The following is a 57,671-nucleotide window of genomic DNA, read 5'->3' on the forward strand; positions in this document are numbered from 1 at the left end:
TATGGTGACCAGTAAAGACTCTTTGTAGCCGCCAATTAATGCCGCGAAGACAGGGTACAGCGGTAGGATGCAAGCCACTTGACTGTTGACCCCGCCGGATAAAGCAAGCATGGGCATGATCAGTATAATCGCGATCACTAAAGATAAGATGCATTCCCATTTTGGGAAAAGATCCAAACGCACAAGGGTATAAAACACCAAAGCGAGCACCAAATTGGCCAAGTTTAATACTGTAAACAGGGTTGGCAAGGTCACAAATAATGGCCGAAGTACCAGTGTGATGGCCATTGTAATAATAGCCAGCTCAATCACTCTGAGAGTAAGGTTATGATTGAATTTTGCTTGGGTGTTGTTTGGCATACCGCTGCGCAGCGATCCTGTTTAAAAATGAGAAAACGGCCTATTTAACACGATATAAACAAGCTTGAATTTACCCTATTCGTGCAACGTATCTAGGAAAAAGGATGTCATTGATACTTTACCGGTGCGAAATTGACGATTTTATCGCCTTTTTGGCAAAAAAGATAAAATCAAGTAAGTGTCTTTAAAGTACATCATATCGATCAAATAAAACAGAATGATATGTTAGATTCGTTTGAACTATTCTTATGTAAATGGGTATTAATAATGACGTTTCCAAATCGTATGGTAGCCTATGGTCTACTGTTTTGTGGTTTTACTGCGTTGCCTGCTGTTGCCGCCACTTTCGAAGTCCCTCGCTCTTTTGAAATTATGTATGTTGACCTCGAAAGTGCTCATCAATTTGGTAATGATTTTAGGGTGGACGTTGACGAAGGCCCACATCAAATTGTTGTGCGTTTTAATAAAATGCTGCGCAGCGGTGGAGACACACAAACTTTTCAATCGGAACCCATTGTTCTGGATTTGCAGTTTGAAAAGAGCACCTATCTAACATTAAAAGCCCCTTACGTTTCTACGCTCAAACAAGCAGAAGCCAATGCGAAAGATCCACAATTTAGCATTTATGACGTTGTCAGTGGCCATACTGTGGATTATAAACAGCAAATTTTGGCAACGAAATCGGGATTGCAAAATTCGCGAGATTTTATTGATGAAATCGAGCGATTAACCGCGCCGGACTCACCCACGTATCGTTCTGATTCCGGCCCTGTCGCCGCCCCAATTCTGATGGAAGAGGATGTGGCGTTGCGAATGATGGAGTTTTGGTATAATCAATCCGATGATGCAACAAGAAAAGAAATACGAATTTGGTTGGCGGACGCGTTATACAAGCCTACGGTGTCGAATATCCAATTGGAAATGTCTCAATTTTGGTTCAATAAAGCAGATAAAGACTCACAGAAGGCGTTTCAAACATGGTTGATCGATGAATAAACGCACTATGTAAAAAAACACCCTGTAACATCATGCCGCTATTCATCGTGTGATGTTATAGGGCGCGATGTTACAAGGGCAGAGTATTGTCTAGTGCGCAGCGTGTGTTTTACTGATTTTTTGGTTGAATTTATCGTTTACCCAAAGTGCCAGTAAGATAATGGCGCCGCCAATACTCAAACGTAAAATGTCAGCGTCACGGTTCCAGAAAATAACGTTTACTAAGATGCCTGCCGGAATCAATAAGTTATTTGCTACAGCCAGTGTTCCAATATTCACCATGGTGGCGCCTTTGTTCCAAGCAAAGTAACCAAGGCCAGAAGCAACAATCCCCAAGTAGACAAGAATAGACCACTGTAGCGTCGTTGTTGGTAACTTGTCTAAGTTGCCAAGGGCTAAGTAACAAGGGACAACAACCGCAAGTGCCCCGAGGAAGAACCAGCCAAATACGGTACGTTGTGGTAAATCTGGACGCTCTTTGGCAATCACGCGTTTGTAACCAACTTGTCCGGCCGCAAAGCAGATATTTGCGCCCTGGACGATAAGCAAACCTTTGATGAAACCTTCATCGACGCCCTGATAGCGGATTGCCACCGCGCCCAGAATGGCAAGTAAAGCACTGATTGCGAAGCCGATGTTAATTCGACGATCAAGCATGTCGTTTATCAGTGTGACATAAAGCGGTGTCATCACCGTAAAGAGCAAGACCTCAGGTACGGATAAATACAAGAAAGATTGATAGTAAAACCCGTACATGATGCCAAGTTGCAGAGCGCCACATACCATCAGTTTAAAGGCAATGCTGGCTTCGATTTGACGCAGCTTTAAGAACGGCAGGAAGACGGCGGTTGCTAGCGCAACGCGCATTAACACAGAGAACCAAGCGTCAACTTGGCCTGCTAAATAAACCCCAATCAAACTAAAGGAAAACGCCCAAAGTAGGGTGACGGCAATGAGTATTGGCATAGTGATCTAATTCCAGAAAAAATTTTGCAAAGTGTACCGATTTATTGAGGAATGGTAAAACAGTTTACCTGTTGGATTTTTTTGGTTTACTAGTGAGTGAATAATTGACTTTTTTACCATAAAGACAGCGTGGAAAAAGCGCTTTGAAGAGGTGGCGTCAGGCAGGCTTTTTAGGTCTATTTTTCACACACTAATGATTGTAATCTTAATTTCTATGATTCAATTGTGATCATCCAGTTCGAATGATTTAGCCAACATAATGGGAGCTTTCTTGTTAAATTTCTGTCCTAATTTTGAGCGTGATTGCCGTGAGTTTTTGCTTACTCAGGGGCAATCAGACGCTGCTCACGACATTAGTCATCTTACTCGCGTGGTCAAAACGGCTAAGCAATTAGCATTGGAGGAAGGGGCTGATCTCGCCGTTGTGGTACCCGCCGCCTGGCTTCATGATTGTGTTTCATTACCGAAAAATCACCCAGATCGATCCTCAGCTTCTACATTGGCAGCAGATAAAGCCGTTACATTCCTAACGTCGATCGGCTACCCCACTCAGTACATGAATGCGATCCATCATGCGATTTGCGCACACAGTTTTAGTGCCAATATTGAGCCAACTGCATTGGAGGCCAAAATAGTTCAAGACGCGGATCGGTTAGATGCGTTGGGCGCGGTGGGAATTGCGCGCTGCATGCAGGTAAGTGGGTCATTAAATAGAGCGTTATACAGTCTTGAAGACCCTTTCTGTTTAGAGCGGGAGCCCAATGATTCTTTGTACTCCATTGACCACTTTTACCGCAAGTTGTTTCGCATTTCTTCGCATTTACATACGCTTTCAGCTCAAAGGGAAGGCAAACGACGAGAAGACGTAATGCGTTCATTCTTGGCGCAATTGGCGTTAGAGGTGTGAAGGTTTTCTTCTTAGGGTTTGCCATTAATCTTATGTAGATTCTGTAGCATCTTGTTCCCTATTTCTAAGAATGTTGTTAACTCATCATCGCTTACGTTGGCTCGCATTTCTTTTAATACCGCTTGATCTGCAATGGCTAATTGTTCGAAGCAGTCCAGCCCAGATTCAGTTAGTTGTAAAAACTGACTGCGTTTATCGTGGGGGTTTGGCTGCTTTTGCACGAGTCCTTGCTGCATCATTTCTTTTACCAAACGGGTGATTTGCCCTTTGTCTCTTTCTGTTGCATCAGCAAGGTAATTTGCGGTGCAATTTTCCGTATCGTGGATGGTTTTTAGCAGCATAAAGTACAAAGGCGATAAGCTCAGTGCTTTGTCTTTCATGATGTTTTTCATCGATATTTTTAAGCCAGTGATGGTATGCATAAAAAGGGCTTGAAGTTCTGATTCGGGAATAGCCATTACAATTCACTCATATAGTTGACTTAATCAATTAAATTAAATATAGTTGACTAAGTCAATATTATTTTTGGTTTTAACCTTATCATTCATAGAGAGAAGACGTATGTCAAAAAAAGTTCAGAAAATCGGCATTATTGCTAGTATCGTTATCGTTTTTGGCGGTTTTTTAACCTTTTTAATGACCTGGAGGAACATCGGCTTTTCCGATGGTTTTATGGGGGCTTGGTTATCCTCTTTTGCGTTGTGTATTTTGTGTATTGCACCGATTGGTGGGGTTATTGCATTTTTGGTGCATCGTGTAGTAAAAAGTGTGCTTCCTAATGTCTCAGCCCTGCAACAGAATTTGGTTTTTGGTTTGATTATGGCGGTGATCATGGAATCCATTATGGCGTTGGTGACGACCATTAATTTACATGGATTAGTGGTGTTAAAAGCGTTTTTTGAGCTTTGGCTGGCGACGTTTGTTTCGGCATTGCCGGCAGGTTTGGTGATTTCCATCTTGATGTCGTTGGTGATCAAACCGAAATTAGCGGCTTTTTGGGCGAAGCCTGCTTAACACTAGTAGGGAGGGACGCTTGATTAGGCTAACACTGCTGTCGATTTGATTTGAGCGATGACGGTTAGGCCTTTTTTCAAGGCCAGCCGATGAGCTGATAATGCGGTCACTTTCGCTAGAATCGGTGTGTTTCCTGCTAACAGTCGAACCCGAATTGTGCTTGGGTCTTGTGGGTCACTTTCTGTTTCATCCACAATGGCATCAATGTGATTTAAAATACTAGAATGATTGTCTTTGCTGAGCGTTATGCTGACATCTTTCGATTGGATTCGCAGTCTGATCGTGTCATTTATGCTTTCGTTGCCTTGTTTGAAAGCGATGGTTTGGTTATCAAATTCAAGCCATGACAACCCCCATTGTTTTTCTTGTTTGGTCACCACACCGGATATGACCACACTGGCGTCCTGATATCGTGAAAACGAAGTGCCCAACTTTCCTAGAAGTGAATGGACTGCTCCTTGTTCAGTGACTTTGCCTTTCTCCAGAACCACCATGTGGTCTGCGAGTCTAATGACTTCATCCAATGAATGACTGACATACAAAATGGGGATATTCGCACGATGACAGAGGGCTTCTAAATACGGAAGAATATCTTGCTTCAAGGTTTCATCCAGTGCCGCTAGCGGTTCGTCCATAAGTAGCAGCTGAGGTTGTATTAACAGTGCTCTGGCGATGGCAACACGCTGACGCTCACCGCCAGACAGGTGGGCAGGAAATTGCGTCAGGATACCCCTAATATTCATCAGCTCAATCACTTCATCGAATGCAATGATTGATGACCCTGTATTCGCTCGCTTCATCGCGAAGCGTAAGTTTCCTTCTGCGGTGAGGTGCTCAAAAAGGTTGCCTTCTTGAAACACAAAGCCAATGGGGCGTTTATGAGGTGGTACTGAACCCTCAGCGCTTTGCCAAATATTGTTGTTTAAACTGACATGGCTGTGTTGGCTAATGTTTAATCCGGCTATATGGCGTAATATCGTGGTTTTACCTGAGCCTGATGCCCCAAATAGGGCGGTTACTCCAGTATTTGGTAACAATAGGTCAACATCAAGCGAGAAACTCGACTGTGATGTGGCCGGTTGTTTTATCTGCACACATAACATGTTGTCCGTTGGTAAATTCATAGTACGCTACCAGCAACGACATGGTGTTTCTGACGTTTTTGGTTGCCATATAAAAAGGCAAGCACGATAAAGGCAAAGGCCATCATTAATAAAGAAAGTGTGTGAGCTTGGCCGTATTCTAACGCTTCGACATGATCGTATATTTGTATGGAAATAACTCGGGTTTCATTGGGAATATTTCCGCCAATCATCAGCACAACGCCAAATTCTCCAACTGTATGTGCAAACCCCAAAATAGCCGCGCTTATGTAGCCAGGCTTTGCTAAGGGAAGAGCAACATATAAAAAACGATCCCACGGTGAGGAACGAAGGGTTGCAGCGGCTTCGAGGGGCTTAGTGCCAATTGCTATAAAGGCATTTTGAATGGGTTGTACCACGAAAGGAAGAGAATACAACATGGACGCGACAACCAAACCTGCAAAGCTAAAGGGCAAAGCAGAAAAACCAATCTGACCTAAGAATGCTCCGACGCTACCTTGAGGGCCCAAAAGCAGCAATAAATAAAATCCCAGTACCGTTGGTGGTAGCACCAAAGGCATCGCTACAATGGCATTGATTGGGCCTTTTAGCCAAGATTGAGTTCTGGCTAGCCACCATGCAAGAGGGGTACATAAAACAATCAGTAAGAGTGTGACTAGGCTAGCGAGCTTTAATGTTAACCAAATGGCGCCAAGGTCTTCGGGGCTTAGAAGCATGATTCGATAACCTAGTCTGTTGTGGTGGAATAGCCAAATTGTGCGATTTTAGTCTGTATGTCTGGTCGCATTAAAAAAGCCATGAATTGCTTTGCTAGTTCTTTTTTCTTTGATTGGGATACCACAACGGCCGCTTGATTTATTTTGCTATGACGTTGATTGGGTATCGCAATGATATTGCCCTTGATGTCGCCAGCTAAGACTTGTGAGTAGGCAACAAAACCAATGTCTGCATTTTGGGAATAAACAAATTGGTATGTTTGACCTATGTTTTCGCCTTGAACGATTTTAGTTTTGGCTGTATCCCACAGGGATAAAGACATGAGACTTTCTTTTGCGGCTTTTCCGTATGGTGCTAATTTAGGGTTAGCGATGGCAATGTGATGAGCGCGTTGCAGTACATCTTCTAGGCTGCCTGTCATCGGATGTACTGACCACAATGCTAATTTGCCCTTGGCGTAAATAACCAGACTGTTAGGTTCTGCAAGACGGTTTTTTATCAAGGCTTCAGGTTTCGCCACATCGGCAGAGAGGAAAATATCAAACGGGGCGCCATGCTGGATTTGTGCAAAGAGTTTGCCGGAAGACCCAAATGATAAGGTGATGTCGTTTCCAGTTTCTTGTTGAAATTCCATTGCCAATTGCTTAATGGGGGCTATGAAATTAGAGGCGACAGCCAAATGAAGCGCTCTGGCTTGAGAAGTCACCGACAGACTTAAACAAGTCAAAGTCATGAATAACAAGACGACGGGGCGACGATAGAAAATACAATGCAATTTAGTGAGCGTCGTCTTGTTGATCATGGTTATCCAAACAGATAAAAATTTACAGCCTTAGGCAAACAGCAAGTAGCAATTACCCTGCTCAATACCAACGGTTGCTTTTTTTAGGTGGCTTCCCTGACAAGGCCCTGTGATACAAGATCCATCGGCTGGAGAGAAAAGCGCGCCGTGATGGTGGCATTTTAAATAGTCCCCGTCGTCATCCAGTGCAGGATTCGAAGACCACGTTAACGGCTTTTTCTGGTGAGGACACAGGTTTTCATAGGCAATAATTTGGCCTTTTTGTTTGGTCACCAAAAAGCTGCATTTTTCAATGTTGATGTTAAGAGCTTGCCCTTCAGGAAGGTTTTGCGCATTAGGTATAAGATGCTTATTAAACACGTGATTACCGCACTTTTTTATAATGAATATTGCTTATTTTAAGAGAATCAATGCTTCTTCAATGAAGCTCGCCTAACTGTCAATTAGGGAATCCTAGTGACGTTTTATTTCAATTCTACGGTCGACTAAGTGAATAAAGTTCAGAAAAATGTCAGTTAATTCAATTTTTCGTGAGCAAAGACTCTAAAACTCTATGGCATACGAGTCAATATGTAAGAATTGAGTTAGTTGGTTTTGGGTCGTTGATTGCGTTCAGTAAGCTCCTTATACTTGCGCGCTATGGCCAAAAAAACTCCCGTAAAATCTAGGCGCAAATCGCCGACATCATCTAAAAAAGCCCCTAAATCTTCATTCTTGAAGAGGTCCTTTCGTTTCTGTTTCAAATGGGGGTTGATCCTTTCCTTGTTGGGCAGCATTCCGTTTTCTATTTGGGTTTGGTGGTTGAATGGACAAGTTGTGTCTCGTTTTGAGGGACAAAAATGGCAAGTACCTTCTGAAGTCTACAGTGCGCCGATTGTTTTAGTGAATGGCGCCCCTTGGAAAAAGCAAGATCTTGAGAACTTATTGGAAGAAACCGGTTATCGATTTGGCCGCAACAGTCAAAAAGTTGGGTGGGCGGCACGAAGCCAGACCAAGGTGAGTGCGCATTTGCGTTCCTATGTCGATCATTTAGGGTTTCATGAAAGCGAAAGGCGTATTTTTTCCTTTGAACAAGGACGTTTGGTGATTCAGGCACTAAACGGGGATGAGGTCAGCGAGGCCAGAATCGAACCGCAGCGTATCGGTTACTTATACGGCGGTAACACTGAAAGTCGTGAAATCCTAAGCTATAACGAGATACCCAAGCCGCTGCTTGATATTTTGGTGGCGGTGGAAGATCAGGATTTTTACCAGCATTGGGGGATCTCTCTTACTGGAATCGCGCGAGCGATTGTGGTGAATTTGACTCAAGGGGCGAGGCGCCAAGGTGGTTCTACCTTGACTCAACAGTTGGTGAAAAACATGTATTTGAGTTCGGAGCGAACCTATACACGTAAACTGACGGAAGTCGTGATGAGTGTCTTGCTTGAATACCATTATTCAAAACAAGCCATTATCACAGCGTACATGAACGAGGTGTACCTTGCTCAGTTAGGCAGCAGTGCATTGCATGGTTTTGCTGCCGCGAGCCAGCACTTTTTTGGCCGGCCTTTAAATGAATTAAACATCGATGAGTTCGCCTTGTTGGTGGGAATGGTCAAAGGGCCTTCTTTGTACAATCCAGAGCGCTCTCCAAACCGAGCAAAAGCACGTCGCAATACGGTATTGGCGGTATTAAAAGAGCAGGGCCGATTATCCGATAAAGATTACAACTATTTGATAAAACAACCTATTCGCTTGGCCAGTAAACAAAAAGAGCGCTCAGTGTATGGCGATTATCTGGACTTGGTGGCCATGCAACTGTCCCGAGATTTCGATGAGACGACATTAGCGACAAAAAATTTACGCATTTATACGGGTGTTGATATACGAGCACAACGAGCGGCGAGTGTGGCCATGCAGCGTCAGGTGGCGAGTCTAGAAAAACGAGATGCTCGACTGAAGGGCCTACAGGGTGCGATGGTTGTGACTGATCGCGTTACTGGCCAAGTGCGTGCGATTGTTGGTTCCAGTGGCGCGTATTACACTGGTTTTAACCGAGCGTTAGGTGCTGTTAGACCGATAGGTTCATTAGTAAAACCGCCATTGTATTTATCTGCATTGGCAACGGGGCGTTATACTTGGTGGTCCAACATTGAAGACAAACGCATGCGTTTTAATGTTGGCGGGCAAATTTGGGAGCCTGAAAATTACGACCGAGAAACACATGGTGTTGTTCATCTTTTTGAAGCCATGGCGAAATCCTACAACTTGGCGACTGTGTCATTAGCGCAACAAATTGGTTTTGATCGCGTTGGCGATACATTAAGACAGTTGGGCGTAAAGCGGCCATTTACTATGCATCCTGCGATGGCATTGGGGGCGTTAGAATTGTCGCCGTTTGAAGTCTCTCGCCTGTATCAGCCTATTGCTTCTCAAGGGAAAAGCAGTGAGTTGGGGGTGGTGCTTGCTGTGATGGATCAAGAAGATCGTTTAATGAAGCGGTTTGATCAGCAAAATGATGTTCCTTTCACAGACGCGTTGCTTGCGGTCACGTTGGACGGCATGACAAAGACACCACAAATAGGCACCGCTCGTGCGGCTCAAGCTGCGTTTCCAAACCTGCGTTTTGCCGCCAAGACGGGCACAACCAATCAACAAAAAGACAGCTGGTTTGTTGGGATAACGGGCGATTATTCTTCAACGGTGTGGTTGGGTGACGACGACAATGTGCCTTTAAGCATCACGGGGAGCAGTGGTGCTCAAAAAGTTTGGATTGATTTTACACAAAATGTGAACCCTACTTCGCTACCAGAAAGCTTGCCCAAGGGGGCGGCTAGGTTCGACGTACTGAATGATGCCTTTGAAATTGCGTCATCACGCTGCGCAGAGAAGACGTCTTTGGCGTTTATTTTGGGTACGGAACCGAAGGACAGCAGTTCATGTTTTTGGCCTTTTTAATGTGTCCTTTTGGTTAATAAAAGTTTATTGATTATTGTTTCTTTCTTCTATAGCCTCATAGGTGATTGAAAATAAACACATTATGATGTTTTTATTGACGTTATCCTTGATCAACTTGATGAGTACTGAAAAGGTGAGTTGGTTTAAAAAGTCTGTCTAAATGGTTAGTGTACTTACGTATTTTTTCATTGTAACGTAATCATCTTATAGGCATGGCGTCACTTGTAGTTTGAAAGTATTTATAAGGGGAGTGGCGCGGTATGCGGCTACACACACACATCGTTTACTGCTTGTTGGCGGTGGCCTTTTTTAACAGTAACTTATCTCTAGCGGCTGACAATGCAGTTTGTTCTGAACTTACTGCGTCAGGCAATTCTGAATACCCTCCTTTTCTGTGGCGTGAAGAATCATCTTCTACCCTGTTAAATGGTGTCAATCGCATTATTATCGATGAGTTAAGTCGTCGTATACATATTCCCATTGAGTTGATGCATGTAGGTCCATGGTCTAGAGCGCAAAGTGAAGTTAAAAATGGCCGTGTGGACTTAATGGCGGGGGCGTTTTATACCACCGAACGTGCGGATTATATGGATTACTTTACGCCAGTGATGTTGCACACAACGAGCGTTGTTTGGCAGCGTAAAGACAAGCGTTTTCCATTTAATAAAAAAGAAGATTTAGCCGGTAAGTGGGGCGTAACGGTCATTAATAATAGTTTCGGCCAGGAATTTGATCAGTACGCTCAACGTAATTTGAATATATTGTCAGTAGCCAGCTTATCCCAAGCATTACGGATGTTGGCCGCGGATCGTGTTGATTATGTATTGTATGAAAAAAGTCCTGCCTATGCGTACTCAGTTATATTGGGCTTGTCCGACATTATTGTTGCGCAACAACCTTTTGTAAGCAGTGAAGGCTTGTATTTGACCATGTCTAAAAAATCCCCTTGTAACAATGAGGATCTGAAATACCGGATTGCGGTGGCGTTACAAGAAATGAAGCAAGACGGTTTCATGGAGCAGGCTCTCATTGATGGTGAGAGGTTGTGGGAAATCAGCCGCCACGATGGTTTATCCCTTCAGTAAGGAACAAACCATCTAGCGCATGCGTTACTTGTTAGGCGTCTTCGATTAAGGATTGATAAAGCGCGGTCCATTGGTCAGTAACAGCTTCCCAGCTATGATCGCAGCGCATGGCATTTATTTGTCGTGCTTGCCAGTGCTCTTTATCGTCAAAACAGGTCATACAGCGTTCTATCGCTGCTTCCAGTTCTTCGCTGGTGGCTTTTGAAAATACAAATCCATTTGCGTTATCTGTGCCTTCAAATACCGTGTCTGCTAATCCGCCCGTTTGTCTCACGATGGGCAAGGTGCCGTATTTTAATGCGTATAGTTGAGTTAAGCCGCAAGGCTCGAATCGTGATGGGATGAGCAAAGCATCAATGCCAGCTTGGATTCGGTGTGAATAATCTTCAAAATAGCCAATCCGAACAGAGACTTGATCTGGATAATTTTCTTGAAGTGCTAAATAGGCTGACTCTAAATGTTTGTCACCGGATCCCAATACCACTAACCGAGCGCCTTTTTCTAGCATAGCGGGCATGGCTTGCAGAACAAGATCCAACCCTTTTTGTTCTGTCAGTCGACTGATTACGCCAAACACTGGTTTACTTAGGTCTTCTGATAACCCATTTTCTCGCAACAGAGCCAGTTTGTTCGTCTGTTTCAGCGTTAGGCTTTCGATGCTGTAGTTTTCTGGAATGAGTGAATCGACTTCTGGAGCCCATTGATCGTAATCAACGCCATTTAAAATGCCAGTGAGCTTGTGTTGGATCGCTTTTAGCGTTCCATCTAAGCCGTCACCGTATTCCGGGGTTAGTATTTCTTTTGCGTAGGTTGGGCTGACTGTGGTGATGGCGTCGGCATACACCAATCCTGCTTTAAGACCAGAGAAGCGACCATAGAATTCCATGCCATGCATGCTGAGCAATTCAGTAGACAGATGCGTGCTAGAAAATTGATTCATGTCAAAACTGCCGTTATATCGTAAATTATGCACAGTCGTGACAACGGGCAGATGTTTTACTTTCCAGCTTTCTAGATAAGCGGCAGCGAAGCCTGTTTGCCAATCGTTTAAATGCAACACATCGGCTTGCCATTCAATGAGACTTCCGTGCAGAGCTAATGTGGCTGTCGCCCATGATAGCGCCGCGAAACGAATGTGGTTGTCTTCAAAATCTAGCCCGTTTTTATCAACGTAAGGCCCATCTTCTCGCTCGTAAAGTGCTTGGCACTGAAGCAAATAAATCGGGGTGTCGTTTTCAGGTATATGAGTTTCAAGAAGTAACAAATCTCCGACGCCAAATGGGTTTCCGAGGTTGATACTCTTTTGAATTGGCGCTACCTTTTCAAGTATGCCTTGGTAAGCAGGCATAATAAGTTTGACATCGTGACCTTTTTTTCTCAAAGCAACGGGGAGTGCGCCTGCCACATCGGCTAATCCACCAGTTTTAATTAAGGGGTAAATTTCAGAGGCAGCAAATAGTATTTTCATTATTAGGCATCTTGTTGATTTGGAATAATGATAAGAGTATACCTAAATGGAACTTCAAGTAGAGTGTGTTGATAAAAATTTTAAGGGCATCACATGGATTTAAATACGGCGCGTATGAAAACTTTGTCCATTATTCTAGCCGGTGGACGTGGCTCAAGATTAAAGCAATTAACAGACAATCGTTCTAAACCTGCAGTGCCTATTGCCGGTAAATATAAAATCATTGATTTCCCGCTTTCTAATTGTATCAACTCAGGTATGCGACGCATTGCTGTTTTGACTCAATACCGTTCTCATACCCTGAATCAACACGTGCAAAGAGGTTGGAACTTTCTTCGTTCTGACTTCAATGAGTTCATTGAGCTTTGGCCAGCTCAACAACAAACGGGTGGTGACTGGTATCGTGGAACGGCCGATGCTGTATTTCAGAATTTGAGTATGATTGATGGTCTAGAAAGTGAGTATATTTTGATTCTCGCTGGTGACCATGTTTACAAGCAAGACTACAGCGTCATGCTGCAAGAACACATCGAAAGTGGCGCGGATGTCACGGTGGCATGCATTGAAGTACCTCTTAAAGAAGCCGATCAATTCGGTATCATGCACGTAGATGAAAACGACAATATTATTGCTTTCGAAGAAAAGCCATCCAACCCTCCGACTATGCCTGGTAAGCCAGATGTATCGCTTGCAAGCATGGGGATTTATATCTTTAACACGAAATTTTTGTCGGACAATTTACGCTCTGATGCCAGTGATGACGATTCGAGTCACGATTTTGGGAAAGACTTGATTCCATTGTTTGTTGGAAGAAGTAACATTAAAGCGCACCATTTTGCGAACAGCGTAATCGACAACAAAAGCTATCCGGACGAGCCTTATTGGCGTGATGTAGGAACGTTGACGGCCTATTGGGAAGCCAATATGGATTTGACGCGTTTGGTGCCTGAGTTGGATTTGTATGACGAGGATTGGCCTATTCGTACGACTCAATATCAGCGTCCAGCGGCTAAATTTAATTACAATTATGAAGAGCGTATTGGTACGGCTTTGAATTCCGTTGTTTCTGCTGGTTGTATTGTATCTGGCTCAACGGTTGAACAGTCTATTCTCTTTAACAATGTTCGAGTTAACTCCTACTCCCATGTCAATAAGTCAGTGATATTGCCTCGTTGTGATATTGGTCGTCATTGCCGGCTGAATAAAGTTGTGGTTGATTCGGATTGCTCTATTCCTGAAGGAACGGTAATCGGCGAGGATCCGGTGGCTGATGCGGCTCGTTTTTACCGCAATTCAGACGGAATCACATTGGTTACGCAGGGCATGATAGAGGCCTTGTCTGAATCATAGCCTAGGTTTGATAGTGTGATGCATGGTGTTTTTGAAAGCCGCTTCAATGGAAGCGGCTTTCTTGTTTTTGGGTAAAATAAAATGGCCATGGGCTTTTTTAAAGGGGACATTCTTCACTAATTGTCATTGTTTTGCTTGAAAAGTCGTAAAATGGTCGCATTAGTAGGGTTTGGTTTTTTAGTTCTTTTGATTGAATTTTGGTTATCCCCGTAACCTGTGGATAACCCTATTGGTGACATTGTGATAACTTGCGCAAAACCAGTTGTGATGCCGCTTTGAATACAGGTGTTCATTTCTTCTTCAGTCACGGGTTAAGAACAAGTTAACGATAAAATATGGTTCATTTTTTCACCTATATATGAGGAATCTTTATGTTTACGGGTATCGTACAAGGTACAGCGACCGTTCAGCTTGCTGAGCAAATGGGGCGTAATAAGCGTCTCGAAGTGTCTTTTCCAGCGGGGGTTATGTTGGGACAGCAGTTAGGCGCGAGTGTCGCGATAAATGGTGTTTGTCTAACCGTGGCTGAAATTGGCCATGATGTACTGACATTTGATGTCATCGATACCACCTTGGCGTTGACCAATATTGGTTTATTACACGCAGGCGATACGGTGAATTTTGAGCGCGCCGCTAAAATGGGCGATGAAATTGGCGGGCATGTTATGTCGGGTCATATCATGACATCGGTCAGTGTTAGTCGGATCGAAAAAATCGAAGAAAGTGTCCACCTACGATTTACGACAGATCGACAGCATGACGTTGATGCCAGACGTTACTTATTTAACAAGGGGTATGTAGGTTTAAACGGTGCCAGTTTGACGATCAGTGACATTGGTGATGATTGGTTGGAAGTCTCATTGATTCCTGAAACGTTGCGATTGACGACATTTGGTGAGTTGTCGGTGGGGGATCGAGTCAATCTTGAGATCGATGCGCATACTCAAGCGACCGTTGATACGGTTGAGCGGATCCTAAAAGAGAAAGGCATTGTGCTGCCTTAATTCGACTTTGCTTGCTGGGTTTGATCTTGTTTGATCTCTGAAATAAATGGAGTCCCTGCTCGATTTTCGGTAGAATGCTCGCCAATTTCTAACCTAAAAATGTGTTGATGATATTTTTACATAGGCCAGACACGGTATTGGTGCTTACTTTATTCAGCCAAATCGTGTGATAAGTGTGCATATGTCTCTTTTTTATCAACAGATAATCATTCAAAAATCGCTTTTAAAGTGTGAGTAAATAGTGTCTTCCAATAATCTTAAGCACATACGCAATTTCAGTATTATCGCTCATATCGACCACGGGAAATCGACGTTAGCCGATCGCTTCATCCAGACTTGTGAAGGTCTAAGTGAACGCGAAATGTCCGCTCAAGTTCTTGACTCCATGGACATCGAGCGTGAGCGTGGCATTACCATCAAAGCACAAAGTGTGACGTTGGACTACCATGCGAAAGACGGACAAACCTATCAGTTGAACTTCATTGATACCCCTGGACACGTCGATTTTTCGTACGAAGTGTCTCGCTCACTTGCCGCATGTGAAGGTGCCTTGTTGGTAGTGGATGCGGCTCAAGGAGTTGAAGCTCAGTCTGTTGCTAACTGTTATACCGCGATTGAGCAAGGTCTCGAAGTGATGCCGGTATTAAACAAAATTGACTTGCCGCAAGCCGAGCCTGAGCGTGTTAGTGCCGAGATTGAAGAGATTATTGGCATCGATGCTATGAATGCTGTGACCTGTTCTGCGAAAACTGGCATGGGGGTTGATGATGTACTTGAGCGTCTAGTCGCAACGATTCCACCACCAGAAGGGGACATCGATGCACCGCTTCAAGCGTTGATTATTGATTCGTGGTTTGACAACTATTTGGGTGTTGTCTCGCTGGTTCGAATTAAGCAGGGCACATTGCGTAAAAAAGACAAGATTTTCATCAAGTCTACTAAACAAACTCATCCTGTTGATATGGCCGGTATTTTTACCCCAAAACGTAAAGAGACTGGCATCCTAAAAGCGGGTGAAGTGGGCTACGTTGTCGCTGGTATTAAAGACATTCATGGTGCGCCAGTCGGTGATACCATCACGCATGCGACAACGCCAGATGTTCCTCAATTATCAGGCTTCCAAAAAGTTAAGCCTCAGGTTTATGCGGGCGTATTTCCGGTCAGTTCTGATGACTATGAAGATTTCCGTGTTGCGTTAGACAAACTGACATTAAACGATGCGTCACTGTTTTTTGAGCCTGAGAGCTCAGATGCATTGGGCTTTGGTTTCCGTTGTGGCTTCTTAGGAATGTTGCACATGGAAATTATTCAAGAACGTTTAGAGCGCGAATACGATTTGGACTTGATTACTACAGCACCAACCGTGGTGTTTGAAGTTGAGTTGAATAATGGTGAAGTGATCTATGTAGACAGCCCGTCCAAAATGCCAGACCCAGGCACCATCAAAGAAATGCGCGAGCCTATTGTGGAAGCTAATATTTTGGTGCCACAAGAATACTTGGGTAACGTGATTACTTTGTGTGTAGAAAAGCGCGGCATCCAAAAAGACATGTTGTATGTTGGTCGTCAGGTGCAATTGCGCTATGAGTTACCGATGAACGAAGTGGTTATGGATTTCTTTGATAAACTGAAATCTTGCAGCCGTGGTTTTGCGTCTTTGGATTACAGCTTTTCACACTTTAGTCCTGCACCGCTATGCCGTTTGGATATCCTAATCAACGGTGAGAGAGTGGATGCGCTGGCGTTAATTATGCACAAAGATAATGTGCAGTATAAAGGCCGTGCTCTGTGTGAAAAAATGAAAGATTTGATCCCACGTCAGATGTTTGATGTGGCTATTCAGGGGGCTGTGGGAGCAAAAATCATTTCTCGTACCACGGTGAAAGCTTTGCGTAAAAACGTTATTGCTAAGTGTTACGGTGGCGACGTGAGTCGTAAGAAGAAGCTGTTGCAGAAACAGAAAGAAGGTAAAAAGCGCATGAAGCAAGTGGGTAACGTTGAAGTGCCACAATCTGCTTTCCTTGCGGTTTTGCAATTGGATAGCTAGCCAGATAATCAATCAACCGGTGTGTTTGCACCTTGATGGAGAAATGAAGTATGGGTTTTGATTTCGAATTGATACTGGCCATTGCATTTTTGGTAACCGGTGTCTTCTGGGTCTACGATCGTATTGTGTATTTGCCTAAGCGAAAAGCCGCCTTGGCGAACATGACAGAAGAAGCTCGTAAAGTGCTGGATAAGGACGCTCAACAGCGTTTGGCACAAACGCCGAAATTGGTGGTGGAGGTGAAATCCTACTTCGTCATTATTGCGATTATTTTTGGACTGCGCTCGTTTGTGGTCGAACCGTTTCAGATCCCTTCGGGTTCTATGCTGCCAACGTTAAAAATTGGCGATTTTATTCTTGTGAATAAATTCGATTATGGTTTGCGTTTACCGGTTTTGAATACCACTATTATTCCCACGACAGAACCAAAACGTGGTGATGTTGTGGTGTTTAAATACCCTCGTGACCCTAGTTTAAACTACATTAAACGTTTGGTTGGTTTGCCAGGTGATCAGATTAGTTACCATAATAAAGTGTTAACCGTAAATGGGCAGCCAGTGAGCAAAGAATTTTTGGCAAAGCTGCCCATTTCGTTGAACCCAAATCAAGAGCCTGTTGACCTGTTTAGTGAAAACTTGGGGGGTGTTCAGCACGATATCTATAACAGTTATCGTTTTACACCGCATGAAGGTGAATGGACGGTTCCTGCGGGGCATTATTTTGTGATGGGTGACAACCGAGATAATAGCGCAGACAGTCGATTCTGGGGCTTTGTTCCCGATGAAAACATGAAAGGCCGTGCATTTTATGTATGGCTGCATTGGGATCAGTTTTTCAGCATTCCAAGCTTTAAAAACAACGGTTTGATTGAATAAGTATTTTTTGGAGAAATTTTGAGTTCATTGTATCAGAAGCTGAGTCGGCGAATCGGTTACTTTTTTGCTGACCTTGGACTGCTTGAGCTGGCGCTAACGCACCGTAGTTTTGGTGGAAAAAATAATGAACGCCTAGAATTTTTGGGCGATTCGATCCTTAACTATGTGATCGCGGAAGATTTATTTCATCGTTTTCCAAAAGCTAAGGAAGGCGAGTTGAGTCGTTTGCGTGCCTCATTGGTAAAAGGGGACACGCTGGCTGAACTTGCTCGTGAGTTCCAGTTAGGGGATTACTTGAAGCTTGGCGCTGGAGAACTAAAGAGTGGTGGGTTTAGACGAGACTCTATTTTGGCCGATACGGTAGAAGGTATCATTGGTGCCATGTATTTAGATGCTGGGATGGACATTTGCCGTCAACATATCTTGTCTTGGTACAAGGAGCGTTTGGATGCCACATCTCTAAAGATAGTGACAAAAGACGCGAAAACCCGCTTGCAAGAATATTTACAAGCTCGTAAGCACGCTTTGCCTCAATATGACGTAGTGGATATTGTGGGTGAACCTCATGATCAGACGTTTTATGTACACTGTCACATTGAACTTTGTGAAAACGCGATCGAAGGGAAGGGCAACAGCCGTCGAATTGCGGAACAGAATGCGGCTTCGAAAGCCTTGAAACAATTGGAAAAGAAAGATGTCTGACGTTGAAGTTACGCACTGTGGATACATTGCCATTGTTGGTCGCCCTAATGTGGGTAAATCGACATTGCTTAACCACATATTAGGTCAAAAGTTATCCATTACTTCACGTAAGCCTCAGACGACTCGTGATCAAATTTTAGGTGTAAAAACAGAGGGCCATGTTCAGGCTATTTATGTTGATACACCTGGGCTGCACATAGGTGAAGCCAAAGCCATTAACCGCATCATGAACAAAACGGCGGCGGCGGCGTTGAAGGACGTTGATGTGGTGTTGTTCGTAATTGATGCCGATCGCTGGACGGAAGAAGATGAGTCGGTTTTGCAAAAAGTAAAACACGCTCGTTGTCCTGTGATTTTGGTGGTAAACAAAGTCGATCAACTCGATCAAAAAGAGAGTCTTTTACCGCGTTTGGCGAATTTGTCAGAGCGTATGAATTTCGCGCAAATCGTGCCAATTTCTGCTCTACGAAACAACAATTTGGATCGTCTAGAGCGTTTGGTGGAAAGCTATATTCCTGAAGGCACTCAGTTTTATCCAGAAGATCAGATTACTAACCGTAGCTCTCGCTTTTTGGCGGCAGAAATCGTTCGTGAAAAAATCACCCGTCAGTTGGGGCAAGAAGTGCCTTATGAAGTGGCGGTTCAAATAGAAGAGTTTGTTTTTGAAGAATCGGCTATTCATATCAGTGCGTTGATTTTGGTCGAAAGAAATGGACAAAAGCGCATTATTATCGGTGAACGTGGCGATAAAATTAAGCTCATTGGCAAAGAAGCTCGTATTGATATGGAAAACCTGTTCCAGCATAAAGTCATGTTGAACCTTTGGATTAAGGTGCGTTCAGGTTGGTCTGATGACGAGCGTGCGTTAGCCAGCTTGGGTTATCAAGAAGAGTAATTCTAATGCGCGCATCGGCGTATGTTGTTCATACTCGGCCTTTTCAGGACGGCAAGATCCTTCTCGATGTGCTAACACGAGAGCATGGGTTGGTCAGAGGAGTGTGGCGATTACCTAAAAAAGAGGCTCGGGTCATACCTGGGCCTTTTTTATGTTATGAGGTGGAGTTCGTCGGACGCAGCGACTTAAAAACGATAAAAAGTCTAGAGTCGGTTAAGTCTGCGTCTTCTTTGGAGGGGTTGCCTCTGTACGCCGCGCTGTATGTTCACGAGTTGTTAGAAAAGCTGCTGCCTCTTAACCTTCCTTTGCCTGATGTTTTTGAACTGTATAAATGGCTGATTGAAAGTTTGCATTCGGGAGCCCCCATTGCGCCTATATTGCGACGCTTTGAGGTGGGGTTGTTCTCCGAATTGGGGGTAGGCATTAATATGCTTTCTACCGGACGAGGAGAGCCTGTTGAGGCTCGCCAACTTTATCAGTTTCATTACAAGTTTGGTTTGCGTCCTTACTATGGTGAAACGCCGAAACAACTGCCTATGTTGTTTGTTGAGGGGCAGATCGCGCTGGATTATCATGCTGGCAAATGGATGGATAAGCAGGTTTTGAGTCTTGCAAAAGAATTGCATCGTAATTGGCTAGACGGTTTGCTGAACGGAAAATCCATAGTGTCTAGGCGATTATTGCCATCACAGCCCTTTCAGGGGGAGCGTCACTTGGGCGTTCCAATTTTTCGTTCGTTGACAGCGTAAATACATTATAAGAGGTATATTTTGATTATTGGTGTGGGAACGGACTTGGTTGAAATTGCCCGTATTGCGCAGTCCATTTCTCGTTTGGGGGAGCGATTCATTGATCGAATTTTAACGGCAGATGAAAAAAAACGCTGGGCTGAAATCAGCAATGAAGACAAGGCGAATGCCTTTGTCGCAAAACGTTTTGCTGCTAAAGAAGCCGCCGTAAAAGCCCTAGGTACAGGCATTGGCTCGGGGGTCAGTTTTCAGCACTTTTCGGTTGTAAACTTACCATCGGGTCAGCCGGTGCTTGTTGTGGATGATGTTATTTCAGAGCGCTATGATATGCCGCTGTCTTGGCATTTAAGTTTGACGGATGAAAAAGCCTACGCTCAGGCGTTTGTTGTGCTTGAATCTAAGGCTTGAGTCCAAGGGATAAGCTGGCGGTGATTCAACAGTTCGTCAATGGCTTCAATGAAATCGTCGGCGACGCCTTCTACTTCTTCCATTCCTAATTCTTTTAGATGGGTTTCTAAAAAATTGGCGTGGCGGGCAATGTTAATGGTGCCGGTGTATTTCGAGGCACCGTGTATTCTGTGCACCACTTCAATCAGTTTTTGCGTGTCTTGATTCTCTAAATGGTGTTGGATAAGTTTCTTTTCCGCGCTCAACGAGTCTGCGAGCATATCGAACATTTCTTTGGCAATTTCCTCTTTGCCGTCAACAATTGACAGCGCTTTATCTAAGTCAAAGATGCCAACCAGTTTGGCGTCGACTTGATCTTGGAAGGAGTCGGTATTCGAACACCATTTTTCGATGGTGCTGATGAGCAGTTCTTCATCAATAGGCTTGGTTAAATAAGCGTTCATACCGCTGCTGAGCATCTGTTGTTGTTCAGAACCGAGCGCATGAGCAGTCAGGGCGATAATTGGAATGTTTTTGTAGGTGTCTAATTGGCGAAGGTGTTGCGTGGTTTCCATGCCATCCATTTCCGGCATTTGTATGTCCATGAAAATGAGGTCGAACTGCTTGCTCATTGCCATATCGATGGCTTGTTGTCCGCTGTACGCTAAAGAAACATCCAAACCTATTGGTAAAAGCCAATGATTTAGAAGCTGTAGATTGATCGGAGAGTCGTCCACGGCCAGTATGCTAAGTCCCTTGATTTTCTCATGTTGTGCGTTGAGTTTAGGAATCGAAGGTACGCTTGAAGGCGCAGCATTGAGGTTTTGTAAGGCATGGTAAAGGCGATCATGGCTGATGGGTTTCAGAAGTATGTCGCTGCAAATGTTTTTTAGGTCTGGGTAATGCGTAATTTGCCCCGGTGGCTGGATCATCAGAATACAAGGGATGGAGAACTGTTGAGCGGAATAAAGTACCAGCTCTCTGGCTTCTGCAACACTTTGGTCATTTGGCGCCACACTCAGTAAAACGACATCAATGTCACGATGATTTTTGTTTAACATCATGACCATCTGTTCTAAGTCCGAACATGTGCTGCAGCTCACTCCGATGCTGTTTAAATACCCATCCAAATAACTTTTATAGGTTTGGCTAGGTTCCAGTAGTACGGTATGAAAATTGAGTGGAAGGTGATTGGCTCTGCCTTTGGAAGAGGCTTTTAAATTTATGGTAAAGCGAAAGGTTGATCCAATGCTGGGGTCGCTACTGACTTCAATTTTACCGTTCATCTGCTCGACCAGTTTTTTGGTAATGACAAGCCCAAGACCTGTACCGCCAAATTGTCTGGTGGTGCTGGTGTCCACTTGTGAAAAAGGTTTGAATAGGCGGTTTATTTTATGTTCTGCAATGCCGATCCCCGTGTCTATGATCTGAAAGGATAATGTGATGTCTGGGGCGCTTTGTGTTGCAATGGTAACTCTGGTTCTGACGGAGCCTTGGTGGGTGAATTTGATGGCATTGCCTATCAAGTTGGTCAAAATTTGACGAACCCGCGTGCTGTCTCCAATAAACCACTCAGGCACGTCCTGTCCGAATTCCGGTACCAAATCAATTTGTTTGTCTTTGCTGAGTAGGTTAATGCTGAGCGTTTGGTAAACCTCATCGATGAGCGTTTTAAGATTGAAATGGTTGTTTTCTAAACTGAGCTTTCCGGCTTCAATTTTTGAGAAATCTAAAATGTCGCCAATAATGGCCAACAAGCTGTTGGTGGACTGTTCAATTGTGTCGACATAAATGCGGTGTTGTGGATCAGCGATGTCTTTTTGCAGTGTTTTTGTGTAGCCCAAAATAGCATTAAGAGGCGTTCGGACTTCATGGCTTATGTTGGCAAGGAATTGAGACTTTAGACGATTTGATTCCATTGCTTCACGGTTTGCTATGTGCAGCTGGGCACTTTTTTCTTCCATGCTGTCCATGCTGCGACGTATGTTCTCGGTGGATTGCTCAATGCCGGCAATCAATTCTTCGTTGTGGTGTTCTAGTCTTTCCGTTAAATCGAGTAAGTCTTTTTGTATGGCTGTGTACTCTGGTGGTAATTTCATTAGCTTGGCGGTGGAAAATTGACCTTTCACTAATTTATTGAGTGCGGACGCCAGTTTATTAATGGGTTGGGTCAGCGTTTTTGACGCATGAAACGCGCCCAAAATGATCAGTATATTAAACAGCACCAAAATAAAAACAATGAGACCGGTATATTGGTATTTTTCAATTTGAATGCTGGCTTTGTTGGCTTCTATTTTCACCCAACCAATGAGTGTTCGTTGGTCTTGGGTGTTAAATAAATCGGTTTGCCCGTTAAAAACGTCGTCGAGTGCGTTGCTTGTATAATGAATGGCACTAATGGATTCGAGACGGCCATTTTGTTCTGTGATGCCGCTGTTTTCGGTTAGGAGGATTTTATCTGATGAGGAGGTTTTTCCCAGCTCAGCAATCATTTTTTGCTCACTGTTGAAAAGCTGCACACTGCTAATGTCTGGGTTGTTGAGCGCGTTCTGTAAAATTCGATACATCATATTTTGATCTGAAAATACAATGGCATACGCACTGGTGTTGGCGACTTGATCTGTGATGTGTTGAGTTCGTTCGACTAAATTACGGTTCAGATCGCTAAAGCGGGTGGAGAGCAGAAAGACGCCAACTAAAATGGACACAAGGAAGGCGGGTGCGAACAAAACCCAAAATAACTTGCTGTTCAGGCTGAGCGTAGGAAGCTTAATCACAGGTAATGCCATTCTGTTGTGCAGAATCAAAAGAATCCGTTAATAACATGCCAAGCGTCCTTGTTCTTTGCGTGAGCTGCACTCATTTTCATAAAGGGTACAGGTCTTTTGTTCATTGCGTGATGGGTCGGTGAGGTAAGCGCAGGCTCGCCATTGTTTTCTGAGCTCGGCATTGTTCATCTCAGAAAGGTCTTCTGTCGACGTATCGCAGCCACTTAGGATTAGTGTAAAAAATAGCAGTGCGACAATGCGAACTATGAGCATAAAATTTGTCCAATATGGGGCCACAGAGTAGGACGGTACGACAATACAAAGGTAAGATATCCTGTTATATCTTTGAAAACGTGAAACCGACACTAAGTTTATAACGCTTTCTTATTGTACTGTTTAGTCTAAGTGGTCTTAAATAGGCTTAATACGTTAAGTTTCTTTCCCTAAGTCATCAATGTCAATGAAGTTTTTTTATGATCGAATACCCAACAATAGAGTCCTTGATCGGACAAACACCTTTGGTTCGCTTGCAGCGCATCAATCCTAATCCGAGTAATACTATTTTATTAAAGCTTGAGGGTCAGAATCCTGCTGGGTCTGTTAAAGATCGTCCTGCATTGAACATGATTGTTCAAGCGGAACTTCGCGGCGACATAAAGCCAGGTGATAGCCTGATTGAAGCAACCAGTGGAAATACTGGGATAGCCTTAGCCATGGCAGCGGCAATCAAAGGGTATAAAATGCACCTTATTATGCCCGACAATATGAGCCAAGAGCGCAAGTCTGCGATGACGGCGTATGGTGCTATCTTGCATTTGGTTACAAAAGAAGAAGGCATGGAGCGTGCTCGAGATCTCGCCCAAGAAATGCAAGACCAAGGTGTGGGGGTGGTGTTAAATCAATTTGCTAACCAAGATAACCCTAATGCGCATTACTTAACGACCGGCCCTGAAATTTGGCAACAGACACAAGGGACAATCACGCATTTTGTAAGCTCAATGGGAACCACTGGCACCATCATGGGGGTGTCCACCTATTTGAAAGAGCAAAATAATGCGATTCAAATTGTTGGTTTACAGCCGCAAGACGGTGCCAGTATTCCGGGGATTCGTCGCTGGCCAAAAGAGTATTTACCGACGATTTTTGACGAAACACGAGTGGACACTGTGATGGATGTTTCTCAGCATGACGCAGAAGTCACGATGCGTCGTTTAGCCAAAGAAGAAGGTATTTTTTGTGGTGTTTCTTCTGGTGGGTCGGTTGCGATGGCTATGGCGTTATCTGAACAGTTACAAAATGCGGTCATTGTTGCCATTGTTTGTGATCGTGGGGATCGTTATTTATCAACGGGCGTTTTTGACAGCTGATTTACTTTTGCACGATGTGAGTGTCTGATCCTACTCGAGAGAGTATGCTGGTCGCGAACATCGTGCAGAGGTCTTGGTATCTTTCACGTATTAAGGAGCGCTTTCGCGTACAGTTCTATCAGCAGATGCGATAGAATGGCTGAGCGTATACCTAATACTCAGGAAGAAGAGAGCCTCCTTTGAGAAGAAGAACATCCCCTCGTCGAACACCCAAACCACAACCCATTGGTCCAGTTCAGACCTTTCATGTGGACGGTTTAACCCATGAAGCAAAAGGCGTAGCGCGTCTACAAGGTAAAGTTACGTTTATCGATGGCGCTTTGCCTGGCGAAACCGTGACGGCGCAAGTTACCAAAAACGGTCGCCGTTTCGATGAGGCGATTTTAACGTCTATTATTGACCCCAGTCCCCACCGTGTTGAACCTGCTTGTCCGCATTTTACGGTGTGTGGCGGTTGCAGTTTCCAACATCTATCCGATGAAAAACAGCTTGCCGCCAAACAAGATTGGTTGAAGGGGCAGTTGCGTAATCTGATAACCACCCAAGAACTTGAACCCTTGTCTGATGCTCCTTTTGGTTATCGTCGTCGTGCTCGTATTGCGATCGATCGCATTAAAGGGGATATTGTATTGGGCTTTCGAGGTAAAGCGTCCAGTGATATTGTTTCCATCAGTCAATGTGTTGTATTGACGGATGGGTTGCAAAAGGTTTTTTTAGCGTTGAAAAATACCTTAGTAAACGATGAATTGGCGGGCGCGTTGGGGCACATTGAGTTGCTTGAAGACACGAAGGGCGTGTCTGTTTTATTTCGACTAACAGCGTCGATATCAGAAACACTTGAAGCCGCTTGGGATGCATGGGCCGAAAAAGAACGCATTGCCTTGTATTGGCAAGCACCAAAAGCGAGCAAAGCTGAAGTCGCAATAGCAAAAATGCGTCATTATGATCTTGGTGATTTGACGTTGAGTTATCATCCTCAAGATTTTATTCAAATCAATGCCAGTATGAATCAAAAAATGGTCGCTCAGGCCATGGATTGGCTACGTCCAAATAAGCAAGACACCGTGTTGGATTTGTTTTGTGGTGTGGGGAACTTTTCTTTGCCGTTAGCGCAACAGGCAGAGTCTGTTATTGGTGTTGAAGTTCAAGACAGTATGGTGGTTGCCGCGCGGGAAAATGCACGTTTAAATGGTTTGGAGAATGCGCAGTTTATTGCAGCGGATTTAACCAAGCCGGTTAACCAGGAACTTTTTAAGACCAAGATAACCAAAGTGTTGTTGGATCCACCTCGTGCTGGGGCGTTTGAGTTTTTAGATAGTGTAATAAAAATAGGACCAACACAAATATTGTATGTTTCTTGCAATGCTTCTACTTTAGCAAGGGATGCCGAGTATTTAGTTGCAAAAGGATATCGTGTTGAGCGAGTCAGTTTGATGGATATGTTTCCTCAAACGTCTCATGTAGAAACCATGATGTTGCTGCACAAAAAGAAGTAAATTGAAGGGCGGATAAATGGTAACGGTAAGAAAAGATCACCCTGTTTTAGAGGATGGTAGTGTCGATATTGACGCATGGATGGGGCATTTTGCGCACTTGATTGACGACAGTACGCGGGTTCCATTGCGTATGGCCTGTGAGTTGGCTCGTCAAGCTGAATTGCAATGTGCAAGACCTTCCTATTGGGGAGCGCAAGCAAGTACTTTTCGTGCTGGACTGGAAATGGTCGAGATTTTATCCGGTTTTCGTGCTGACCAAGATTCCTTGGTGGCCGCAGCGCTTTATCGTGCCGTCCGAGAAGATCAGCTGCCTATTTCTCGTGTAACCGATATGTTTGGCCGCAAGGTGGCTTTGATTATCGAAGGCGTAATTAAAATGGGCGAAGTGTCCAAGAACCTGACCGCCGATACCGCGGCCGAGGTGCTTGGTAGCAGCGAAAATCAATTAGAGTCACTGCGAAAAATGCTGGTCTCTATCATCGATGATGTTCGTGTTGTGTTGATAAAGCTAGCCGAACGCGCGTGTGCGATTAAAGAGGCTAAACACCAAAGTGAAGAGCGACGCGTTGCTGTCGCATTAGAAGTTCAAAGTGTCTACGCTCCTTTGGCTCATCGACTTGGTATTGGTCATATCAAATGGGAATTGGAAGATTTATCTTTTCGTTACCTTTATCCTTCAGACTATAAACGCATTGCAACATGGTTGGATGAAAAGCGTTTAGATCGTCAGCAATACATTGATGATGTGATTAAGCTTCTAGACGAGCGGCTTAAAGCCATTAACATTCATGCAGACTTAATGGGACGAGCAAAGCACATCTACAGTATCTGGCGCAAAATGAAGCGCAAGAACATTGGCTTTGATGAGGTGTATGACGTACGTGCGGTACGTATTTTGGTGGACGAACCCATGGAATGCTATGGCGTACTTGGCGTGGTTCATAATTTATGGCGGCCCATTCCTCAAGAGTTTGATGACTACATCAGTAACCCCAAATCAAACGGTTATCAGTCTTTGCATACGGCTGTCATTGGTCCTCAAGGGCGGGCTCTTGAAATACAAATTCGTACTCATAAAATGCATGAAGATGCCGAGCTTGGTGTTTGCGCGCATTGGAAATACAAAGGAACCGATTTAAGTTCCAACAGCACCAGCTATGAAGAAAAGCTGCAATGGCTAAGAACCATTTTAGACTTTCATGAAGTCCAAGGGGATTTGGAGTCGCTGTCGGAGCAAGTTCGTAGCGATATCGAACAAGACCGCATTTATGTCTTCACGCCAGATGGGCATGTAGTGGATTTGCCCATTAATGCAACGCCTGTGGACTTCGCATATCGAGTTCATACTGAGATTGGGCATCGCTGTCGTGGCGCGAAAGTGAATGGCAAAATTATTTCTTTGGTCACGCATTTAAAAACGGGTGACAAGGTTGAAATCTTAACCACGAAAGAAGGTGGGCCTAGCCGAGATTGGCTGCATCCGACACTGGGTTACGTTCAGACTAACCGTGCACGCGCCAAAATCCAAAACTGGTTTAGAAAAGAAGACCGTGAGAAAAACTTAGAAGCCGGTAAACAGCTTTTGGACAAACAGCTGAAACGGCTTGGCCTTGAAGATAATCGTATTGATCTTCAAGCCATTTCATCCCGTTTTAACTTTTCTTACGCTGACGAAGTGTATGTGGCGTTGGGGGCTGGTGACATTCAGTTAGCGCGTGTACTGCGAGTGATTGATGATTTTTATAATCTCAATGGCGAAACGACACCGACGCGACCTATCCGTTTGAAAAAGAGCCGCCATAAATCATCAGATAATGACATTCATATTCTGGGGGTGGGTAAATTATTAACGCAAATGGCGAAGTGTTGTACCCCTATTCCTGGTGATGACATCGTTGGTTTTATTACTCAAGGGCGTGGAGTTTCTGTCCATAGACAGGACTGTATCAACATCGTTCAGCTAGGGTTGGATGAACCTGAAAGGATCATTGACGTAAGCTGGGGTGAAGAGCTCGATAATCAGTACCCTGTCAATATCCAAGTTGAAGCCTACGATCGAACGGGCTTGCTGAATGACATTACAAGCTTGCTGGCGAATGAGAAAGTCAATTTGTTGTCGATGAATACCTTGTCCGCAAAGGAAAATCATACGGCGAGCATACGCTTCACCATAGAAGTGGGCGAGTTAAGTGTATTGAGCAAATTATTGCACCGTATTAACCAGCTGCCGAATGTCTTAAATGTGTTTAGAGAGAGAGACTTTTGAGTAACGCGATTAGCCAATTGCAATATTTAATGGCGTGTTTGAGAGATGAGCAATTTGGTTGCGCATGGGACAAAAAACAGACGTACAAAAGTATCGCGCCTTATACGCTTGAAGAGGCCTATGAAGTGCTGGATGCTATTGAGCGTGAAGATTTTGAACATTTAAAAGAAGAGCTTGGGGATTTGTTATTCCAAGTGATCTTCTATGCGCAAATGGCCCAAGAAGAGCGGCGTTTTGACTTTAATGATGTGGCTGCAGGGATCGTTGAAAAAATGCTAAGGCGTCACCCTCATGTCTTTCCTGAGGGGGAAATTGCGCGCTTTGGTGAATCCTCATCGCTCACCGACGAACAAATTTCAGCGCAATGGCAGCAAATCAAAGCGCAGGAGAAGGGCGATACGCCAAGACAATTATTGGACGATATTCCCGCGTCAATGCCCGCCTTAATGCAAGCGGTTAAGATTCAGAAAAAAGTATCAAAGGTCGGATTTGATTGGGATAACATAGGCCCCGTTTTTAGCAAGATCAGAGAAGAACTTGATGAGCTTGAAGACGCGATAAAAGAACAAGATCGTCCGCATATCGAAGAGGAAATGGGCGATATTTTGTTTGCGATGACCAATTTAGCAAGACACTTAGATGTGTCGCCGGACATCGCGCTGAATAAAACAAATGTAAAATTCCGTCGACGCTTTGGCCGAATTGAAACGCTTGTGGCGGAACAAAATAAGTCATTAAACGAGTGTACTTTGGAGGAGCTAGATCGTTATTGGGATCAAGCGAAGCTAGAAGGTCTGTAAATACGGTGTTGTTGTAAAGAATAATAAATGCTCAGTTATGGGCGTGAATGGCAATATTAGGAGGATGAAGTGAGTGATCGACAGGCGTCATTACGTGAAAATGTTAGGTTGCTAGGCGATTGTCTTGGCGAAAGCATGAGTAACCATTTAGGGGATGATTTTCTTGAGAAAGTAGAAAACATTCGATTGCTATCAAAAGATGGGCGTCAATCCGGAGACTCTGCGGCTCTTATTCAGGCCTTGGAAGCATTGGACGATAAAGAAATCGTTCCCGTTGCTCGAGCGTTTAATCAGTTTTTGAATTTATCCAACATTGCAGAACAATATCATCGAGTCCATCGCCGTAGAACCAATGAAAGTTTAGGGGTGTACCATAACCCTGTTGGTGATTTGCTGTCCCGCCTCGATAAACAAAACTTCACCGCCGAGCAAATGCTTGCGTCCTTGCAGTCTCAGTCGATTGAACTGGTTCTTACGGCTCATCCAACCGAAGTAGTGCGTCGCTCTTTGATTCGCAAATACGACAATATTTCCAGCGAATTAGAAGCGCTAGACAAAGACAACATTCTGCCTCTGGAAGAAACCAAACACGTTCGACGCCTGAAAGAAATCATCACTCAAGCTTGGCATACGGATGAGATTCGGGAAGATCGTCCAACGCCTGTCGATGAAGCGAAGTGGGGTTTTGCCGTTATTGAGCAATCATTGTGGCAAGCCGTGCCCCGTTTTTTTCGTCAGTTAGATGAGCAATTCAGTGTGTTTTCTAAGGACGAAAGATTGCCTTTAGATTTAGCTCCTATCCGTTTCGCGACTTGGATGGGCGGTGACCGAGATGGCAATCCGAATGTGACTCATAAAGTGACCAAAGAGGTGACTTTGTTGGCACGTTGGATGGCTGCAGATTTATATATAAAAGATTTAAACGTGTTGCGCTCCGAATTTTCGATGACGCAATGCAACGCTGCTTTACGTGAGCGTGTTGGTGACAGTGCTCAGCCTTATCGTGAAGTGTTGCGATACCTAGAAAACAAAATGCTGGCGACCAAAAATTGGGCAAAAGCGTGTCTAGACGGAAAACCTATTCCGGAAGACGATATCTTTCTGGATGCGCAAGAGCTCACTGACGATCTGATTTTGTGTTATCAGTCGTTATTAGATTGCGGTATGAAAGTCATAGCAAATGGGTCGTTATTGGATTTGATTCGTTGTGCTGCGACGTTTGGAGCTACCTTGGTGCGTCTGGACGTACGACAAGATGCGTCTCGTCACATTGATGCCTTATCAGCGATTACTCGCTTTTATGGATTGGGTGATTATGCCGAGTGGGATGAAGCATCTCGTCAGGCTTTCTTGTTGACGGAGCTGAACTCAAAGCGACCACTTTTGCCGATGGAATGGACACCAACCGCTGAAGTAAAAGAGGTGTTGGACACCTTTAGTATGATTTCTAAGGGGCAGCAAAACTCTTTTGGCTCTTATGTTATCTCCATGGCCAGTGCGCCTTCTGATGTATTGGCTGTTGCGTTGATGTTAAAAGAGTCAGGCGTCAGCTTCCCTATGCGTATTGTGCCTCTGTTCGAGACATTGGCTGATTTGGACAACGCAGAACCTATCATTGAGCAATTATTCTCTTTGCCTTGGTATAAAGCCTACATCAATGGTCGCCAAGAGGTGATGATTGGCTATTCTGATTCCGCCAAAGACGCAGGGCAAATCGCCGCAACATGGGGTCAATATCGCGCTCAAGAAGCCTTAACGCGGCTATGTAAGAAACACGGTATTCATCTGACCTTGTTCCATGGTCGTGGTGGTACTGTGGGTCGTGGCGGCGGTCCAGCACATGTGGCTATTTTGTCTCAGCCGCCAGGTTCGGTGAATGGGGCGATTCGAGTGACCGAACAGGGTGAAATGATTCGCTTTAAATTCGGTATTCCTGATATTGCGGTACGTTCTTTGGAGTTGTATTGCTCTGCGGTTATGGAGGCGTCTTTGATTCCGGCTGAACCGCCGAAAGAAGAGTGGCGTGCCATTATGGATGAAATGGCCGAAGTGGGGATGAATCAATATCGATCTATTGTCCGCGGTCATGATGATTTTGTACCTTATTTCAGGGCGACGACACCAGAACAAGAATTAGCAAAATTGCCATTGGGGTCGCGCCCTGCGCGCAGACGCTCTGATGGCGGGGTGGAAAGCTTACGAGCTATACCTTGGATTTTTGCATGGATGCAGATTCGCCTTATGCTACCGGCATGGTTGGGTGCTGAAAGTGCACTCCAGCAAGGTGTAGAGTCTGGGAATTTAGAAAAGCTCAGAGAAATGCACAAAAAATGGCCATTCTTTGGGGCGTATTTGGATATGCTCGACATGGTCTTGGCCAAGGCTGAGCCGGAAATTGCTGAGTACTATGAAAAGCGCCTAGTGGGAGAAGAGCTTCAAGGGTTAGGGCGTTTGTTGCGAGCCAAGTTAAAACAGGTGAGTGATTTGGTCAAAATGCTTAAGAAACAAGAGCGACTGATTGAAGACAATAAAACCATTCGCCAATCGATAGATGTGCGTAACCCTTACATTGATCCTCTGCATTATTTGCAAGCTGAACTTTTATACCGCAGTCGCAAAGATGAGGAAAATGCCGAGGTGAATAAGGCATTAATGATCACGATGGCGGGCATTGCAAGTGGTATGCAAAATACAGGCTAATTGCAAATATGGTTGATAAATGCCCAGTATGGGTAAGAAAATGATAAAAAAAGGCACGTAAATTTGCATAAAGGATGGCTGCTTGGGTATGCTTGGCGGCCATTCAATTTTTTAGTATGCAAATGGTTTGACCTTTCATTGTGCTGCCGTGCAAATTGCACGTCGATGGTGCGCTGTGTCGGTCATCCTTGCTTATCAGTTAACGCTGTCTTTTGGAGACGTTTATGCGAGTAATATTATTAGGTGCACCAGGCGCTGGCAAAGGCACTCAAGCTCAATTTATTACAGAAGAGTTTGGTATCCCTCAGATTTCCACTGGCGATATGTTGCGTGCTGCTGTGAAGGCAGGAAGCGAAATGGGCTTGAAAGCAAAAGCGGTAATGGATGCCGGTCAGCTTGTTTCTGATGACATTATTATCGGTTTGGTTAAAGAGCGTTTAACGCAAGAAGATTGTGTTAATGGTGCGCTATTTGATGGCTTCCCTCGTACCATTCCTCAAGCTGATGCGTTAAAAGACGCGGGCGTTAAAATTGATTACGTTGTTGAAATTGATGTCGCTGATGAAGAAATTGTAAAACGCATGAGTGGTCGTCGAGTGCATGAAGCCTCTGGCCGTACTTACCACGTGGTTTACAACCCACCAAAAGTAGAAGGCAAAGATGACGAAACTGGTGAGGATCTTGTTCAGCGTGCTGATGACACAGAAGAAACAGTGCGTTTACGCTTGGGCGTATATCATGATCAAACGGCGCCTTTGATTGGGTATTACCAAGATTGGCTAAAAGCGGACAGCGCTTCTGCGCCTAAGTTTGTGAAAGTGAACGGTATTGGCGATTTGAATGAAATCAAGCAAAGCCTGCTAGCGTCACTAAAGGCGTAATTTTTTCATGGCGGTTATTTTAGCTCTCGATACATCAACGCCAGCTTGTTCTGTGGCGTTGAATCTTAATGGCGTCGTGCTGGAAGATTTCCGCATGGCTCCACGTCTACATAATGATTTGATTTTGCCAATGGTGGATCAAATTTTGGCACAGGCTGAAATTACACTGGCTGATGTCGATGCTATCGCATTTGGGCGTGGCCCTGGATCCTTCACGGGATTACGGATCAGTGCAGGTGTGGTGCAGGGGCTTGCTTTTGGTGCTGATCTTCCTGTTATTCCTGTTTCTACCTTGGCTGCTTTATCATTAGAAGGTTTTCAGAAAACGGGTAAAAACAACTGGCTGGCTGCATTGGATGCTCGAATGGGCGAAATTTATTTGGGTGGCTATCACGTCAATAAAGTGGCTGGAAACTATGAAATTCGACCACTGATTGATGAATGTGTGGTGAAACCCGAATCGCTGGTGGCTTTTAACGAGCAGTTTGATGGGATAGGATCTGGCTGGTGTTATGAATCCGTTCTGTCTTCTTTGCTTCCTGACACTCCTGAACATGTCTTGGTTGATTTAGCACCACGTGCCGCGTGTATTGCAGAGCTTGCTTTGTTGAAGTGGCAGCAAGGTGAAGTGGTATCTTCTTATGATGCTATTCCAACGTATTTGCGAGACGAAATTAGTTGGGAGAAACAGGCGCCTCGGATAGGAAAACGTTAGTGTGATTCGCTGGTTCCTAAACCATTTTAGCGGATATTCAAGACGTTATTGAATTCTGATCATTGTCTTGCTCACCTCATTCTTCTCACTCTGTTATTTAGAAGAATGGGTGGTCATTGTCTGGTTTTCCGGTCGTGGCTGTTGGTGCTTTAAAGCCGTTTGAGCACTGTCTATCATATAGCGTGTATGAGCGATGGCGAGAGTTGATGTTGTCGTTAGTCTTAACTGACTATTGCCGTTATCTTTTATTAAACTAGACAAATACCATCAACTTTTTCATTTCTATATCAAATGGAATGAGACTGAGTATGGTTGTTTACAATTCATGGTTAGTCATTATTTTTAAATGCTTATTTTTTTGTGCCATTTTTAGTATGCGCTTTTAAATTGAATGGCTGATCTACTCTACGATACCCAGTTATTCACATCGTTTTTCTATATTGATTTTATGAGAGGGCGTCATTGCTTAATTCGATTGCTGTTGCGACAAATGATAAAGCGCTAGAGGCAGAATGCCGCGTGTTGGCAACGTCGCTGAACCTCGATTTTATACTGTTGAAGGAACCCATTAAGTTTGTTTCTCAATATGATTATTTGCTTCTGAAAACATGGGATGGCGTGGCGATTGCAAAGACAGGAAAAGGAGCACCTAAGCCAGTATATGTCGACTTTACATCAGGGGCAGTTGATCATCGCCGTAAATTTGGCGGCGGCAAAGGGCAAGACATAGCGAAAGCGGTTGGTCTAAATAAACGCGCGAATTTATCGGTTTTAGACGCTACGGCTGGATTGGGTCGCGATGCTTTTGTGTTGGCGTGTTTGGGGTGCTCTCTTTCTCTTTGTGAGCGAGTGGGTTTTGTTAGAGCGATGCTAGAGGATGGCTTGTATCGTGCTTCACTTCATGAGGAAGTGGCTGAAATTGTTAACGATATGACGCTGTTAAGCGGTGACATCACTACGATTCCTCCAGACACTCGGTTTGATGTCGTGTATTTAGACCCAATGTACCCTCACACCGATAAGTCTTCTGCCGCGGCTAAGAAAGAAATGGCTTTTTTTAGAGATCTGATCGGGAAAGACTCAGACGCAGACCAATTACTGCCGTTTGCTTTGTCTATTGCAGAGTATCGAGTGGTAGTGAAGCGCCCTAAAGGCGCTCCTTTTTTGAATGGTTCTGAACCAACGTATCAGCTGGAAGGTAAATCAGGGCGATTTGATATTTATGTTTCTAAATCTCTGGACTCTTCCACATCATAAACTTTGTGCATTAATAATGTGGTGGTCGATCGCCATCGTGAATAGGTTGCTGCTGTCGATATGATTCTAGCTGATTACCCAATAACACAAGCTTTTCTTGCATCAGTAACATGTCTTTCTGTTGACTGATAAGCGCTTGATTTAAACTGTCAATTGTATCTTCTTGAAATTGCAGTTTGAATTCTAATTCGTCAATGCGTTGATTGATTTGTGAGGTGTTCATAGATACCTTCTGTGTGTTAACCTTACGAAACTAAATTCGTGCTTTATAAGCGATTCTATACAAATATATGATGCAATTCTTGGTCATGTTCAGTGTAAGAGTGGCGTGAAAATTGCTCTAAAATGAAGATAAGTATTTTACTACTATCTTCTTTAGCTTCACATGGTGATTTCGAAAAGAGTTTAGTAATAATATTTATTTATTCATTTTATGCACTAATACGGAGTCTATTTTTTTAGGATAGTCTCTGCTTCACAATAATATTCAATTTAATAAGAGATATATTTTTATGAATGATCATCAGGATAATGTTTCACGTAGTAAAGGGTCTTCTGTTGGTTCCGGTTTATTTTCATTGCGCACGTTTATCGTTAGCCTTGTAATTGCTTTGATTGTGCCTTTACTAATTGCGGGCGTATTGAAAGAAGAGATGAGCGCAAATTTCCTTGTATATTTTGCTTTTATTTTAGTGTCTGTTTATGTTGGTGCTATGGTAAGCCAAGCCAGCTCAACGGGATTTGATTCAGAGTCTGAAGAAGACGAAGATGATGATCGTGAGCAAGGAACGGTTAAATGGTTCAACTCTTCAAAAGGCTTTGGTTTCTTGACGATGGAAAATGGTGATGATGTTTTCGTTCATTACCGTGCGATTCGTGGCCGTGGTCGTCGTTTTCTAGTAGAAGGTCAGCTGGTGCGTTTTTACGTGACAGAGGGCGAGAAAGGTAAGCAAGCAGAAAACGTTTCTATTATTCGCGGTTAATTCTTTACTATATTTATGAGGTGTTTATGGCAACTGTTACGCTAAAAGGAAACCCTTTTGAGACTGTTGGCTCTCTTCCTGCGGTAGGTTCTGCAGCACCAGCGTTTGAGCTGGTAAAAACAGATTTGTCAGTAGCGACGTTGGCAGATTATGCTGGTGCTAAGTTGGTACTGAATATTTTTCCTTCTGTAGACACGCCAACTTGCGCTATGTCTGTTCGTAAATTCAACGAATCTGCGGCGGCATTAAAAGGCGTTAATGTTGTGTGCGTTTCGGCTGACTTGCCTTTTGCAGCAGCGCGCTTTTGTGGTGCAGAAGGTATTGATAATGTTGATACTGGTTCAACATTTCGCTCAACGTTTGGTAAGGATTACGGGCTTGCTTTTGCAAACGGTCCTCTTGCTGGGCTTTTGTCACGTTCTGTTGTTATCTTGGATGAGACGGGTTCTGTAATCTACACGGAACAAGTTGCAGAGACGGCTGATGAGCCAGATTACGAAGCCGCTTTGGCTGCTTTAGCGTAATTTCTGAATATAAAAAAGGCCGCTTCTAATAAAATGTAGAAGCGGCCTTTTTTTGTTCTTGAAATCGCTTTTTGCTGTGCGAGGCTCGACGTGTTTAGTCTTTTTGTACAGGAATCGTGTTGGTTGTTCTTTCTACCGTGTTATCTTTGTTTAAATAAACTAACTTTGGCTTGAACTCGTCGGCTTCTGCTTCGTTCATTTGTCCATAAGCGGCAATAATGACACGGTCACCCACTTGCACTTTTCTTGCTGCCGCACCGTTCATTGAAATGGTGCCTGAGCCAGCTTCTGCAAGAATTACGTAGGTGTGAAAGCGCTCTCCGTTATCCACGTTGTAAATGTCTATCTGTTCAAATTCTCTAAAGCCAGCAAGCTCTACAAGGTCTTTATCAATGGCGCAAGAACCGTCATACCAAAGCTCTGCTTGGGTGACGCTGGCCATGTGAAGCTTGCCTTTGAGAAGTGTAATTTGCATGTAAATGTCTCTCTTAATCTTTCTGTTTTGCTATTTTTATCAATGTGGAAGGTTAGTTCCAAATAAAAGGGCCTTCTTCGTAGCTATTGATTCGCCACCATTGGTCTGGGTCCTGTTCGCCTTCTTCTTCCCATCCTTGAAAGTTACACCGCACCTCGCAATTTAGTGCGTTAAAGGCTTGTTTTGCGCAGGCAATGTCATTTTCCCAAGGGGTTTGGTCGGAGTTAAACCAAATAGAGGTGAATCGCTTTCCTGCAGCTTGTTCTAAAATTGTGACTTCGACATCATGGTCATTCATTATTACTGTTACTTTAGAACACAGAGAAGAAGGCGCGCTTTTTTTAACAAGAGTAAAGGTGCTTTCTAGCCAATTGATGATCTTCTCTGTCGGGCAAGACAATACATATATTTCGATATCCGTTTGCATCGTTCTAATCCTTCTTTTTAATCATGTGATAAATTCGCAGAACACTCATGGATAGGTAACCTATTAATGTCCATAACACGCCACAACCTGCAAGGATGAGCCCAAACAATGCGATGATTTCTTGGGCCAACGATTCTGCGATAACGCGGTCAGCCACCATAAGCATCAGCACGCCAAAGACAAACACCAATCCACCTTGGATCATTTTGATTAAGGCCTGTCTTGGGTTATTTCCCAGTTTCATGGCCGCTTTGTGTATGATGTTTCTCATTTTGCGTGGCTTTTTCGTATCGGTTTATGGGGTGTTTTGCTCTACATTCGTAAAAAGGTTTTCTAGTATTCGAGTGTAGATTGTTGAAAGGTGATTTAAGCTCTCTGCGTCCACACATTCATTAATTTGGTGAATCGTAGCGTTAATTGGACCAAGCTCTACCACTTGGGTTCCCATTTTTGCAATGAATCGACCATCTGACGTTCCGCCAGAAGTGGACAGCTCTGGGGTAATGTTTACTGTGGATTGAACGGCGTCAACAATGGCATCGACTAGTTCACCGGGTCGAGTCAAGAATGGTAGGCCATTGTAGGTCCATTCGATGTCATAGCGTAAATTGTGTTTATCTAGGATGTCTATGACACGAACTTTAAGCGCATCAAAGTCTAATTCAGACGAAAAACGGAAGTTAAACTGCGCATTCAGTTTACCTGGGACAACATTGGTTGCCCCTGTTCCTGATTGAATGTTGGACACTTGGAAGCTGGTAGGGGGGAAAAAGTCATTTCCGTTATCCCAGTGAGCATTGGCCATCTCAGCAAGCGCTGGCGCTGCTAGGTGAATGGGGTTTTCCGCCAAGTGAGGGTAAGCAACATGCCCCTGTTTGCCGTAGACTGTCAAGTCGCCACTGAATGAGCCGCGGCGGCCATTTTTTATGATATCGCCTAATGTTTTTGTACTGGATGGTTCGCCGACAATGCACCAGTCAATTTTTTCGTTTCGTTCCATAAGGGCATCCACAACACGAGTGGTGCCATCAACAAATGGGCCTTCTTCATCGCTTGTGATTAGAAAGGATATCTGGCCTTGGTGATCGGGGTGTTTCGCAACAAAATTTTCAGCGGCTGTCACCATGGCTGCTAAACTGCCTTTCATGTCTGCTGCTCCGCGTCCATATAATATGCCATCTACGATGGCGGGTGAGAACGGCGGTATTTTCCATTCGGCTTCAGGCCCTGTTGGAACAACATCTGTGTGGCCAGCAAAGCAGAGGTTTGGCCCTGATGTGCCGCGTTTTGCATAGAAGTTTTTAACCTCGCCAAAAGGCATGAGTTCGATCTCAAAACCAATGTTTTTTAATCGTTCTATCATGAGGTCTTGGCAGCCAGCGTCTTCTGGTGTGACAGAGGGACGAGAAATAAGATCTAGGGCAAGTTTTAGGGTGGGGGACAAGTCAGACATTCTTTACCTTTGTATTGGATTTCGCTACCTTATGGAAGATTCTGTTACTATAACAGGAGATTCAAATTAAGGTGGGGTTATGAAGTTAGGTGTCATTGTTTTTTTAGGGTTGATTTCCACTGGTTGTAGCCTTATTCAGCAGCCTGTTATTCAAGAATCTTATTTTGTCCCTGTTATTCGCTCGGATGTTTCTTCTTCTGGCTATACACCAACTGTGGCACCGATGACTCAGAGAAAAGAAACCCCTCGCATTTACACACCTGTACTGCGTTAGTGGATCAACCTAAAGCAATTTTTGGCTATATTCCTCTGCATTAAAGCCCAGTAAAATGGACTCTTTAAACGTGATGAGAGGTCGCTTAATAATCGAGGGTTGAGCCAACATAATTTGGATGGCGCTGTTGTTATCCATTGTATTTTTGACGTCTTCTTCTAATTTACGCCATGTTGTTCCGCGTTTATTGATGACATTTTCCCAGCCAAGTTGTTCAAGCCATGCTTTTGCTTGCGCTTCGTTAACGCCTTCTTTTTTATAGTCGTGAAACGAATAGTCAAGGTTGTTGTCATCTAGCCAACGAAAGGCTTTTTTCATGGTATCGCAGTTTTTAATGCCATATATTTCAATCATTTTATTTCCCCGCAATGCGCCACTTTGAAAAGGTTCAAAATGGCGCTTGTTGGTTCTTGGTACTGAATTAGTTGTGAGCGTGCAACGCCTCGTTTAATTCGATGGCGGTTTTGTTTGTTTTGCACTCAATCGCGCCCGTTGAAGAGTTGCGACGGAATAGAAGGTCTGATTGACCAGACAAATCACGCGCTTTCACTGTAGAAACAACTTGGTTGTTTTCATCAAGAACGGCCACTTTAGAGCCCGCTGTAATATACAGACCAGATTCAATAATACAACGATCACCAAGACCGATACCGATACCCGCATTGGCGCCAATTAGGCATTTTTCACCAACTGCAATGACAATGTTGCCACCACCAGATAAAGTTCCCATTGTCGAGCAACCGCCGCCAAGGTCGGAACCATTTCCTACAACAACACCTGCAGAAATACGGCCTTCAACCATGCTGTTACCCAGTGTGCCAGCATTAAAGTTGACAAAACCTTCGTGCATCACGGTTGTGCCTTCGGCTAAATGTGCGCCTAAGCGTACTCGTGCTGCGTCGCCTACACGAATGCCGGTAGGAACGATGAAGTTAAGCATTTTAGGGAATTTATCAACGCTAAAGACCTCGATTGTGCGGCCTTCCATGCGTGCGCTTAACTGACGATCTGCCAATTCACGAACATCAATAGGACCTTCGCTTGTCCAAGCGGTATTGATCAACAAGCCGAACATGCCATCCAACACGGTGTTGTGTGGTTGAACAAGGCGGTGAGAGATTAGCTGAAGCTTTAGATAGACTTCAGTTGGGTTGCTTGGCGCTTCGTCGGTCGCAAGCACACATAGAATCACAGGCTTTGTCGAGGCTTTTAGACGCGAGGCAAGCTCTGCTTGCTCAATGTTGCCTGCTTTTAAAAGGCTCATGTGAAGACGGTTCAAGTCACCTTCGTCTAATACGATGGTGCTGTTTCCACCTTCATAATTGGTGCTTTCCAGAAGTGCATCTTGTGTGCTTTTTTCAACATTAAGGCTCGGTGTCGGGTAGAAAACCTCTAGCCAGTTGCCTTCTTTGTTTTGTGCTCCGATGCCTAGACCGAATGCGAAAATGGTATTGCTCATGTGTGCTCTCCAACTGAGTTGTCTAACTAAAATTTGGTAATTATCTGCGGCTTAAGAAATTCCGGATTCTTTTGGCAGCCTCAACACATTCAGACTCTTCTGCAACGAGCGCCATTCTTACGTGGTGGCTGCCAGGGTTGTTGCCGTTGTCTTCTCTGCCTAAATAGTTGCCTGGTAGAACTAAAACCGATTCTTCTTGATACAGCAAAGTGCAAAAATCTTCGTCTGTCATAGTAAGTTCAGGCCACAGGTAAAACCCGGCTTCGGGTTTTGAAATGGGCATGACGGGGGACAGTATTTCTAATACAGAGTCAAATTTGCGAGTGTAAATTTCACGATTTTTAATGACGTGTTCTTCATCATTCCAAGCGGCAATGGATGCGTCTTGGTGATGTATTGGCATTGCGCAGCCTTGGTAAGTTCTATACAGCAAAAACGGTTTCAGAATAGTCGCATCACCTGCGACAAAGCCAGATCTTAAGCCTGGTAGGTTAGAGCGTTTGGACAGCGACTGGAAGATAAGGCAATGCTTGTACGTGGTGTGACCAAGTTGCTGGCATGCTTCTAATAAGCCCAGAGGTGCTTGTTCCCCAAAATAAATTTCTGAATAGCACTCATCAGCAACAATGGTAAAGTTAAACGCTTGTGCTTTTTCAATCAGGTAGGCGTATTCCTCTAGGGTGGTGATACTGCCACTTGGGTTATTAGGAGAGCACACAAACAGTACTTCGCAGTGCTGCCATGTCTCATCGCTTACTTGTTGGTAGTCGACTTTATAGTTCGTTTCTGAGCCGCAAGGTAAAAAGTGTAGGTCAGCACCCGCAAGAATGCCGGCCCCTTCATAAATTTGGTAAAACGGATTTGGGCTGACGACAAGAGGTTGTTCTTTTTCACCGACTAAGGTCTGCGTGATGGCAAACAATGCTTCACGAGTGCCTGTCACCGGTAATACTTCTGTGTCTGGATTGAGTGCATCCAAATTGAAGCGCTTAATAGCCCATTTGCTAATGGCTTCCCGAAGAGGAAGCTCCCCTTTGGTGCTTGGGTATTTGCTCACGCCACCCAAACTATTGGCGAGTGTTTCAAGCACAATCGCGGGTGCTTCATGCTGAGGTTCGCCAATGGTCAGTTTAATCAGCGGCTTGTCTGGATTGGGCGTTAACCCTTCGATCAGCTCAGCAAGCTTCTGGAATGGGTATGGGTGCAAAGAATGTATAAGAGGGTTCATTGGTCTTTAGTCCATTGCTTGAGAAAAACGGTCTATTTTCTCTTTTAAAAGGGTGCAGATATTGTTCATGGTGTCAGGATCCGTGATGAGGTCGCCATTTTCCTCTGTGATGTAGAAAGTGTCTTCCACTCGCTCACCTAGGGTAGCGATTTTGGCCTTGTGCAGCATGATATTGTGGTTCATGAAAAATTGTCCGACGAGAGCTAGCAGGCCAGGTCGATCGGGTGCGGTTATTTCGAGCGCAGACCACACTTCTTCCGGTTGGCTAACAAAATGAGCCGTTGACGGGGAGTTGAATATTTTGAGTATTCTGGGTGTGTGGCGCTGTACGACACTCTCGAAAAGAGACGGTGTTTCAAGTTGCTCCATCAAGGTTTTACGAATCAATGTAATGCGTTCTTTGTCTAAATGAAGATTGGTGTCGTTGTCGTTGCTGTCCATAACGACAAAACTATCTAGACTGTAGTTGTTGGTGGTGTGGCTGATTTTGGCGTCCAAAATAGTCAGCCCAAGCTGCTCGAATGTGGCGGCCGTAACGGCAAACAGGTGTTTGCTAATGGGCGTGTAAATAAAAATTTTGCTGGCACCAGAAAAATTTCGACCGCCAAGTGGGGTGATCGCAATCAGTGGTTTATCGCTTGGTCTATGACGCAAAATGGCTTCGGTATTCCAGGCAATTTCATCGCCATTTGAGCGTATGAAATACTCTTCTTCTATGGTTTCCCAAATGGTTTCGGCTTCCATGATATCGACATTTCGCTCGATAATAATTTCCAGTGCTCGTTGTTTGTGTTCGTCACTGATCATGTCGGCATCAATCGGGTAGTCTAGACCACGGCGCAAGGCTCGCTTGGTTTCCAAATAAAGTTGACGCATAAGAGACGCGCGCCAACTGTTCCACATTGTCGGGTTGGTGGCGTTGATGTCCGCTACGGTTAGAATGAAAAGGTAATCCAGATGTTCTTGGTCTTTCACATAGCTGGCAAATTCCCAGATGACTTCTGGATCTGAAATGTCTTTGCGTTGGGCTGTCACAGACATGAAGAGGTGGTTTCGAACCAGCCAGACGACAAGGTCGGTGTCTCGCTTTGGCAGACCGTGTCGCTCACAAAAGGCTTGAGCGTCAACGCAACCCAGTTCCGAATGGTCCCCGCCACGTCCTTTCGCGATGTCGTGGTACAAACCAGCGATATAGAGCAACTCGACTTTTGCTACATGGCGAATGGCCTGAGCAGAAATCGGGAATTTTTGTTTGAATTCGGGTAACCATAGGCGTCGCAAATTCTCGACCAGCTGGAGGGTATGAGCATCTACCGTATAAATATGGAATAGGTCGTGCTGCATTTGCCCAATAATGGCACCAAACTCTGGTAAGTATCGACCAAGTAGCCCAAGGTGTTTCATTGATCTTAATATGCTGGTAAGGCGATATCGGCTGGCAATGATATCAAGAAAGAGATCTGTATTGACTTTATTGTTTCTAAAGTCGTCGTCAATTAGGTCTAAGTTGTCGCGTAGCTGTCGCATGGTGTTGGCACGAATACCTTTGATGTGTTCGTGGGCACCAAGTAAGACGTATATTTCAAGCATGCTTGAAGGATTGTCTTGAAAGAGCGTATTAGAGCGTGCTTCAAGCTGACCATTGGCAATTTGAAAATGGTCGTTTAGGACTTCGACAACATTGATTTCGTCTTTGGCTAAAAAGGATTCTTCAAAATGCTGAAGGAGCAAGTCGTTGAGTTGTTGGATTGCGGCAACGCTTTGGTAATAGCCTTGCATAAAACGCTCAACATTGCGCTTTAAGTCATTGTCATCAAAGCCGAACAGTTTGGCTAAGGTGCGTTGGTGGTCAAAAAGAAGTCGATCTTCTTTTCGTCCCGCCACCATATGCAAAGCCCAGCGTATGCGCCATAAGTTGCTTACTGCGCCTTTGAGCTGAATGTATTCATCTTCTGATAAGAATTGCTTCTCTATTAGTGCGCTAAGTCGATGGGTGTGAAGGTGGCGTTTTGCTACCCAGTCAATCACCTGCATGTCTCTTAGGCCGCCTGGACACTCTTTTAGGTTGGGTTCTAGGTTGTAGGCGGTGTTTTGATATTTTGCGTGACGTTGTTTTTGTTCAGTCAGTTTTGCCTGATAAAAGGAATGTCCATCCCACATTTGAGAGATGTCAACGTGCAGTTTTAATGTTGCGAGCAAGTCAACGGGGCCGATTAAGGTGCGAGACTCAATTAAGTTAGTAATAACTGTGATGTCTTTTGCGGCCATCTCGGTACATTGATCTATAGTGCGCACACTGTGCCCAACGTCTAAATTAATGTCCCATAAAAACGTAATGAAGGACTCTATTTTGTCTTTAGGAGCCGATGTTTCATTCTCGATCAAGATGAGTAGGTCAATGTCTGATTTTGGGTGCAGCTCTCCACGCCCGTATCCGCCAACCGCCACGAGACTAACATGCACTTCGCTGTCGAGCGCTTTTGATGTCCATGCGGCTTGCATGACTTCGTCGAAAAAAGAGGATAAACCTTTTACGAGTTTCTCGATTGGATAAAGCGAGTGAAAAAGGTCGTTATAAATGTTGGTTTTTTCTTCAATAATGGCTTTGTAGCGCGGAATAGAGCAGCCCGGCTGGGACAGTTCGTGTTTTTCTTCCGTTGATAGCAGTGGCGGAGCGTCTGGAAAAGCAGGGAAGTCCATACAAGAGCCTCGAAGAATGAATAATGATTTTTAAAATAGTGCCGCAAATTAGTGGCGTGTCAGTCGAATAAAAAACTCGCTTCGTTATGAGAAGCGAGTTTCTTCTGGGCGACGAGTGAGAACCTCAACACCTGAAGCGGTTACCAATAAGGTATGTTCATATTGTGCTGACAGTCGGCCGTCTTTGGTTTTGGCAATCCAGTTATCTGGGCCTGTGTGTTTGACTTGTTTTTTGCCTGCGTTGATCATGGGCTCAATCGTCAGTGTCATGCCTTCTTCAAGCATGACACCCGTGCCGGCTTTTCCGTAATGCGCAACTTGTGGTTCACCATGAAAAGTGGTGCCGACACCATGCCCACAATATTCTTCTACCACTGAATAGTGGTGTTTGTGTGCGTGTGCTGAAATGGCCGCGCCAATGTCACCTAGTCGTGTGCCTGGCTTAACCATGTCAATGGCAAGGTAAAGACACTCTTGGGTTACTTTCGCAAGTCGCTCTGCATGTGGCAATGCTGGGCCGGCAAAAAACATCTTGCTGGTATCGCCATAATAGCCATCTTTAATGATGGTGATATCAATATTAACGGCGTCGCCTTTCTTCAATGCTTTGTCATTTGGAATGCCATGACAAATGACGTCATTTACAGACGTACAGCAGGATTTCGGAAAGCCATGATAATTCAGTGGCGCAGGAATCGCGCCTTGAATATCAACAATGTAGTTATGCGCAATAATGTCGAGTTGTTCCGTGGTCACGCCAGGGACAACAAATTCTTCTAGCATAACCAGCACTTCGGCAGCCAGTTTGCCTGCGGTTCGCATGCCTTCAATGTCGCTGATGTCAGTGAATCGGGTAGACGCTGTGCGAGGGGTCCAGTTAGGAACGTTGCTGCGTCCATTTTTGGTCAGCTCTTCGACTTTTTGTAAGGTTTCGTTGCTCATAATTTGCGTATCTTAAATCGGTGTGTGTCTATATAAAAAGTAGGTTGCGGGATATTCTACATGACTTGGGCACTAGAATCGCCTCTCTGCTTGAAAAAAACACGACTCAAAAAGCCAGTAAAAAAAGCACTCAAGCCTTTTGGTTTTTTGTAAAATATGGTATAAAACGCCGGCTTATTGGGCTTGTGTCCAAAATAAGCGAATTAACTTAAATCAACGATCTTGCCGCAATAAATAAAAATGTCTTGGGTGTCTTAGGTTGCTTTAAACCTTGTTTGACTGACGTTTTTAGCTGGTAAGCATAAATAACCCAAATTTAAAGGATAGTAAAATGCCTACAGTTTCTATGCGCGACCTATTATTGGTTGGTTCACACTTCGGTCACCAAACTCGTTACTGGAACCCAAAAATGAAGCCTTTCATTTTCGGTGCTCGTAACAAGATTCACATCATTAACCTTGAGCACACTGTTCCAGCTCTTAACAACGCTCTTGAGCTTGTTAAAAAAATGGCTGAAAACAAAAACAAGGTGTTGTTTGTTGGTACTAAGCGTGCTGCATCTAAAACAATCAAAGAGCAAGCTGCTCGCTCTGGTATGCCATACGTTAACCACCGTTGGTTAGGTGGTATGTTGACTAACTACAAAACTATTCGTGCATCTATCAAGCGTCTACGTGAGCTTGAAACACAAATGTCCGATGGTACATTCGATAAGCTGACTAAAAAAGAAGCTTTGATGCGTACTCGTGAGCTTGAAAAACTAGAGCTTTCTATGGGTGGTATCAAGGACATGGGCGGCCTTCCAGATGTATTGTTCGTAGTTGACGTTGATCACGAACGTATCGCTATTAAAGAAGCAAACAAATTAGGTATTCCTGTTATCGGTATCGTTGATACTAACAGCAATCCAGATGGTGTTGATTACATCATCCCAGCTAACGATGATGCGATTCGCGCGGTTCAGTTGTACGTTGGTGCTTTTGCTGATGCAGTTCTTGAAGGTCGCAATGCGACTGCTGGTACTGCTGACGAGTTCGTTGAAGTAAGCGAAGCTACTGAAGCGTAAGCAAACTTTCTAGTTTGTTCTGGTTTCTAAAGGGAGGTTTCTACCTCCTTTTTTAAATTTGAATTGGTATAAAGAGGATTTAACATGGCCGCAGTATCTGCAGCATTGGTAAAAGAGCTACGTGAGCGTACTGGTCTAGGTATGATGGAGTGCAAAAAAGCACTTTCTGCCGCTGACGGTGACATCGAACTGGCTATCGAAGAGCTACGCAAATCAAGTGGCATGAAAGCAGCTAAAAAAGCAGGTCGTACTGCTGCTGAAGGTACAATCATTATGCGTGTAGCGGATGATTCATCTTACGGCGTTTTGGTTGAAGTAAACTCTGAAACTGACTTCGCTTCTCGTGATGAAGGTTTCCTTGCCTTTGCAAACAAAGTAGCTGATGTTGTTTTTGCAACAAAAGAAACTGACATGGCTAAAGTGATTTCAGGTGACATGCTTGAAGCACGCGAAGCTTTGGTTCAAAAAATCGGTGAAAACATCACGCCTCGTCGTGCTGTAATCATTGAAGGTGGTTTGGTTGGTGGTTACCTTCACGGTAATGGTCAAATCGCTGTTTTGACTCAGCTAGAAGGCGGCGACGCAGAGCTAGCTAAAGATGTTTCTATGCACGTTGCTGCTGTGTCTCCTCGCGTAGTACGTGGTGAAGACATGCCTGCAGAAGTTCTTGCAAAAGAAGAAGAAATTGTTCGTGCGCAGCCAGACATGGCTGGTAAGCCAGCTGAGATCGTTGATAAAATGATCGTTGGTCGTATGAAGAAATTCTTGGCTGAAAACAGCTTGACTGAGCAGCCTTTTGTTAAGAACCCAGAAATCAAAGTTGGTCAGCTTGTTAAAGACGCTGGCGCAACAGTGACTTCTTTCATTCGTCTAGAAGTAGGTGAAGGCATTGAAGTTGCTGAAGTCGACTTTGCAGCAGAAGTAGCAGCACAACTTAGAGGTTAATTCTTTGTTGTGATGTCTTGCAAAAAAAGGGGCAGCTTGACTGCCCCTTTTTATGAAAGACAAGTGCGATGAGTGTCGGCTACATTGACCTCAGTTATTCAAGAAATGAAATCATTGCCGGAGGTTGATATGCCAAAAGAAAAGAGTCCAAAATACAAAAGAATTTTGCTTAAGCTGAGCGGCGAAGCCTTGATGGGTGATGAGTCCTTTGGTATCGACCCGAAAGTGCTAAATCGTATCGCATTGGAAATTGGTCAATTGCGCGGCATTGGTGTGGAAGTGGGTATTGTTATTGGTGGCGGTAATTTGTTCCGTGGTCAGGCGTTGAGCCAGGCTGGTATGGATCGAGTAACCGGTGACCACATGGGGATGCTAGCGACCGTTATGAATGCGTTAGCGATGCGCGATGCTTTAGAGCGTGCCAATATTGCGACTCGGGTTATGTCAGCGATTACAATGACCGGTATTGTTGAGCCTTATGATCGACGTCGAGCAATGCGTCTGATGAAAGAAGGTGATGTGCTTATATTTTCAGCTGGCACGGGTAATCCATTCTTTACAACTGACTCTGCCGCTTGTTTGCGTGGTATTGAGATTGATGCTGACGTTGTATTGAAAGCAACAAAAGTGGATGGCGTCTATTCGGCTGATCCAATGAAAGATCCGACAGCCGTGAAGTATGATACATTGGGTTACGATGAAGTCCTTGAAAAACAGTTGGGGGTTATGGATTTAACCGCGATCTGTTTGACTCGTGACCATGCGATGCCGATTCGCGTATTTAATATGAATAAGCCTGGAGCCTTGGTGAATATCATGGTTGGCGGCAGTGAAGGTACACTGATTAAGTGAGGAAATTATGATCAACGAAATTCTTAAAGATGCAGAAGACCGTATGGGCAAAGCCGTGGCTTCTGTAGAGTCTGCGTTTAAAAAAATCCGTACAGGTCGTGCACATCCTAGTATTCTAGATTCGGTAAAAGTGAACTACTACGGTTCTGAAACGCCGCTTAGCCAAGTTGCCAACATCACTGTTGAAGACGCACGAACGCTTGGTATTTCTCCTTGGGAGAACAATCTTGTGCCAGAAATTGAAAAAGCCATTATGAAATCCGATTTGGGCTTGAACCCGGCTACCAATGGTAATTTGATTCGAATTCCTATGCCGGCTCTGACAGAAGAAACGCGTAAAAACTATTTCAAGCAAGCCAAGAACGAAGCGGAAAATGGCCGTATTGCCATCCGTAATATTCGTCGCGATGCTAACGGTAGCTTGAAAGACCTAGTGAAAGAAAAAGAAATTTCTGAAGACGACGATCGTCGTGGACAGGATCAAGTTCAAAAAATCACAGATAAGTATGTTGCTCTAGTGGAAGAACGTCTTGCTGCAAAAGAAAAAGACTTGATGGAAATCTAATAAAAAAAGCGAGCCTTTGGGCTCGCTTTTTTTATTGACTAGGATAACGCTATGTCTGAATTAGATGGCGCTGGAATTGAACCAGTAGTCGCGCCTGATCATATTGCCATTATTATGGATGGCAATAATCGATGGGCAAAGAAAAAGCACCTTCCCAGTATTGCAGGTCATACTGCAGGCGCTTCGGCGGTTCGACGTGTGGTGGAAGCGTCGGCAAAAGCAGGCGTTAAAGTGTTAACCTTGTTTGCCTTTTCAAGCGAAAATTGGAAACGCCCTAAACTGGAAGTGGATGGGTTGATGGCGCTGTTTATGCGTTCTTTGAAAAAAGAGCTGAAGCGCTTAAACCAGCATAAGATTAGGCTTCGCGTCGTGGGAGACTTGTCGGGTTTTAGTCAAGGGCTTCAGAAGCAAATTCGAAGCGTGGAAGACGCAACGAAAGAAAACGATCAGATGACACTGGTTATCGCGGCTAACTATGGTGGGCGTTGGGATATTGCGCAGGCTGCGAAAAAAATTGCTGAGCGCGTGGCAACGGGTGAATTGTCTGCTGACGATGTGGATGAGACGTTGCTGGGTGAGTATGTTCAATTGTCCGATTTACCTCCTCCTGATTTGCTAATTCGTACTTCTGGTGAAGAACGTATAAGCAATTTTTTGCTATGGCAAACTGCGTATTCTGAGTGTGTTTTTTTGCCGGTATTATGGCCGGATTTTGATCAACAACATTTTGATGAGGCTATCCAAACTTATCAAAATCGTCAACGTCGTTACGGTGGTCGATAAACATGTTACTTCCTCGAATTCTTAGTGCCATTGTAATGGCTGTTTTATTTGTTTGTGCTGTGTTTGTGCTTGAGGCCACGAGCTTTATTTTTGCGATGGCGGCTGTGGTGGTTTTGGCTGGTTGGGAGTGGGCGCGTTTATCCGGTGTTAACAACCAAGTCGGTCGAGTGGTGTTTGCGCTTTGTATCGGCGCAGTGTGCTTTTTGGTTTTGAATAATCATCTTCAGGAAATGTCGCTTTATATGAGCCCCATTCTATGGGGGCTGGCGCTGTATTGGGTCACTCGATATCCAACATTGTTGGTGTGGAAGTTTGTTTTAAGTCGCTTGCTGTTTGGTGTGTTGGTCTTGATTTCCACATGGTCGGCTTTGGTTGTCCTTAAACAGTCAAATGACTTTGTTGTTTGGGTGTTGTTGCTGATGGGGTTGATCTGGGGGGCGGATTCTGGCGCTTATTTTGCGGGGCGTGCTTTCGGCAAAAGAAAGCTAGCGCGCTTTGTTAGCCCTGGAAAGTCTTGGGAAGGTGTAGTTGGTGGTTTGGTGTTGACCCAAACTGGCGTAATTATCTTTGCCTTTTTGAGTGATTTCTCACTTTCTAATTGGTGTTTGTTGGCGGTTATTGCGCTAGTAACGTCTTCTGTCTCTGTTTTAGGTGATTTGACTGAAAGTTTATTTAAACGACACGAGGGTATAAAAGATTCAAGCCATTTGATTCCGGGTCATGGTGGTGTGATGGATCGTGTTGATAGCTTGACCGCAGCGGCTCCGATTTATGTGTTGCTGCTTAGTTTGGTGGGATGGCTTTAATGCAAGGTATTTGTTTGTTAGGGGCGACGGGGTCAATTGGTCAAAGCACTCTGGATATCATTGCTCAGCACCCTGAAAAATTTGTTTTAGTCAGTGCTTCAGCCAATAAAAGTGTGGCAAAAATGGCGGATATCTGTCGTCGCTTTTCACCGCAGCGAGTCGTTATGGGGACGCAGGCAGCTCGAGATGAATTGGCTCAACAGTGCCATGGAATGGATATTTCATTTGAGTGGGGAGCGGAAGCATTAGAGAGCATTACGGCTGACGCTGCTGTTGATCAGGTGATGGCCGCAATTATGGGATTTGCTGGTTTAAAGCCGACATTGGCTGGTATTCGAGCAGGTAAGCGGACGTTGTTGGCGAACAAAGAGTCCTTGGTTACGGCTGGCAAGCTTTTTATGGATGAGGTTGCTCGGAACGATGTCATGTTGTTGCCAATAGACAGCGAGCATAATGCGATTTATCAAAGTTTGCCGCAAACGTCACATGGCGCTCATAAACGGGATGTGTCAAAAATACTCCTTACGGCATCTGGTGGTCCATTTAGAACTTGGACGCTAGAGGAAATGAAGTCGGTTACACCTGAACAAGCTTGTAAGCACCCAAATTGGTCTATGGGGCAAAAGATTTCGATTGATTCTGCTTCTTTGATGAACAAAGGCCTTGAATTGATTGAGGCGTGTTGGTTGTTTGATGTGACGCCTCATGACGTGGATGTGGTGGTTCATCCAGAAAGCATTATTCATTCAATGGTGTCTTACTTGGATGGGTCTGTGATTGCCCAAATGGGTAACCCTGATATGAAAATTCCAATCGCTTACGGTATGAGTTGGCCTCAGCGAATTGGAACGAATGTGGCTCCTTTAAATTTGGTTGATGTTGCTCGATTGAATTTTGAAGCGCCTGACTTGGCCCGTTTTCCTAATTTGAAATTGGCAGCGGATGCTTGGTTTATGGGCGGAACGGCGATGGCCGTCTTAAATGCGGCTAATGAGATCGCGGTTGAGGCTTTTTTGCATCGCCAAATTGGCTTTTTGGATATTGCTCGATTGAATGAGCGAGTATTGATGTCTGCTGATATTGTTGGGGTGAGCTCTCTTGACGATGTGTTTGACGCTGACCGCGCTGCACGTCAGCTGGCTCTGGATATGATTTCTCGTGGTAGCTTTTCATGATACAGAATGTTCTTTCTATTGTTGTTGCTCTTGGTCTTCTTATTACGTTTCATGAATTTGGCCATTTCTTTGTGGCGCGGCGCTGTGGGGTTAAAGTGTTGCGCTTTTCGGTTGGCTTCGGCAAGCCGATTTATCGTTATGTTGGAAAAACTGGCACGGAATATACCTTGGCGATGATTCCTCTTGGTGGTTACGTTCGAATGCTCGATGAGCGTGAAGGGAATGTGCCTGAAACTCTAAGAGATCAGACATTTAACTCGAAAACCGTGTGGCAGCGTATTGCTATTGTTGCCGCCGGTCCGGTTGCTAATTTTATTTTGGCGATTGTCATTTATGGGTTAGTCGCGCTACTTGGTGTGCAATCGATTGCTCCTAAAGTCGGCAATATCTCGACAAATTCGCCTGTCTCGCAAACTCAGCTTCAAATTGGCGATGAGTTTGTAGCCATCGCAGGGGAGTCGGTTGCTTCTTGGGAAGATGTAAATTTAGTGTTAGCGAGCTTGATAGGTAAAACGGGAACCATTATGGTTCGTTATCAATCAGAAGGGGGCGGATCTTTACATGAAGATGCCATTCACTTTGATCGATGGTTGGTAGGAGAGGAGCCAGATAATTTAATTCGTGCGTTTGGTGTGTCTCCATGGCAACCTGAAGTGCTTCCTATTGTTGCTCAGGTTGTTGCCGGCGGTGCTGCAGAGTCAGCGGGTTTCTTGGCGGATGACCAGATTTTAGCCATCAATGGTGTGGTGATTAAAAATTGGCAGCAAGTTGTGTCGCTGGTGCAGAAAAGCCCAAATAAGGCGTTGCGTATTGAAGTGCAACGTCAGCAAAATGTCACGGTCTTGACGTTAACGCCGAATTCTATGGAGCAGAATGGTCGTGTAATAGGGTATGCCGGTCTGGCTGTTGTACCTCCGAAATGGGATGACAGTCTTATTCGTGAGCGTCAATATGGTGTGTTTGAGTCGCTGAATTATGGTGTCGAGCAAACTTATAAGATGGTCTCGTTAACCGTATCTTCTATTGGTAAAATGTTGCAAGGTCTGATTTCGGTAGATAATTTATCTGGCCCCATTACCATTGCTAAAGTGGCCAGTGCGTCAGCAGACTCTGGACTTCAGTCCTTTTTGAAATTCATGGCTTACCTCAGTGTTAGTTTGGGGGTGCTTAATTTATTGCCCATTCCTATGTTGGATGGTGGGCATTTGTTATTTTTTGGCATAGAGGCCATCCGACGTAAGCCAGTGTCTGAAAAAATTCAGGGATTGGCGTACCGTCTAGGGGCTTCTCTTTTATTTGCTTTAATGGCCGTCGCCATTTTTAACGATATTGCCCGCTTGTAGAGAGGTATTTGTGAAAGTCGTTTCAGCTGTATTGTTGGCTTTATTAAGCGTGCAGAGTTTTGCAAAAACGGTAGAAGATGTTCGTATTGATGGGCTCGTGCAGATGCCATCAGCCAGAGCTTTTGATGTGATTGGTTTTGATAAGACCGAGTCATATGACTCTGGTAAAGTGTATCAAGCCATTACGGCTCTTTTTGACACGGGTTACTTTAGTGATATTGATGTCTATGAAGAAAATAACGTGCTGGTTTTTGATGTTGATGAGCGACCTTCTATTGGTAATTTGACCATTGAAGGCAATGAGCTAATCAAAACCGAAGATTTAGAGCGCGGATTAAAGTTATCTGGGTTAGAAATAGGTGAGATTTATAAGCCAGAAACACTCAATCAAATTGCCCAAGAACTTCAGCGTCAATACTATGCGCTTGGTCGCTACAGTGCCAAAGTCGACATCTCTGTTGAAGATATGCCTCGTAATCGCACGGGGATCGTGATCAATATTGATGAGGGGGACACCGCTAAAATCGTACACATCAATATCGTCGGCAATCACGATTTTGATGAAGAGACATTAACGAAAGATTTTGAGTCGGCTGAAACCGGTTCTTGGAACCCCTTTAGTTCTGCGGACGAATACGCAAAAGCAAAAATAGAAGGCGACATCAACACGCTTAAAAGCTTCTATTTAGACAAAGGGTATTTGGATTTTAGTGTTGTTTCTAGTCAGGTAAGTTTGTCTGCGGACAAGCGTGATGTGTATATCGTCATTAATGTGGACGAAGGTAAGCCCTACAAAATCAACAATGTCTCATTGAGTGGTAGCCTGCCGATTTCGGAGGATCGCGTGTGGTCAAAGATCACACAGAAAAGCGGTGACGTCTTCTCTAGAAGTGAAGTGACATCGATTATTGAGGGAATCTCAACAGAACTTGGGGATAATGGTTATTTATTTACCAATGTAAATGTGATTCCGGAGAAGTTCGATAATCACACCGTGGATCTAAGCTATCAGATAACACCTGGCCCTAAAGTGTATGTTCGCCGCATTACGTTCAGCGGCAACAGTGAAACTCAGGATGAAGTGTTGCGTCGTGAGATGACACAGTTTGAAGGGGCATTGGCGACACATTCAAAAATTCAGTCGTCCAAACGCCGAATTGAACGACTGGGTTTCTTTGGTAGCGTTGATTTGCGTACGCGGCCAGTTGCGGGTACTTCAGATCAAGTGGACCTAGATGTTGTGGTTCAAGAGCAAGCTTCTGGCAGTATTCAGGCTAGTATTGGTTACTCGCAAGAAGATGGGACGGTCCTTGGTTTTGGTATTTCAAAGCGTAACTTTTTGGGGACAGGTAATAAGTTGTCTTTCAATGCGTCTCGCACAAACCAAACTCAAGATTACTCGATCAATTATGATAACCCTTATTTTACTGTTGATGGTGTAAGTCGAGGCTTTCAATTATTTTATCAGACAAGTGATCATGCTGATGATGATGTGGAAGATTACGATTTAGATGAAATTGGTGTGGGAGTTAACTATGGCTACCCAATTTCTGACACTCAGCGTCTTGCGTTTGGGATGACAATAAAAGAAACAACCGTCAAATTAGGTTACGATCCATCTAACGAAACGGACGATTACGTTCAGACTCACGGCGACAATTATGATGATGTGATTGCCAGTTTGACGTGGAGTGACAGTGACCTGATTGGTGGTGTGTTACCAACAGAAGGTTACTCGACCAAAGCCTCTTTAGAAGTTGCTCTTCCTGTTGGCGATCAGCAGTATGCTAAGTTAGGACTGACCTCGCAGGGGTATTGGAACTTAAATGGCTCAGACCTCTGGCTGTTCCGTCTTAAAGGGCGCTTAGGTTATGGTATGGGGTACGGTGACACAGATACACTGCCTTTCTTTGAAAACTATTTTGCGGGTGGTTCTTATTCTGTAAGAGGCTATGGCGCTTCGTCATTAGGGCCAAAGAACTCTTATGATTCAACTTCATCGAATACACCTTCCGCTTTGGGCGGTAATATCTTGATGACAGGTACCGCAGAGTTGATTTTCCCTTTGCCTATGGTTGAGGATCATAAATCCGTCCGTACTGCTCTATTTTTAGACGCAGGTAACGTGTTTACCGATTCTTGCCTCAGCAGTAATACAGACTGTAATGAAGGTGTTGACCTGGCTGAAATTCGATACAGCATTGGCTTAAGCTGGACTTGGATTACACCGATTGCGCCTTTATCGTTTAATTTTGCTAAACCTTTAAATGCAAAAGACGGGGATAAAACTGATTTATTCCAGTTCCAGTTAGGAACGACTTTTTAATTAAGACCGCTTTATTTAATAGGATGAACAATGAAAATATTCATAACCGCCATTTTTGCTCTATGCTTTATAAGCAGTGTGCAAGCGACCGAAGTTGCCGTAGTGGATTTTAGATCGGCTCTCTTACAGAGTAATATTGGTCAAGAGGCCGCGAAGGAACCAAAGCAGAAAGTGGCTGAAATGGACGCTCGTTTGAAAAAAGAGCAAGAAGACCTTGAAGCGTCCGCGAACAATTTGAAACGCGATGAACTGACCTTGTCTCAGGATGAATTTAAAAAGCGCCGTGCAGAATTGGCTGAAACCCAAAATAAGATTCGAGCTATGGCTGCTAACATGCAGCGCCAAGCAAAAGAGCTGGAGCAACAGTTAATCCAGTCTTTAACACCTAAAGGTGAGGCGGCTCTTAAGTCCCTTATCGAAGAGCGTAAATTGGACTTGGTGCTGAATAGACAGCTTAGCTTATATGCAACAGGTGCATCAGATATTACAGATGAGCTGGTTAAAAGAATTAATAAGGACAATTAAAATATGAGCCATACGCTAGGGCAATTGGCCGCCAAAGTCCAAGGGTTTGTAAAAGGCGATCCTAACTTGGTTATTGAAAAGCTGGGAACCTTGCACAATGCAACGTTCAAAGAGCTAAGTTTTTTGGCGAACCCTAAATACGCAAGTCAACTTGAATCAACATCAGCAGGCGCTGTGCTTGTGAAAAGTGAAGCGCTTGCGCAACTGGTTAGCAATGCCATTGTTGTGTCCAATCCTTACCTAGCGTTCGCTCAATTGTCTAATTTGTTTGTGCCAGAGACTCACTCGTGGACTGGCATTCATCCCAGTGCAGTAATCGCTCCAACAGCAAGTGTTGCCAGTGATGTCGTTATCGGGCCGAATGCGGTCATCGATGCGGAGTCAGTGATATCCGAAGGGTGTACTATTGGTGCCGGTTGCGTGGTTGGGAGAGGTGTTAAAATAGGCCAAGGCTCTATACTTTATCCTAATGTCACCTTGTACCATGATGTGGTGCTGGGTGCCAATTGCATCATACATAGTAGCACCGTGATCGGCGCTGATGGTTTCGGTTTTGCTCCGAATGAGGGGCGCTGGGAAAAGATTAACCAGTTAGGTTCTGTTGTACTGGGCGATTCGGTTGAAATCGGTGCAAGTACAACAATTGATCGTGGTGCCATAGAAAATACTCAGATTGGCAATGGCGTTAAAATTGATAATCAAGTTCAAATTGCTCATAACGTCGTAATTGGCGATAATACCGCGATCGCAGCGAGTACGGCGATTGCTGGAAGTACAAAAATTGGTGCTTTTTGCACTATTTCAGGCGGGGTTTGTATTGCCGGCCATTTGGATATTACCGATCATGTTCATGTTACAGGCATGAGTATGATCAGCCATTCCATTCCTGAAAGTGGGTCTTTCTCATCAGGAATGGGAATGGAGCCAACCAATAAATGGCGCCGAACCGTTGCTAGAGTCAGAAGAATTGATGAAATGGCAAAGCAGTTTTCACAGTTGAAACAACAGGTTAATAAGTTTTTAGAGAAGGTTGATAATAAATGATGGACGTAAATGAAATCCGCCAATACTTACCTCATAGGTATCCGTTTTTATTGGTAGATCGTGTTGTTGAACTGAACTTGAATGAGTCCATTGTAGCGTATAAAAATGTCACTATTAATGAACCGTTCTTTAATGGCCATTTCCCAAATCACCCTGTAATGCCAGGTGTTTTGATTATTGAAGCCATGGCGCAGGCCGCGGGTATCCTTGGCTTTAAAACCATGGACAAAAAGCCAGAAGATGGCTCTATTTATTACTTTGTTGGTTCCGATAAAGCGCGCTTTAAACGTCCTGTTGTGCCGGGTGACCGTTTACAGCTAGAAGCAAAAATAGTTACGGAAAAACGCGGTATATGGAAATTTGAGTGTAAGGCAACGGTAGACGGCGAGCTTGCTTGTTCTGCCTCCATTCTGTGTGCAGACAGGAAGATATAGTGGCAATACATCCAACGACTTTAATCGATTCGAAAGCAGAGATTGACTCCAGTGTGGAGATTGGTCCGTTTTGTGTCATCGGACCGAATGTTAAAATTGGAGCTGGTAGTGTTATCAAATCGCATGTTGTTGTTAATGGTCATACCACCATTGGTGCCAATAATGAGATTTATCAGTTCGCTTCGGTTGGAGAAGCAAACCAAGATAAAAAGTATAAAGGTGAACCAACTCGTCTGGTGATTGGTGACAGCAATGTCATTCGTGAAAACGCAACCATTCACCGTGGTACTATTCAGGATAATGGTATTACTACGATAGGCAGCCATAATTTATTTATGGCCAGTACGCATGTTGGCCATGACTGTACAGTGGGCGACCATAATATTATGGCTAACTTTGCCGCCTTAGCTGGCCACGTTACCGTGGGCGACAATGTTATTTTGGGTGGTTACACGGGTATTCATCAGTTTTGCCAAGTCAATTCATTCAGCATGTGCGGCATGGGATCCATGGTGTCCAAAGATGTACCTCGTTACGTCATGGTGTCAGGAAGCCCTGCCAAAGCACATGGAATGAATTTCGAAGGAATGCGCCGTCGTGGTATGGCCCCTGATATTATTCGTGCACTGCGAACTGCGTATAAGATGGTTTATCTGAAAGGCTTGACCCTAGAGGCGGCATTGGCTGATCTCGAACAAGGAGATCTGGTTCAGATCCCAGAGGTG

At 44.3% G+C, this 57,671-nt stretch carries 57 protein-coding genes (2 of these 57 only partly in view); 37 read left to right on the forward strand and 20 right to left on the reverse strand.

Annotation, left to right across the window (positions count from 1 at the left end):
- Positions 1-360, reverse strand: the 5' portion of a protein-coding gene (locus AABA11_RS04175; RefSeq protein WP_338265653.1) for a GGDEF domain-containing protein. Its footprint begins 678 nt before the window's first position; 360 of the gene's 1,038 nt are visible here — the first part of the coding sequence; it begins with the start codon at positions 358-360; its stop codon lies beyond the left edge, outside the window.
- Between the two features lie 267 nt (positions 361-627).
- Between AABA11_RS04175 and AABA11_RS04180 the strand changes: the two genes are divergently transcribed.
- The gene (locus tag AABA11_RS04180; protein WP_338265657.1) at positions 628-1,356 is read left to right on the forward strand and encodes a YccT family protein; all 729 of its coding nucleotides are present in this window, start codon (positions 628-630) and stop codon (positions 1,354-1,356) included.
- Positions 1,357-1,446: 90 nt separating this feature from the next.
- Here the strand turns inward: AABA11_RS04180 and AABA11_RS04185 are convergent, their stop codons facing one another.
- Positions 1,447-2,322, reverse strand: coding sequence for a carboxylate/amino acid/amine transporter (locus AABA11_RS04185; RefSeq protein ID WP_265728544.1), 876 nt, complete (start codon positions 2,320-2,322; stop codon positions 1,447-1,449).
- Positions 2,323-2,593: 271 nt separating this feature from the next.
- On the opposite strand from AABA11_RS04185, the gene AABA11_RS04190 reads away from it, so the two are divergent.
- Positions 2,594-3,229 carry an HD domain-containing protein gene (locus tag AABA11_RS04190; RefSeq protein ID WP_338265659.1) on the forward strand — a complete coding sequence of 212 codons (636 nt, stop codon included), beginning with the start codon at positions 2,594-2,596 and terminating at the stop codon, positions 3,227-3,229.
- Positions 3,230-3,240: 11 nt separating this feature from the next.
- On the opposite strand, the gene AABA11_RS04195 is transcribed toward AABA11_RS04190, so the two are convergent.
- Positions 3,241-3,687, reverse strand: coding sequence for a MarR family winged helix-turn-helix transcriptional regulator (locus tag AABA11_RS04195; protein ID WP_338265662.1), 447 nt, complete (start codon positions 3,685-3,687; stop codon positions 3,241-3,243).
- A 103-nt stretch (positions 3,688-3,790) separates the two neighbouring features.
- Between AABA11_RS04195 and AABA11_RS04200 the strand changes: the two genes are divergently transcribed.
- The gene (locus AABA11_RS04200; RefSeq protein ID WP_265728541.1) at positions 3,791-4,243 is read left to right on the forward strand and encodes a DUF2798 domain-containing protein; all 453 of its coding nucleotides are present in this window, start codon (positions 3,791-3,793) and stop codon (positions 4,241-4,243) included.
- A gap of 23 nt (positions 4,244-4,266) precedes the next feature.
- Here the strand turns inward: AABA11_RS04200 and modC are convergent, their stop codons facing one another.
- From modC to AABA11_RS04220, 4 genes are read right to left on the reverse strand one after another with little or no spacing between them, the layout of a single operon-like run.
- Positions 4,267-5,367 (reverse strand): molybdenum ABC transporter ATP-binding protein, encoded by a 1,101-nt coding sequence (gene modC / locus AABA11_RS04205; protein WP_338265665.1) that lies wholly within the window; start codon positions 5,365-5,367, stop codon positions 4,267-4,269.
- Positions 5,364-6,062: a molybdate ABC transporter permease subunit gene (gene modB, locus AABA11_RS04210; protein ID WP_338265667.1), complete on the reverse strand. Its 699-nt coding sequence runs from the start codon at positions 6,060-6,062 to the stop codon at positions 5,364-5,366. The genes modC and modB overlap by 4 nt, the downstream gene beginning before the upstream one ends.
- Before the next feature lie 11 nt (positions 6,063-6,073).
- Positions 6,074-6,865 carry a molybdate ABC transporter substrate-binding protein gene (modA, locus tag AABA11_RS04215; RefSeq protein ID WP_338265669.1) on the reverse strand — a complete coding sequence of 264 codons (792 nt, stop codon included), beginning with the start codon at positions 6,863-6,865 and terminating at the stop codon, positions 6,074-6,076.
- Positions 6,866-6,895: 30 nt separating this feature from the next.
- On the reverse strand, positions 6,896-7,225 hold the full coding sequence (locus AABA11_RS04220) for a Rieske (2Fe-2S) protein (protein WP_338265671.1): 330 nt from the start codon (positions 7,223-7,225) through the stop codon (positions 6,896-6,898).
- 456 nt (positions 7,226-7,681) lie between these two features.
- Here AABA11_RS04220 and AABA11_RS04225 point away from each other — a divergent pair, with 456 nt between their 5' ends.
- Complete coding sequence (locus tag AABA11_RS04225; protein WP_338265673.1) at positions 7,682-9,805, forward strand: transglycosylase domain-containing protein; 2,124 nt, start codon at positions 7,682-7,684, stop codon at positions 9,803-9,805.
- Positions 9,806-10,065: 260 nt separating this feature from the next.
- Positions 10,066-10,890 (forward strand): substrate-binding periplasmic protein, encoded by an 825-nt coding sequence (locus tag AABA11_RS04230; RefSeq protein ID WP_265728535.1) that lies wholly within the window; start codon positions 10,066-10,068, stop codon positions 10,888-10,890.
- Between the two features lie 31 nt (positions 10,891-10,921).
- Here AABA11_RS04230 and glgA read toward each other — a convergent pair whose 3' ends face one another.
- On the reverse strand, positions 10,922-12,358 hold the full coding sequence (gene glgA / locus AABA11_RS04235; protein ID WP_338265676.1) for a glycogen synthase GlgA: 1,437 nt from the start codon (positions 12,356-12,358) through the stop codon (positions 10,922-10,924).
- A gap of 93 nt (positions 12,359-12,451) precedes the next feature.
- Here glgA and glgC point away from each other — a divergent pair, with 93 nt between their 5' ends.
- From glgC to acpS, 8 genes are all read left to right on the forward strand, one after another.
- The gene (gene glgC, locus AABA11_RS04240) at positions 12,452-13,708 is read left to right on the forward strand and encodes a glucose-1-phosphate adenylyltransferase (protein WP_265728533.1); all 1,257 of its coding nucleotides are present in this window, start codon (positions 12,452-12,454) and stop codon (positions 13,706-13,708) included.
- Positions 13,709-14,079: 371 nt separating this feature from the next.
- Complete coding sequence (locus AABA11_RS04245) at positions 14,080-14,712, forward strand: riboflavin synthase subunit alpha (RefSeq protein WP_338265679.1); 633 nt, start codon at positions 14,080-14,082, stop codon at positions 14,710-14,712.
- A 241-nt stretch (positions 14,713-14,953) separates the two neighbouring features.
- Complete coding sequence (lepA, locus tag AABA11_RS04250; protein ID WP_338265680.1) at positions 14,954-16,759, forward strand: translation elongation factor 4; 1,806 nt, start codon at positions 14,954-14,956, stop codon at positions 16,757-16,759.
- A 50-nt stretch (positions 16,760-16,809) separates the two neighbouring features.
- Positions 16,810-17,634, forward strand: coding sequence for a signal peptidase I (gene lepB / locus AABA11_RS04255; protein WP_338265682.1), 825 nt, complete (start codon positions 16,810-16,812; stop codon positions 17,632-17,634).
- An 18-nt stretch (positions 17,635-17,652) separates the two neighbouring features.
- Positions 17,653-18,336: a ribonuclease III gene (rnc, locus tag AABA11_RS04260; RefSeq protein ID WP_338265684.1), complete on the forward strand. Its 684-nt coding sequence runs from the start codon at positions 17,653-17,655 to the stop codon at positions 18,334-18,336.
- A complete protein-coding gene (gene era / locus AABA11_RS04265; RefSeq protein ID WP_265728529.1) occupies positions 18,329-19,231 on the forward strand; it encodes a GTPase Era in 903 nt (300 codons plus the stop codon). Before rnc ends, era begins: the two co-directional genes overlap by 8 nt.
- Before the next feature lie 5 nt (positions 19,232-19,236).
- On the forward strand, positions 19,237-19,980 hold the full coding sequence (recO, locus tag AABA11_RS04270; RefSeq protein ID WP_265728528.1) for a DNA repair protein RecO: 744 nt from the start codon (positions 19,237-19,239) through the stop codon (positions 19,978-19,980).
- Between the two features lie 21 nt (positions 19,981-20,001).
- The gene (gene acpS, locus AABA11_RS04275) at positions 20,002-20,388 is read left to right on the forward strand and encodes a holo-ACP synthase (RefSeq protein ID WP_338265688.1); all 387 of its coding nucleotides are present in this window, start codon (positions 20,002-20,004) and stop codon (positions 20,386-20,388) included.
- On the opposite strand, the gene AABA11_RS04280 is transcribed toward acpS, so the two are convergent.
- The gene (locus tag AABA11_RS04280) at positions 20,355-23,144 is read right to left on the reverse strand and encodes a response regulator (RefSeq protein WP_338265691.1); all 2,790 of its coding nucleotides are present in this window, start codon (positions 23,142-23,144) and stop codon (positions 20,355-20,357) included. The genes acpS and AABA11_RS04280 overlap by 34 nt on opposite strands.
- A gap of 39 nt (positions 23,145-23,183) precedes the next feature.
- Positions 23,184-23,408 carry a hypothetical protein gene (locus tag AABA11_RS04285; RefSeq protein WP_265728525.1) on the reverse strand — a complete coding sequence of 75 codons (225 nt, stop codon included), beginning with the start codon at positions 23,406-23,408 and terminating at the stop codon, positions 23,184-23,186.
- A gap of 200 nt (positions 23,409-23,608) precedes the next feature.
- Here AABA11_RS04285 and cysM point away from each other — a divergent pair, with 200 nt between their 5' ends.
- From cysM to AABA11_RS04325, 8 genes are all read left to right on the forward strand, one after another.
- Entirely contained in the window at positions 23,609-24,502 is an 894-nt protein-coding gene (gene cysM / locus AABA11_RS04290) for a cysteine synthase CysM (protein WP_265728524.1), read from the forward strand.
- Positions 24,503-24,681: 179 nt separating this feature from the next.
- Positions 24,682-25,998: a 23S rRNA (uracil(1939)-C(5))-methyltransferase RlmD gene (gene rlmD, locus AABA11_RS04295; protein WP_338265694.1), complete on the forward strand. Its 1,317-nt coding sequence runs from the start codon at positions 24,682-24,684 to the stop codon at positions 25,996-25,998.
- Positions 25,999-26,014: 16 nt separating this feature from the next.
- Entirely contained in the window at positions 26,015-28,264 is a 2,250-nt protein-coding gene (relA, locus tag AABA11_RS04300; protein WP_338265695.1) for a GTP diphosphokinase, read from the forward strand.
- Positions 28,261-29,064, forward strand: a complete 804-nt coding sequence (gene mazG, locus AABA11_RS04305) for a nucleoside triphosphate pyrophosphohydrolase (RefSeq protein WP_338265700.1) — start codon at positions 28,261-28,263, stop codon at positions 29,062-29,064. Before relA ends, mazG begins: the two co-directional genes overlap by 4 nt.
- 69 nt (positions 29,065-29,133) lie before the next feature.
- Positions 29,134-31,764, forward strand: a complete 2,631-nt coding sequence (ppc, locus tag AABA11_RS04310) for a phosphoenolpyruvate carboxylase (RefSeq protein WP_338265702.1) — start codon at positions 29,134-29,136, stop codon at positions 31,762-31,764.
- Between the two features lie 224 nt (positions 31,765-31,988).
- Positions 31,989-32,645 (forward strand): adenylate kinase, encoded by a 657-nt coding sequence (gene adk / locus AABA11_RS04315; protein WP_338265705.1) that lies wholly within the window; start codon positions 31,989-31,991, stop codon positions 32,643-32,645.
- Between the two features lie 7 nt (positions 32,646-32,652).
- On the forward strand, positions 32,653-33,360 hold the full coding sequence (tsaB, locus tag AABA11_RS04320) for a tRNA (adenosine(37)-N6)-threonylcarbamoyltransferase complex dimerization subunit type 1 TsaB (RefSeq protein ID WP_338265707.1): 708 nt from the start codon (positions 32,653-32,655) through the stop codon (positions 33,358-33,360).
- Positions 33,361-33,822: 462 nt separating this feature from the next.
- Positions 33,823-34,617 carry a class I SAM-dependent methyltransferase gene (locus tag AABA11_RS04325; RefSeq protein ID WP_338265709.1) on the forward strand — a complete coding sequence of 265 codons (795 nt, stop codon included), beginning with the start codon at positions 33,823-33,825 and terminating at the stop codon, positions 34,615-34,617.
- Between the two features lie 10 nt (positions 34,618-34,627).
- Here AABA11_RS04325 and AABA11_RS04330 read toward each other — a convergent pair whose 3' ends face one another.
- Complete coding sequence (locus AABA11_RS04330) at positions 34,628-34,840, reverse strand: SlyX family protein (RefSeq protein WP_265728517.1); 213 nt, start codon at positions 34,838-34,840, stop codon at positions 34,628-34,630.
- Positions 34,841-35,129: 289 nt separating this feature from the next.
- Here AABA11_RS04330 and AABA11_RS04335 point away from each other — a divergent pair, with 289 nt between their 5' ends.
- Positions 35,130-35,600: a cold-shock protein gene (locus tag AABA11_RS04335; protein WP_338265712.1), complete on the forward strand. Its 471-nt coding sequence runs from the start codon at positions 35,130-35,132 to the stop codon at positions 35,598-35,600.
- Positions 35,601-35,626: 26 nt separating this feature from the next.
- Entirely contained in the window at positions 35,627-36,124 is a 498-nt protein-coding gene (tpx, locus tag AABA11_RS04340; protein WP_265728516.1) for a thiol peroxidase, read from the forward strand.
- Between the two features lie 94 nt (positions 36,125-36,218).
- Here tpx and panD read toward each other — a convergent pair whose 3' ends face one another.
- From panD to dapE, 4 genes are read right to left on the reverse strand one after another with little or no spacing between them, the layout of a single operon-like run.
- Entirely contained in the window at positions 36,219-36,599 is a 381-nt protein-coding gene (gene panD / locus AABA11_RS04345) for an aspartate 1-decarboxylase (RefSeq protein WP_265728515.1), read from the reverse strand.
- 52 nt (positions 36,600-36,651) lie between these two features.
- Positions 36,652-37,026, reverse strand: a complete 375-nt coding sequence (locus AABA11_RS04350; protein ID WP_338265715.1) for a hypothetical protein — start codon at positions 37,024-37,026, stop codon at positions 36,652-36,654.
- A 4-nt stretch (positions 37,027-37,030) separates the two neighbouring features.
- Entirely contained in the window at positions 37,031-37,297 is a 267-nt protein-coding gene (locus AABA11_RS04355; protein WP_265728513.1) for a hypothetical protein, read from the reverse strand.
- A gap of 24 nt (positions 37,298-37,321) precedes the next feature.
- On the reverse strand, positions 37,322-38,479 hold the full coding sequence (gene dapE, locus AABA11_RS04360) for a succinyl-diaminopimelate desuccinylase (protein ID WP_338265718.1): 1,158 nt from the start codon (positions 38,477-38,479) through the stop codon (positions 37,322-37,324).
- Positions 38,480-38,558: 79 nt separating this feature from the next.
- Between dapE and AABA11_RS04365 the strand changes: the two genes are divergently transcribed.
- Positions 38,559-38,753, forward strand: a complete 195-nt coding sequence (locus AABA11_RS04365) for a hypothetical protein (RefSeq protein WP_338265720.1) — start codon at positions 38,559-38,561, stop codon at positions 38,751-38,753.
- A 9-nt stretch (positions 38,754-38,762) separates the two neighbouring features.
- On the opposite strand, the gene AABA11_RS04370 is transcribed toward AABA11_RS04365, so the two are convergent.
- From AABA11_RS04370 to map, 5 genes are all read right to left on the reverse strand, one after another.
- Positions 38,763-39,107: an ArsC family reductase gene (locus AABA11_RS04370; protein ID WP_265728511.1), complete on the reverse strand. Its 345-nt coding sequence runs from the start codon at positions 39,105-39,107 to the stop codon at positions 38,763-38,765.
- A gap of 67 nt (positions 39,108-39,174) precedes the next feature.
- The gene (gene dapD, locus AABA11_RS04375; protein ID WP_338265723.1) at positions 39,175-40,212 is read right to left on the reverse strand and encodes a 2,3,4,5-tetrahydropyridine-2,6-dicarboxylate N-succinyltransferase; all 1,038 of its coding nucleotides are present in this window, start codon (positions 40,210-40,212) and stop codon (positions 39,175-39,177) included.
- Positions 40,213-40,252: 40 nt separating this feature from the next.
- Positions 40,253-41,440, reverse strand: coding sequence for a succinyldiaminopimelate transaminase (dapC, locus tag AABA11_RS04380; protein ID WP_338265725.1), 1,188 nt, complete (start codon positions 41,438-41,440; stop codon positions 40,253-40,255).
- A gap of 6 nt (positions 41,441-41,446) precedes the next feature.
- Positions 41,447-44,140, reverse strand: a complete 2,694-nt coding sequence (glnD, locus tag AABA11_RS04385; RefSeq protein ID WP_338265727.1) for a [protein-PII] uridylyltransferase — start codon at positions 44,138-44,140, stop codon at positions 41,447-41,449.
- A gap of 84 nt (positions 44,141-44,224) precedes the next feature.
- A complete protein-coding gene (gene map, locus AABA11_RS04390; RefSeq protein WP_265728508.1) occupies positions 44,225-45,082 on the reverse strand; it encodes a type I methionyl aminopeptidase in 858 nt (285 codons plus the stop codon).
- A gap of 331 nt (positions 45,083-45,413) precedes the next feature.
- On the opposite strand from map, the gene rpsB reads away from it, so the two are divergent.
- The 13 genes from rpsB to lpxA all read left to right on the forward strand — a co-directional run.
- Positions 45,414-46,148 (forward strand): 30S ribosomal protein S2, encoded by a 735-nt coding sequence (gene rpsB, locus AABA11_RS04395; RefSeq protein ID WP_012068986.1) that lies wholly within the window; start codon positions 45,414-45,416, stop codon positions 46,146-46,148.
- Positions 46,149-46,232: 84 nt separating this feature from the next.
- Positions 46,233-47,093, forward strand: coding sequence for a translation elongation factor Ts (tsf, locus tag AABA11_RS04400; protein ID WP_265728507.1), 861 nt, complete (start codon positions 46,233-46,235; stop codon positions 47,091-47,093).
- Positions 47,094-47,222: 129 nt separating this feature from the next.
- The gene (gene pyrH / locus AABA11_RS04405; protein ID WP_265728593.1) at positions 47,223-47,945 is read left to right on the forward strand and encodes a UMP kinase; all 723 of its coding nucleotides are present in this window, start codon (positions 47,223-47,225) and stop codon (positions 47,943-47,945) included.
- A 7-nt stretch (positions 47,946-47,952) separates the two neighbouring features.
- The gene (gene frr / locus AABA11_RS04410) at positions 47,953-48,510 is read left to right on the forward strand and encodes a ribosome recycling factor (RefSeq protein WP_265728506.1); all 558 of its coding nucleotides are present in this window, start codon (positions 47,953-47,955) and stop codon (positions 48,508-48,510) included.
- A gap of 51 nt (positions 48,511-48,561) precedes the next feature.
- Positions 48,562-49,293, forward strand: coding sequence for a polyprenyl diphosphate synthase (uppS, locus tag AABA11_RS04415; protein WP_338265733.1), 732 nt, complete (start codon positions 48,562-48,564; stop codon positions 49,291-49,293).
- Positions 49,294-49,295: 2 nt separating this feature from the next.
- Positions 49,296-50,099: a phosphatidate cytidylyltransferase gene (locus AABA11_RS04420; protein ID WP_338265735.1), complete on the forward strand. Its 804-nt coding sequence runs from the start codon at positions 49,296-49,298 to the stop codon at positions 50,097-50,099.
- Complete coding sequence (gene ispC, locus AABA11_RS04425) at positions 50,099-51,274, forward strand: 1-deoxy-D-xylulose-5-phosphate reductoisomerase (RefSeq protein WP_338265737.1); 1,176 nt, start codon at positions 50,099-50,101, stop codon at positions 51,272-51,274. Before AABA11_RS04420 ends, ispC begins: the two co-directional genes overlap by 1 nt.
- Positions 51,271-52,617, forward strand: a complete 1,347-nt coding sequence (gene rseP, locus AABA11_RS04430) for an RIP metalloprotease RseP (RefSeq protein WP_338265739.1) — start codon at positions 51,271-51,273, stop codon at positions 52,615-52,617. The genes ispC and rseP overlap by 4 nt, the downstream gene beginning before the upstream one ends.
- A 10-nt stretch (positions 52,618-52,627) precedes the next feature.
- Positions 52,628-54,943, forward strand: a complete 2,316-nt coding sequence (gene bamA, locus AABA11_RS04435) for an outer membrane protein assembly factor BamA (RefSeq protein WP_338265741.1) — start codon at positions 52,628-52,630, stop codon at positions 54,941-54,943.
- A 30-nt stretch (positions 54,944-54,973) separates the two neighbouring features.
- Positions 54,974-55,468 carry an OmpH/Skp family outer membrane protein gene (locus AABA11_RS04440; protein WP_265728500.1) on the forward strand — a complete coding sequence of 165 codons (495 nt, stop codon included), beginning with the start codon at positions 54,974-54,976 and terminating at the stop codon, positions 55,466-55,468.
- Positions 55,469-55,471: 3 nt separating this feature from the next.
- The gene (gene lpxD, locus AABA11_RS04445) at positions 55,472-56,512 is read left to right on the forward strand and encodes a UDP-3-O-(3-hydroxymyristoyl)glucosamine N-acyltransferase (RefSeq protein ID WP_338265743.1); all 1,041 of its coding nucleotides are present in this window, start codon (positions 55,472-55,474) and stop codon (positions 56,510-56,512) included.
- On the forward strand, positions 56,509-56,946 hold the full coding sequence (gene fabZ / locus AABA11_RS04450) for a 3-hydroxyacyl-ACP dehydratase FabZ (RefSeq protein ID WP_265728498.1): 438 nt from the start codon (positions 56,509-56,511) through the stop codon (positions 56,944-56,946). Before lpxD ends, fabZ begins: the two co-directional genes overlap by 4 nt.
- On the forward strand, positions 56,946-57,671 hold the 5' portion of the coding sequence (gene lpxA, locus AABA11_RS04455) for an acyl-ACP--UDP-N-acetylglucosamine O-acyltransferase (RefSeq protein ID WP_338265746.1). The gene runs 51 nt beyond the window's last position; 726 of the gene's 777 nt are visible here — the first part of the coding sequence; the start codon lies at positions 56,946-56,948; the stop codon falls past the right edge of the window. The genes fabZ and lpxA overlap by 1 nt, the downstream gene beginning before the upstream one ends.

This window comes from Marinomonas pontica (assembly GCF_036322735.1).
In the GTDB taxonomy this organism is placed as follows: domain Bacteria; phylum Pseudomonadota; class Gammaproteobacteria; order Pseudomonadales; family Marinomonadaceae; genus Marinomonas; species Marinomonas pontica.

Bases quoted from the DNA above. Each gene is read 5' to 3' on its own strand.
- AABA11_RS04180 (WP_338265657.1), top strand. From the start codon at position 628: ATGACGTTTCCAAATCGTATGGTAGCCTATGGTCTACTGTTTTGTGGT.
- AABA11_RS04185 (WP_265728544.1), bottom strand. From the start codon at position 2,322: ATGCCAATACTCATTGCCGTCACCCTACTTTGGGCGTTTTCCTTTAGT.
- AABA11_RS04195 (WP_338265662.1), bottom strand. From the start codon at position 3,687: ATGGCTATTCCCGAATCAGAACTTCAAGCCCTTTTTATGCATACCATC.
- AABA11_RS04200 (WP_265728541.1), top strand. From the start codon at position 3,791: ATGTCAAAAAAAGTTCAGAAAATCGGCATTATTGCTAGTATCGTTATC.
- modC (WP_338265665.1), bottom strand. From the start codon at position 5,367: ATGAATTTACCAACGGACAACATGTTATGTGTGCAGATAAAACAACCG.
- modB (WP_338265667.1), bottom strand. From the start codon at position 6,062: ATGCTTCTAAGCCCCGAAGACCTTGGCGCCATTTGGTTAACATTAAAG.
- modA (WP_338265669.1), bottom strand. From the start codon at position 6,865: ATGATCAACAAGACGACGCTCACTAAATTGCATTGTATTTTCTATCGT.
- AABA11_RS04230 (WP_265728535.1), top strand. From the start codon at position 10,066: ATGCGGCTACACACACACATCGTTTACTGCTTGTTGGCGGTGGCCTTT.
- glgA (WP_338265676.1), bottom strand. From the start codon at position 12,358: ATGAAAATACTATTTGCTGCCTCTGAAATTTACCCCTTAATTAAAACT.
- glgC (WP_265728533.1), top strand. From the start codon at position 12,452: ATGGATTTAAATACGGCGCGTATGAAAACTTTGTCCATTATTCTAGCC.
- AABA11_RS04245 (WP_338265679.1), top strand. From the start codon at position 14,080: ATGTTTACGGGTATCGTACAAGGTACAGCGACCGTTCAGCTTGCTGAG.
- lepB (WP_338265682.1), top strand. From the start codon at position 16,810: ATGGGTTTTGATTTCGAATTGATACTGGCCATTGCATTTTTGGTAACC.
- era (WP_265728529.1), top strand. From the start codon at position 18,329: ATGTCTGACGTTGAAGTTACGCACTGTGGATACATTGCCATTGTTGGT.
- recO (WP_265728528.1), top strand. From the start codon at position 19,237: ATGCGCGCATCGGCGTATGTTGTTCATACTCGGCCTTTTCAGGACGGC.
- AABA11_RS04285 (WP_265728525.1), bottom strand. From the start codon at position 23,408: ATGCTCATAGTTCGCATTGTCGCACTGCTATTTTTTACACTAATCCTA.
- cysM (WP_265728524.1), top strand. From the start codon at position 23,609: ATGATCGAATACCCAACAATAGAGTCCTTGATCGGACAAACACCTTTG.
- relA (WP_338265695.1), top strand. From the start codon at position 26,015: ATGGTAACGGTAAGAAAAGATCACCCTGTTTTAGAGGATGGTAGTGTC.
- adk (WP_338265705.1), top strand. From the start codon at position 31,989: ATGCGAGTAATATTATTAGGTGCACCAGGCGCTGGCAAAGGCACTCAA.
- tsaB (WP_338265707.1), top strand. From the start codon at position 32,653: ATGGCGGTTATTTTAGCTCTCGATACATCAACGCCAGCTTGTTCTGTG.
- AABA11_RS04330 (WP_265728517.1), bottom strand. From the start codon at position 34,840: ATGAACACCTCACAAATCAATCAACGCATTGACGAATTAGAATTCAAA.
- AABA11_RS04335 (WP_338265712.1), top strand. From the start codon at position 35,130: ATGAATGATCATCAGGATAATGTTTCACGTAGTAAAGGGTCTTCTGTT.
- tpx (WP_265728516.1), top strand. From the start codon at position 35,627: ATGGCAACTGTTACGCTAAAAGGAAACCCTTTTGAGACTGTTGGCTCT.
- panD (WP_265728515.1), bottom strand. From the start codon at position 36,599: ATGCAAATTACACTTCTCAAAGGCAAGCTTCACATGGCCAGCGTCACC.
- AABA11_RS04350 (WP_338265715.1), bottom strand. From the start codon at position 37,026: ATGCAAACGGATATCGAAATATATGTATTGTCTTGCCCGACAGAGAAG.
- AABA11_RS04355 (WP_265728513.1), bottom strand. From the start codon at position 37,297: ATGAGAAACATCATACACAAAGCGGCCATGAAACTGGGAAATAACCCA.
- dapE (WP_338265718.1), bottom strand. From the start codon at position 38,479: ATGTCTGACTTGTCCCCCACCCTAAAACTTGCCCTAGATCTTATTTCT.
- AABA11_RS04365 (WP_338265720.1), top strand. From the start codon at position 38,559: ATGAAGTTAGGTGTCATTGTTTTTTTAGGGTTGATTTCCACTGGTTGT.
- AABA11_RS04370 (WP_265728511.1), bottom strand. From the start codon at position 39,107: ATGATTGAAATATATGGCATTAAAAACTGCGATACCATGAAAAAAGCC.
- dapD (WP_338265723.1), bottom strand. From the start codon at position 40,212: ATGAGCAATACCATTTTCGCATTCGGTCTAGGCATCGGAGCACAAAAC.
- dapC (WP_338265725.1), bottom strand. From the start codon at position 41,440: ATGAACCCTCTTATACATTCTTTGCACCCATACCCATTCCAGAAGCTT.
- glnD (WP_338265727.1), bottom strand. From the start codon at position 44,140: ATGGACTTCCCTGCTTTTCCAGACGCTCCGCCACTGCTATCAACGGAA.
- map (WP_265728508.1), bottom strand. From the start codon at position 45,082: ATGAGCAACGAAACCTTACAAAAAGTCGAAGAGCTGACCAAAAATGGA.
- rpsB (WP_012068986.1), top strand. From the start codon at position 45,414: ATGCCTACAGTTTCTATGCGCGACCTATTATTGGTTGGTTCACACTTC.
- tsf (WP_265728507.1), top strand. From the start codon at position 46,233: ATGGCCGCAGTATCTGCAGCATTGGTAAAAGAGCTACGTGAGCGTACT.
- pyrH (WP_265728593.1), top strand. From the start codon at position 47,223: ATGCCAAAAGAAAAGAGTCCAAAATACAAAAGAATTTTGCTTAAGCTG.
- frr (WP_265728506.1), top strand. From the start codon at position 47,953: ATGATCAACGAAATTCTTAAAGATGCAGAAGACCGTATGGGCAAAGCC.
- uppS (WP_338265733.1), top strand. From the start codon at position 48,562: ATGTCTGAATTAGATGGCGCTGGAATTGAACCAGTAGTCGCGCCTGAT.
- AABA11_RS04420 (WP_338265735.1), top strand. From the start codon at position 49,296: ATGTTACTTCCTCGAATTCTTAGTGCCATTGTAATGGCTGTTTTATTT.
- ispC (WP_338265737.1), top strand. From the start codon at position 50,099: ATGCAAGGTATTTGTTTGTTAGGGGCGACGGGGTCAATTGGTCAAAGC.
- rseP (WP_338265739.1), top strand. From the start codon at position 51,271: ATGATACAGAATGTTCTTTCTATTGTTGTTGCTCTTGGTCTTCTTATT.
- AABA11_RS04440 (WP_265728500.1), top strand. From the start codon at position 54,974: ATGAAAATATTCATAACCGCCATTTTTGCTCTATGCTTTATAAGCAGT.
- lpxD (WP_338265743.1), top strand. From the start codon at position 55,472: ATGAGCCATACGCTAGGGCAATTGGCCGCCAAAGTCCAAGGGTTTGTA.
- fabZ (WP_265728498.1), top strand. From the start codon at position 56,509: ATGATGGACGTAAATGAAATCCGCCAATACTTACCTCATAGGTATCCG.